Origin of the sequence: Mycobacterium riyadhense (assembly GCF_963853645.1) — a bacterium.
GTDB classification, from domain to species: Bacteria; Actinomycetota; Actinomycetes; order Mycobacteriales; family Mycobacteriaceae; genus Mycobacterium; species Mycobacterium riyadhense.
Window position 1 is genome coordinate 4479017 of the sequence record NZ_OY970456.1, and the last position, 57671, is coordinate 4536687.

44 protein-coding genes and 2 pseudogenes (2 of these 46 running past the window's edge) are annotated in these 57671 nt (G+C 65.9%); 24 read left to right on the top strand and 22 right to left on the bottom strand.

Annotated elements, in window-relative coordinates; translation table 11 throughout:
- The 4 genes in view from AADZ78_RS19770 to AADZ78_RS19785 are tightly spaced (at most 38 nt apart) and all read right to left on the bottom strand, a layout consistent with a single transcriptional unit that may run on beyond the window.
- On the bottom strand, positions 1-950 hold the 5' portion of the coding sequence (locus tag AADZ78_RS19770) for an alpha/beta fold hydrolase (RefSeq protein WP_085252661.1). Its footprint begins 319 nt before the window's first position; 950 of the gene's 1269 nt are visible here — the first part of the coding sequence; it begins with the start codon at positions 948-950; its stop codon lies beyond the left edge, outside the window.
- A 38-nt stretch (positions 951-988) separates the two neighbouring features.
- On the bottom strand, positions 989-2578 hold the full coding sequence (locus AADZ78_RS19775) for a GMC family oxidoreductase (RefSeq protein WP_085252660.1): 1590 nt from the start codon (positions 2576-2578) through the stop codon (positions 989-991).
- Positions 2579-2586: 8 nt separating this feature from the next.
- Positions 2587-5226 (bottom strand): AAA family ATPase, encoded by a 2640-nt coding sequence (locus AADZ78_RS19780; protein WP_085252659.1) that lies wholly within the window; start codon positions 5224-5226, stop codon positions 2587-2589.
- Entirely contained in the window at positions 5223-6374 is a 1152-nt protein-coding gene (locus AADZ78_RS19785) for a metallophosphoesterase family protein (RefSeq protein WP_085252658.1), read from the bottom strand. Before AADZ78_RS19785 ends, AADZ78_RS19780 begins: the two co-directional genes overlap by 4 nt.
- Positions 6375-6499: 125 nt before the next feature.
- Here AADZ78_RS19785 and AADZ78_RS19790 point away from each other — a divergent pair, with 125 nt between their 5' ends.
- The 4 genes from AADZ78_RS19790 (at position 6500) to AADZ78_RS19805 (ending at position 9721) form a co-directional block, all read left to right on the top strand.
- On the top strand, positions 6500-7153 hold the full coding sequence (locus AADZ78_RS19790; protein WP_139828985.1) for a hypothetical protein: 654 nt from the start codon (positions 6500-6502) through the stop codon (positions 7151-7153).
- Positions 7150-7752, top strand: a complete 603-nt coding sequence (locus AADZ78_RS19795; RefSeq protein ID WP_085252656.1) for an RES family NAD+ phosphorylase — start codon at positions 7150-7152, stop codon at positions 7750-7752. Before AADZ78_RS19790 ends, AADZ78_RS19795 begins: the two co-directional genes overlap by 4 nt.
- Before the next feature lie 70 nt (positions 7753-7822).
- Positions 7823-9193 (top strand): HNH endonuclease signature motif containing protein, encoded by a 1371-nt coding sequence (locus AADZ78_RS19800; RefSeq protein ID WP_085252655.1) that lies wholly within the window; start codon positions 7823-7825, stop codon positions 9191-9193.
- A 21-nt stretch (positions 9194-9214) separates the two neighbouring features.
- A complete protein-coding gene (locus AADZ78_RS19805) occupies positions 9215-9721 on the top strand; it encodes a SixA phosphatase family protein (protein WP_085252654.1) in 507 nt (168 codons plus the stop codon).
- Positions 9722-9737: 16 nt separating this feature from the next.
- Here AADZ78_RS19805 and AADZ78_RS19810 read toward each other — a convergent pair whose 3' ends face one another.
- The 3 genes from AADZ78_RS19810 to AADZ78_RS19820 all read right to left on the bottom strand — a co-directional run bounded on the left by AADZ78_RS19810 (position 9738) and on the right by AADZ78_RS19820 (position 12478).
- Entirely contained in the window at positions 9738-11318 is a 1581-nt protein-coding gene (locus AADZ78_RS19810; RefSeq protein WP_204903357.1) for a PE family protein, read from the bottom strand.
- Between the two features lie 108 nt (positions 11319-11426).
- The gene (locus AADZ78_RS19815; RefSeq protein ID WP_085249814.1) at positions 11427-11969 is read right to left on the bottom strand and encodes a DUF3558 domain-containing protein; all 543 of its coding nucleotides are present in this window, start codon (positions 11967-11969) and stop codon (positions 11427-11429) included.
- Positions 11966-12478 (bottom strand): DUF3558 domain-containing protein, encoded by a 513-nt coding sequence (locus AADZ78_RS19820; protein WP_276063407.1) that lies wholly within the window; start codon positions 12476-12478, stop codon positions 11966-11968. Before AADZ78_RS19820 ends, AADZ78_RS19815 begins: the two co-directional genes overlap by 4 nt.
- A gap of 196 nt (positions 12479-12674) precedes the next feature.
- Between AADZ78_RS19820 and AADZ78_RS19825 the strand changes: the two genes are divergently transcribed.
- The 5 genes from AADZ78_RS19825 to AADZ78_RS19845 all read left to right on the top strand — a co-directional run bounded on the left by AADZ78_RS19825 (position 12675) and on the right by AADZ78_RS19845 (position 17953).
- Positions 12675-14414, top strand: a complete 1740-nt coding sequence (locus AADZ78_RS19825) for an ABC transporter ATP-binding protein (protein WP_085249816.1) — start codon at positions 12675-12677, stop codon at positions 14412-14414.
- Complete coding sequence (locus AADZ78_RS19830; RefSeq protein ID WP_085249817.1) at positions 14411-16312, top strand: ABC transporter ATP-binding protein; 1902 nt, start codon at positions 14411-14413, stop codon at positions 16310-16312. The genes AADZ78_RS19825 and AADZ78_RS19830 overlap by 4 nt, the downstream gene beginning before the upstream one ends.
- Before the next feature lie 54 nt (positions 16313-16366).
- The gene (locus AADZ78_RS19835; RefSeq protein ID WP_085249818.1) at positions 16367-16699 is read left to right on the top strand and encodes a DUF732 domain-containing protein; all 333 of its coding nucleotides are present in this window, start codon (positions 16367-16369) and stop codon (positions 16697-16699) included.
- A 111-nt stretch (positions 16700-16810) separates the two neighbouring features.
- Entirely contained in the window at positions 16811-17542 is a 732-nt protein-coding gene (locus tag AADZ78_RS19840; RefSeq protein ID WP_372510581.1) for an LppX_LprAFG lipoprotein, read from the top strand.
- 39 nt (positions 17543-17581) lie between these two features.
- A complete protein-coding gene (locus tag AADZ78_RS19845; protein ID WP_085249820.1) occupies positions 17582-17953 on the top strand; it encodes a DUF4189 domain-containing protein in 372 nt (123 codons plus the stop codon).
- On the opposite strand, the pseudogene AADZ78_RS19850 reads toward AADZ78_RS19845, so the two are convergent.
- Positions 17950-18877, bottom strand: a pseudogene (locus AADZ78_RS19850) (IS5 family transposase). The gene AADZ78_RS19845 and the pseudogene AADZ78_RS19850 sit on opposite strands and share 4 nt — an antisense overlap.
- A gap of 243 nt (positions 18878-19120) precedes the next feature.
- Between AADZ78_RS19850 and AADZ78_RS19855 the strand changes: the two are divergent.
- From AADZ78_RS19855 to AADZ78_RS19880, 6 genes are all read left to right on the top strand, one after another.
- A complete protein-coding gene (locus AADZ78_RS19855) occupies positions 19121-19828 on the top strand; it encodes a C39 family peptidase (RefSeq protein ID WP_085251266.1) in 708 nt (235 codons plus the stop codon).
- A 126-nt stretch (positions 19829-19954) separates the two neighbouring features.
- Positions 19955-21115, top strand: a complete 1161-nt coding sequence (embR, locus tag AADZ78_RS19860; protein ID WP_085251265.1) for an ATPase/transcriptional regulator EmbR — start codon at positions 19955-19957, stop codon at positions 21113-21115.
- A 225-nt stretch (positions 21116-21340) separates the two neighbouring features.
- On the top strand, positions 21341-23122 hold the full coding sequence (locus AADZ78_RS19865; RefSeq protein WP_085251264.1) for a serine/threonine-protein kinase: 1782 nt from the start codon (positions 21341-21343) through the stop codon (positions 23120-23122).
- A gap of 30 nt (positions 23123-23152) precedes the next feature.
- Positions 23153-24835 carry a serine/threonine-protein kinase gene (locus tag AADZ78_RS19870; RefSeq protein ID WP_085251263.1) on the top strand — a complete coding sequence of 561 codons (1683 nt, stop codon included), beginning with the start codon at positions 23153-23155 and terminating at the stop codon, positions 24833-24835.
- 16 nt (positions 24836-24851) lie between these two features.
- Positions 24852-27206, top strand: a complete 2355-nt coding sequence (locus AADZ78_RS19875; RefSeq protein ID WP_085251262.1) for an FHA domain-containing protein — start codon at positions 24852-24854, stop codon at positions 27204-27206.
- A 246-nt stretch (positions 27207-27452) separates the two neighbouring features.
- Positions 27453-29357: a serine/threonine-protein kinase PknH/PknJ gene (locus AADZ78_RS19880; protein ID WP_085251261.1), complete on the top strand. Its 1905-nt coding sequence runs from the start codon at positions 27453-27455 to the stop codon at positions 29355-29357.
- Between the two features lie 4 nt (positions 29358-29361).
- On the opposite strand, the gene AADZ78_RS19885 is transcribed toward AADZ78_RS19880, so the two are convergent.
- From AADZ78_RS19885 to AADZ78_RS19900, 4 genes are all read right to left on the bottom strand, one after another.
- Positions 29362-29946, bottom strand: coding sequence for a hypothetical protein (locus AADZ78_RS19885; protein ID WP_085251260.1), 585 nt, complete (start codon positions 29944-29946; stop codon positions 29362-29364).
- 108 nt (positions 29947-30054) lie between these two features.
- Entirely contained in the window at positions 30055-31296 is a 1242-nt protein-coding gene (locus AADZ78_RS19890; RefSeq protein ID WP_085251563.1) for an integrase catalytic domain-containing protein, read from the bottom strand.
- Positions 31297-31574: 278 nt separating this feature from the next.
- A complete protein-coding gene (locus tag AADZ78_RS19895; protein WP_085249964.1) occupies positions 31575-32759 on the bottom strand; it encodes an adenylate/guanylate cyclase domain-containing protein in 1185 nt (394 codons plus the stop codon).
- Positions 32760-32851: 92 nt separating this feature from the next.
- On the bottom strand, positions 32852-34240 hold the full coding sequence (locus AADZ78_RS19900) for an amidase (protein ID WP_085249960.1): 1389 nt from the start codon (positions 34238-34240) through the stop codon (positions 32852-32854).
- Positions 34241-34300: 60 nt separating this feature from the next.
- Between AADZ78_RS19900 and AADZ78_RS19905 the strand changes: the two genes are divergently transcribed.
- Positions 34301-34735: an HIT family protein gene (locus AADZ78_RS19905; RefSeq protein WP_085249959.1), complete on the top strand. Its 435-nt coding sequence runs from the start codon at positions 34301-34303 to the stop codon at positions 34733-34735.
- Here AADZ78_RS19905 and AADZ78_RS19910 read toward each other — a convergent pair.
- Complete coding sequence (locus tag AADZ78_RS19910) at positions 34722-35399, bottom strand: GAP family protein (protein WP_085249958.1); 678 nt, start codon at positions 35397-35399, stop codon at positions 34722-34724. The genes AADZ78_RS19905 and AADZ78_RS19910 overlap by 14 nt on opposite strands.
- A gap of 848 nt (positions 35400-36247) precedes the next feature.
- On the opposite strand from AADZ78_RS19910, the gene AADZ78_RS19915 reads away from it, so the two are divergent.
- The gene (locus AADZ78_RS19915) at positions 36248-38371 is read left to right on the top strand and encodes a prolyl oligopeptidase family serine peptidase (protein ID WP_169726268.1); all 2124 of its coding nucleotides are present in this window, start codon (positions 36248-36250) and stop codon (positions 38369-38371) included.
- On the opposite strand, the gene AADZ78_RS19920 is transcribed toward AADZ78_RS19915, so the two are convergent.
- Positions 38365-39486: an FAD-binding protein gene (locus tag AADZ78_RS19920; RefSeq protein ID WP_139828630.1), complete on the bottom strand. Its 1122-nt coding sequence runs from the start codon at positions 39484-39486 to the stop codon at positions 38365-38367. The genes AADZ78_RS19915 and AADZ78_RS19920 overlap by 7 nt on opposite strands.
- Entirely contained in the window at positions 39483-40295 is an 813-nt protein-coding gene (locus AADZ78_RS19925; RefSeq protein WP_085249955.1) for a uracil-DNA glycosylase, read from the bottom strand. Before AADZ78_RS19925 ends, AADZ78_RS19920 begins: the two co-directional genes overlap by 4 nt.
- A gap of 75 nt (positions 40296-40370) precedes the next feature.
- Between AADZ78_RS19925 and AADZ78_RS19930 the strand changes: the two genes are divergently transcribed.
- The 5 genes from AADZ78_RS19930 (at position 40371) to AADZ78_RS19950 (ending at position 45940) form a co-directional block, all read left to right on the top strand.
- The gene (locus AADZ78_RS19930; protein ID WP_085249954.1) at positions 40371-41612 is read left to right on the top strand and encodes an MFS transporter; all 1242 of its coding nucleotides are present in this window, start codon (positions 40371-40373) and stop codon (positions 41610-41612) included.
- A gap of 19 nt (positions 41613-41631) precedes the next feature.
- On the top strand, positions 41632-42993 hold the full coding sequence (locus AADZ78_RS19935) for an FAD-binding oxidoreductase (RefSeq protein ID WP_085249962.1): 1362 nt from the start codon (positions 41632-41634) through the stop codon (positions 42991-42993).
- A gap of 100 nt (positions 42994-43093) precedes the next feature.
- Complete coding sequence (locus AADZ78_RS19940; RefSeq protein WP_085249953.1) at positions 43094-44323, top strand: cytochrome P450; 1230 nt, start codon at positions 43094-43096, stop codon at positions 44321-44323.
- On the top strand, positions 44323-44904 hold the full coding sequence (locus AADZ78_RS19945) for a TetR/AcrR family transcriptional regulator (protein WP_085249952.1): 582 nt from the start codon (positions 44323-44325) through the stop codon (positions 44902-44904). The genes AADZ78_RS19940 and AADZ78_RS19945 overlap by 1 nt, the downstream gene beginning before the upstream one ends.
- A 271-nt stretch (positions 44905-45175) precedes the next feature.
- Complete coding sequence (locus AADZ78_RS19950; RefSeq protein WP_085249951.1) at positions 45176-45940, top strand: PPE family protein; 765 nt, start codon at positions 45176-45178, stop codon at positions 45938-45940.
- Positions 45941-45950: 10 nt separating this feature from the next.
- On the opposite strand, the gene AADZ78_RS19955 is transcribed toward AADZ78_RS19950, so the two are convergent.
- The 7 genes and pseudogenes from AADZ78_RS19955 to AADZ78_RS19985 form a co-directional block, all read right to left on the bottom strand.
- A complete protein-coding gene (locus tag AADZ78_RS19955; RefSeq protein WP_085249950.1) occupies positions 45951-47159 on the bottom strand; it encodes a lysine N(6)-hydroxylase/L-ornithine N(5)-oxygenase family protein in 1209 nt (402 codons plus the stop codon).
- Positions 47160-47169: 10 nt separating this feature from the next.
- Positions 47170-47976, bottom strand: coding sequence for a GNAT family N-acetyltransferase (locus AADZ78_RS19960; protein ID WP_085249949.1), 807 nt, complete (start codon positions 47974-47976; stop codon positions 47170-47172).
- A gap of 1 nt (position 47977) precedes the next feature.
- Positions 47978-49519 carry a DHA2 family efflux MFS transporter permease subunit gene (locus AADZ78_RS19965; protein WP_264033284.1) on the bottom strand — a complete coding sequence of 514 codons (1542 nt, stop codon included), beginning with the start codon at positions 49517-49519 and terminating at the stop codon, positions 47978-47980.
- A complete protein-coding gene (locus AADZ78_RS19970; RefSeq protein WP_085249948.1) occupies positions 49520-50662 on the bottom strand; it encodes an acyltransferase family protein in 1143 nt (380 codons plus the stop codon). It abuts the gene before it with no gap.
- Positions 50659-52320 (bottom strand): DEAD/DEAH box helicase, encoded by a 1662-nt coding sequence (locus tag AADZ78_RS19975; protein WP_085249947.1) that lies wholly within the window; start codon positions 52318-52320, stop codon positions 50659-50661. Before AADZ78_RS19975 ends, AADZ78_RS19970 begins: the two co-directional genes overlap by 4 nt.
- 114 nt (positions 52321-52434) lie before the next feature.
- Entirely contained in the window at positions 52435-53874 is a 1440-nt protein-coding gene (locus AADZ78_RS19980; protein ID WP_085251832.1) for an ISNCY family transposase, read from the bottom strand.
- Positions 53875-54048: 174 nt separating this feature from the next.
- Positions 54049-55083: pseudogene (locus AADZ78_RS19985) on the bottom strand (PE family protein); the annotation flags it as partial.
- Positions 55084-55238: 155 nt separating this feature from the next.
- Here AADZ78_RS19985 and AADZ78_RS19990 point away from each other — a divergent pair.
- On the top strand, positions 55239-55847 hold the full coding sequence (locus AADZ78_RS19990) for an LppP/LprE family lipoprotein (protein ID WP_085253375.1): 609 nt from the start codon (positions 55239-55241) through the stop codon (positions 55845-55847).
- 52 nt (positions 55848-55899) lie between these two features.
- Positions 55900-57671, top strand: partial view of a TM0106 family RecB-like putative nuclease gene (locus AADZ78_RS19995; RefSeq protein WP_085253376.1) — the 5' portion only. It continues 1645 nt past the right edge of the window; the window shows 1772 of its 3417 coding nt (coding positions 1-1772); the start codon lies at positions 55900-55902; its stop codon lies off the right edge, out of view.

The following is a 57671-nucleotide window of genomic DNA, read 5'->3' on the forward strand; positions in this document are numbered from 1 at the left end:
TCGCGGCCACCGGCAACCACCACGGTGGGCCAACGGAATTTCGGCATTTCGGCCACCAAATCATAGGGCTCAGCAACGAAATCATCTGTAACAGTATGGATTTCACGTATGGCGACGGCGGGGTCGAGCGGTAGTCCATCCGGTTCGGCGGCATAGTCGAGTTCGCGAAAAGCGATGCGACCCACCAGATCGATTTCATACCGGTACGGCACCTTGCGGGTGACGATCTTGCTGAACCGGAACAGCGCCCGCCACAGCATCGTTCGGCCCGCAAGCAACAGATCGAGTTGGCGATCAAGGAGTTTGGCACCGCCGTAGCCATAAACCGTCGCCGCGACCTGTCCCGCCGAAGCTGTCATCATCCCGGCGTCGACCAGCCGGCGCATCTTGGGCGCCAGCGCCGCGGTTTCGGGGCTAGCACCCTTGAGCAGCACCCCTCGAATGGCATCGCGCACGATCGCAATGTCATGCCGGGACAGCACCGGCGAATCGAGGATCATCGACCCCACCAGGTGGGGATACCGGACGCCGACTCCCGCCGCGAGGTAGCTGCCGTATGACGTTCCGTAGATGACGGCTGAGTCGACGTGAGCGTCGTCGAGCACCGCGGCCACGTCGTCGACCACCTGATCGATGGTGATCGCATGCGGCGGCAGGTCCGCGCCCGAGTCATCGTGGCGCGACATCCCCACTCCCCGATGCTCGATCATGATGACGTCAAGACCTGCTGCGGCGGTGCGTCGCCGCAACCCCCGATACGAGAGCACCGACGCCATTCCCGGTCCTCCCGGGATGATCACCAGCGGCCGCCTGGACTTGCGGCCGGAGCGCACGTAGTACAGATCGAACTGTTCGTCGCTGCTCGGTGACACCGGCCGGCGCACCGGCCGCACCCCGGGCAGTCTTGCCAGCTTGTCGTGCGCCTGGCGTCGCTTCGCGTTCATCGTCATGGGTGTCGGACCGCCATGGCATCCATTCTGCCGAGATACTAGCCGCGGATCAGGTCGGCGGCCTTTTCCCCGATCAGCACCGACGGCGCATGGGTGTGCCCACGAATCGTGCTGGGCATCACCGATGCGTCCGCTACCCTCAGTTGCTCGATTCCCCGTACCCGCAGCTGCGGATCCACCACACTCGCCTGATCATTGCCCATCCGGCAGGTGCCCAGCGGGTGATAGAGGGTGTGCGAACAGGTGGTCAGCGCCTGCTCGAGAGTTGCTTCGTTCAGCTCGGCGCTGTTGCGCGGTCGTGCGATGGGTCCCAGCAGGGGCTTTAATGCCGAGGCCTCGGCGATCTGGGCGCATATCCGGAGGCCCGTCATCATTGCCGAGCGGTCCACGCCGCCGGGGTCGGACAGGTAGCGGGGTTCGATGACCGGCTTGGCAAACGGGTCGGCGGACCGCAGTGTGACCTGGCCGCGGCTTTGCGGCGCCACCAGGATCGGCCCGAACACCACGCCGTGTCCCGGCGGCTTTACCAGCAGGCCCTCGTCGTAAAACGGCGCCGGCGCGAAGATCAGCTCGAGGTCGGGAAGCTCTAGTTCGGGCCGGCTGCGGACGAATCCATACGCCTCGCCGACGTTGGAGGTAAGCATGCCGCGCCGCCGCAGCAGGTAGTTGACCAACTGTTTCGGCTTTTCGGCTGCCGCCAGGCTGCCGTCTGCAACGTCGAAGCCCAACACCGCGACGAGGTGGTCAAGCAGGTTCTGCCCCACTTCGGGTGCGTGGTAGACGGTTTCGATGCCGTGCTCGGCCAGCCGGTCGCGGTCGCCGATGCCGGAAAGCATCAGCAGCTGCGGGCTATTGACGGCACCGCCGCAGAGCACGACTTCGCGACGAGCGAAGGCGACGGATCGTTGACCGCCACGGTGGTATTCCACGCCGACCGCTCGGGTTCCGTCGAGAACGACCCGAGTGGCGGTGGCTTCGGTCAGCACGGTGAGGTTCTTGCGGCGCATGGCCGGCTTGAGATAGGCGTCGGCGGTGCTGCACCGAGCTCCCCGACGTTGGGTGACGACGGTTTCGCAGAAGCCTTCCGGGGCAGCGGAATTCGGTTGGGTAGTGGGAAATCCGCATTCGCGCGTCGCCGCCAACCAGGCGGCGGTCAGGCCGCGGGGGCTGCGCTGACGGGAGATGCGCATCGGGCCGCTCACACCACTGTCGTCGCCGCTCACGAAGTGCCAGGCGTCCGTGACGTTCTCGATGCGACGGAAATACCCGAGCGCCTCGGCGTAGGACCATTCCGGGCCCGCTCGCCGGGCCCATGCATCGTAGTCGGCGCTGAATCCGCGCACCCACATCATCGCGTTCATCGATGATGAGCCGCCGAGCACTTTGCCTCGGGGCCAATAGATCTCACGTCCACCGAGCGTCGGCTGCGGTTCGGTGAGGTAATCCCAGTCGATTTCACTGCGGAACAGTTTGGAGAAGGCCGCCGGGATCGGAATGAATCTGTTCTTGTTGCGAGGTCCCGCTTCCAGGGCCAACACCGAGCTGGCCGGATCGGCGCTAAGCCGATTCGCCACAACCGCACCGGCCGAGCCGGTACCGACCACCACGTAGTCGCAGTGAACGTCCATTTTCAGGCTCAGTCTAGGACGTCAAGATCAATGCGGTGCGCACCCTTGACACCTTCGTAGCGGTCAGGAGTACATGTCAGCACGATCACCTGTCCGTGGGCTCCCACGACATCGAATACCTCCCCCATCTTGGCCAGCCGGTCCGGATCGGTGAAGCCCAACGCGTCGTCTACTATCACCGGGACGGTGTCCTCCTTGGCGACCAAAGCCGCCCCGGCTAATCGCGCCAGGATGCCGAGTTGCTCCTTGGCGCCGCCCGACAGGGACTCGTAGGGCACCGTGATGTCGTCGAGGGTTCGGCTGCGGATCCGTAGGTCGCTGTCGACGTCCACCTCGAATGTCGGCCCGAACACTGGGCGACCGAGCCGCTGCAGTTCCACTCGGTAGGGCTCGACATAGCGCAAGCGAGTGATATTACGGTGGCGCGCCATCACCGACCGCAGCAATTGCGCGGCGCGGGCCCGGCGGCCGACCCGGGCGTGCTGGCTGGTGGCGTGCTCGCGCTCGGTCTCGGCGGCATCGAGCTTGCCCTTGCGGCCCTGGGTGCCGAACACCGAAAGCTCGATGGTGACCTCGCGCAACGCGCGAACGGCATCGTCGTGGCGGTCGCGCAGTGACTCGGCTATTTCGGTGGCCTCGGCAAGTTCGGCGGCTATCTTGTCGGGCTCTGCAGCGCTTAGCTTTTCGGCCAATTCGGCTACCCGCCGCTCGGCGGTCTGCAGCATTATCCGGTCGGCGTCCGCCTTGGCGGCGAGGTCTTCGTCGCTGACCGACGCCCGCTCCCCGACCAACCGGGTGGTGACCGCGTCGAGCTCTGCCCGTTGAGTCGCGAGTTTGTTCTGCAAAACCGTTGCGCGCGTGGCTGCCTCAGCGAGCCGACGGCCGGCATCGGCCGCGGCGCGCCGCAGGGTCTGATGCTCGACCTGCGCGGCCGTGCGCGCCGCCTCGGCCGCGTCACGTTCCGCGCGAGCGGTGGCGGCATCCGCACCGAAGAGATCGGGTTCTGCCGGTTGATCCGCATGCAACTGTGCCAGCCTCGCGTGAATTTGGTCCACCCGTTCGTCTCCGCACAGGCCGGCCAGCGTGGCGGTCAGCTGGTCTCGGCTGCTCAGCAGTTCCCGGCGCCGCCGGTCGGCGGATCGGGCTGCCGTGAGGTCGGCGACGTTAGCGGCCTCCAGCGCTTCGGCGAGTTCTTGTTGTGCAGCAACGTATTTGGCCTGAATATCGAGGGCGGTCACACCCGGGTTGACCCGCGCAGTCAGGACACCGGGCACCTCGACCTCGGTGGGACCGGTAGCGGTGATCGACCAGCCTTGACCTGACGCCAGTGGCACCCGTTGGCCGCCGACAACAAGCTCGATGTCAACGGCGGCGGTAACTTCCACGGCCGCGGAGTTCAACGCCAGCTGCCCACTGGCGCGATCGACAGCGGCGGCGGCGCTTTCGATGCGACGCAGCAGGTCCTCTGTCATCCTGATTGCGGACAGCTCCGCGCCGATCCGGTCGCGCTCGCGCTGAACGGCGTCGATCTTGGCGAGCCGAGCGCTGAGCCGGTCAGCCTCCTCACGGTCGGCGATCCGGTCGAGAGCGCGTCGGGCGGATTCGGCACGGCATTGGATGGCGGGCAGGGACTGGTCGGCCTTCTCGACCGCGGCATCGCAGGCCTCGGCATCGGCTTTCGCCGTTGCCTGCTGGCCGGAGGCTGCATCCGCCTCGGCCGCCACAGCGGCGACAGTTGCTGTACGAGTTTCGATTTCGGCGACCAGCGCTAGCCTCGCGGCGTGCGCGGCAGCGGATGCGGTGCTGGTTGCGGCCGCGGCCGCGGCGATCAATCGAGCTTCCCGCGCTTCGTCGGCAAGCTCGGCTTGCCTGGTGGCTGCGGCCGTTGCGGCGGCGAGCCGGGGCGCGGCGGCGAGTTGTTGCCGGGCCAATTCGGCCACCTGCTGAGTCAGGTCAGCATGGCGACACGCCCGGTCATCGACTTCGGCCACAGCCTTGGCGCACTCCGTCACCGCCGCCTCGGCATCGGCAAGTCGCGAGATGGCGGCCGACCACTCCCCGGTGGGGCGCCCGGTCGGGGTGAAGTAGCGCGCGTACTCGGCCTCGATCCGTTCGATGAGCAATGGCTCGGCCCCAGCAGGCGCCGTTTCGGCGCCGGATTGCGCACCGGCGGCGACGTCCAGCGCGCGCGACAGCGCATCGCAGCCGGACAGATCCACGGCATCGGTCGACGCAGCCTGCAACACACGCTGGGCACGCCACAGTACGGTGTCCACGGTCTCGGCCAGCATCGCCCGGACCCGATCGTGCGCTTCGTCGCCGGTCAGTTGTTCGCGACGCGGTGCCAGCACGGTCAACTCCGTCTCACATTTCTTGTGAAATCGCTTGCGATAGACGAAACGGTAAGGGCCACTGGTGATCTCGGCTGTGACCTCGGAGCCGACGTCGGCGTTGGTGGGTTTGACTTGTTTGACTTCCTTTTTTGCCGAGCGGTCCTTGAACTCCATCAACAGGTCCAACGCCTCGATCATCGACGTCTTACCGACCTCGTTGGCGCCGCTCACCAGCACCACCCCGTGGTCGGGGAACTCGATCTCCCGATGGGCGATGCCTCGGTAGTTCGTCAGGATCAGCCGGTGCAGCTTCATGCCGCGCCCCGATCGGCGAGCCGCAGCAACAGCGCCAGCGCCGCTTGAGCATCGGCAGCGGAATCGTCGTCGCCGCCGCGTGCCGTGGCGACCAATTCATCGACAGCGGCGGCGGCGAACCCGCCGATGCCAAGGTCGGTGAACTCGCCGTCCGCGGGTATCACCGCGAGGTCGGTGTGGCGCTCCCACAGGCTCAGCCAGGCGAACAACCGCGCGTATTTGTCCAGGCAGGCATCGAGCGCCGCACGGTCGGTGACGGTCAAGGAACCGGTTAGTGCGAGCCGCACCACGGTGCGGTCCTTGTCCGTCAGTTGATCCAGATTGAGGTCTAGGTCGGCGATTTCGCGGTTGTTGTCCACCTCGCGGCGCAGGGTGACAAACCGCCAGCGGCCGACATGCCTGGGCTGCACTGTGACCGGGCGTCGCGGCTCGCTTTCGTCGATGTCGACGATCAGGACATGACCCGGATCTGTTTCCACATCGTCGAAGTTGGTCACTTCGGGTGAGCCCGAGTACCACACCCGGCCGCTGCCGCCGACCTGGGTGAGCGAATGTTTATCGCCCAGGGCCACATAATGAATCGCACCGTCGGACAACGCGTCGTCGAGCTTGGCGAGCCGAATGAGCGAGGGCTTGTCGGGGTCCGGGTCCAATACGTCGACGCCGCCGTGGGCAACGAGCACCCGGGTCACTTGGCTTGCGGGCAGGCCGTTTAGCGCCTCGGCGACCAGGTCGGTGGTGGGTGACTTGGATCGCCAGGGTGCTGCGATGATCTCCAATCCCGGCCGAACTTCATGGACGCCCGCCCGGTCGAGCACTACGACGTTGTCCGGGCATTCGGCGGTGAATAGCGCACTGGTGTAGACCGACGACGCGTCCAGCGGGTCGTGGTTGCCCGGCAGCAGATAGACCGGAATGCCGATGGCGCGCATGGCCTCTAGGGACTGACCGATCACCTGTGGAGCGAGTTGGTTGTGTTCGAAGACGTCCCCGGCGACGACGACGAATTCGGCGCCCACCTCGGCGGCCAGCGCGCCCAGGCCGGCTACCGCATCGCGGCGGGCCGCCGAATAACGCGGTTGGGCATCGCCGGCGAGGAAGTGCCGGGTCATGCCCAGCTGCCAGTCGGCGGTATGCACGAATCGCATGCTGGCGACCTCCTCGGTGAAACGGCGAGTCTTTCAAAGGCACCGCGAGTGTAGGTCTGGGCGCCGACAAGTTCCGGGACGTCGATCGGCAGGTGGTTGGCGGATATCTGTCGTATCATACTGACATGGTTACGACACAGTCGGACCTTGAGGTGTTGCTCGCGCGAGTCAACGAGGCGACCAAGCAATTGCAACGGTCTGTGACCGTCCCCAGCGAGATCGGCGGACTGATCGACAGTTTCGAATCGGTTCTCGGCGCGGCAACACCACTGCAGCTGGAGGCCGACCCTTACCTGACAACCACGCTGTGGGCGGCCGCCTTTCGTGCGGACAACGCCCTTCGCCATGACGACGCCGCAGAACAACGTCGAGACGTTCGTATTGCGCTTGAGCAGTTCCGCCATGCTCTGCGCGACATCGTCGACAGCCGCGCTTATGACGACGGCGCGCCCATCCACGACGTTCTCGTCAGTGTTTCAGCGACCTTGAGCGCACCACAGAAAACGCTTGCCGAACTCTTCGGCGTTTCCGTGCGGCAGCTGCAGCGCTGGCTTGCTGACGACGGGTCAGAGCCCACCGGAGATGACGCCGCCCGGATTCGCGCGGTGGCGGGTGTGGTGAACCAGTTGCGCCACACATTCACCGGTCCGGGAGTCGTGGCCTGGTTCGAGCGCGAGCACCCGGTGCTCAAGCGCCGTCCAATCGAGATGCTTGACGACCCACTTGGCTACCCACAGGTGCTCAGCGCGGCCACCGCGTCGCGCGCCGTGACCGCATGAGGTTCTTCGCATTTCGCCACGCCGCCTACGATTCGCCGTGGTGGGCCTTCCCCAGCTCGCGGGCGGGTCGTTTCCACCGCGCCGGCAAAGATACCGTCCAATATCTCTGCCTACACCCGCTCGGCCCGGCTGCGGAGATGCTCCGGCACAACGTCGGGCCGGGCGGCGATCCTGATGAGGTCAAATTGAACCTGTGGGCTGCAATGTTCGATCTCGAGGACGTCATACCGATCGACTTTGGCGATGCGACTACATACGGGTGCACGCCGGACGAGCTCGTCGGCGACGACTACGCCCCAACGCAATTGTTGGCTGATCGAGTGCGAGCTGCTGGAACCAGCGCCATGATCGTGCCCTCGGCCGCGCTGCCCGGCACCTACAACCTGATTGCCTTCGGCATCCGCGTTCTTCAGCCATTCCCGTGGAAACCGCTCGCACCCGAAGAAGTACCGACGGGGCATCTCAGCGACGCAGCCCGTCCCGCCGCCGAGGTCGCCGGTCATGTTCGCTGGTTCGGCACCGTGCATCCCGCGCTCGAGCAATGGAAGGCCTGCGGCAGGTACGACCCATTCGACGACCCGCCCGCGGCTCGCTGGTGACGATGGGCCGACTTCCGGGACGTCGATCGGCAGGTCCTTCTTGTCAGAGGTCCGAGGTAGTGTTTCGAACATGAGTTCGAGCACCCGTGAGGACATTGTTGGGGTCTTCGGCACGCTCGATGCCGAGCTGGACCGGCTGTGTGACCTGACCTTCGATGCGTTGACGACGCCGGAGCGGTTGCGGGCGCTGGAGCGCCTGGAGCGGGTGGCGCGGCGGCTGCGGGTGCCCGGGCACGCGTTGATCAATCAGCTGGCCGAGCAGGCCAGCGAAACCGAGCTGGGTGGCAAACTGGGGTCGGCGTTGGCCAATCGGCTGCGGATCACCAAGAAGGATGCCAACCGGCGCATTGCCGAAGCCGAGGACTTGGGGCCGCGTCGAGCGTTGACCGGGGAGCCGCTGCCGGCCCAGCTTGCCGCGACCGCCGCAGCCCAACGCGACGGGCTGGTCGGCGATGGGCATGTGAAGGAGATCCGCCGCTTCTTCAAACAGCTGCCCGACGCGGTGGACCTGTTCACCCGGGAGGCGGCCGAAGCCGACCTGGCCGGCAAGGCGGCCGGGTATCGGCCCGACGAGTTGGCCAGGTACGCCAAGGTGTTGATGGACTGCCTCAACCCCGACGGCAATTACTCCGACGAGGACCGGGCTCGGCGGCGCGGGATCACTCTGGGCAACCAGGAGTTCGACGGCATGTCGCGAATCAGCGGCTTGATCACTCCGGAGCTGCGGGCCACCCTGGAAGCCGCACTGGCCAAGCTGGCCGCGCCGGGCATGTGCAACCCAGACGATGAGGCGCCGGTGATCGACGGGGAGGCGCCGCAGGAGGCGGTGCGCCGTGACACCCGGTCAGAAGCCCAACGGAACCATGACGGCCTGCTCGCGGGACTGCGGAGCCTGCTCGCCTCCGGAAACCTAGGTCAGCACAACGGGTTGCCGACGACGATCATCGTGATCACCACGCTCAAGGAGCTAGAGGCCGGCGCCGGGCACGGGCTGACCGCCGGGGGCACCTTGTTGCCCATGTCCGACGTGATCCGCCTGGCCAGCCCCGCCAACCACTACCTGGCGATCTTCCATAAGGGCAAGGCCCTGGGGTTGTATCACGCCAAGCGGCTGGCTTCGCCTGCTCAGCGAATTGTGTTGCTAGCCAAGGATCGTGGTTGCACCAAGCCGGGGTGCGATGTGCCCGGCTACTGGACCCAGGTCCACCACGTCAGCGGCTGGGCGACGACGAATCGCACCGATATCGACGATCTCACCCTGGCCTGCGGGCCCGACAACCGACTCGTCGAGGAAGGCGGCTTTATCACCCGCAAGAACGCCAAAGGCGACACAGAGTGGATACCCCCGCCGCATCTCGACTATGGGCAGCCGAGAGTCAACACGTTTCATCACCCAGAAAAGCTGCTGTGCCACGGAGATGACGATGACGACGCCGCGTAGCGCTCGATTAACGTGAGTGCGATGAAGGAGCAGCACCGCAACCTCGTGCTGATGCGGCACGCGAAGTCGGCATATCCGGACGGGATTGCCGACCACGACCGGCCGCTGGCGCCGCGTGGCATCCGGGAAGCCGGCCTGGCCGGGGACTGGCTGCGCGCCAACCTGCCCGCCTTCGACGGCGTGCTGTGTTCGACGGCGACCCGGGCGCGGGAAACCCTGGCGCGCACCGGCATCGACGCTCCGGTCCGCTACGCCGAACGGCTTTACGGCTCCGCACCCGGCACGGTGATCGACGAGATCAACCGGGTAGGCGATGATGTCGCGACCCTGCTGGTGGTCGGACACGAGCCGACGACATCGTCGGTGGCGATCATATTGTCCGGCGCCAGCGGCACCGATGCCGCTGCCGCACAATGTGTCTCGGAGAAATTCCCGACATCAGGGATCGCCGTGCTACGTGTCCCTGGGCGCTGGGAAGATGTGGAACCTGGTTGCGCCGCGCTGGTCGGCTTCCACGTGCCGCGCTAGACCTGACGGCCTGGTATCAGCCGTGTGGGCCGGGTGCGCCGGTATTGCCGAACAGCGATCCGCCGGCACCACCGGCCCCACCGTCCCCGCCGTCACCACCGGGGCTGCCGCCGGCGCCGCCGGCCCCACCGTCGCCGCCGTTGCCGATCTGCCTGGCGTTACCACCGGCACCCCCGGCCCCACCGTCCCCAGCGAAAGCCGCGCTGATACCCGTGCCGCCAACCCCTCCTACCGCACCGGCGCCACCGTTGCCTAACAGCGACCCGCCGGCGCCGCCGGTCCCGCCGCGGCCACCAGCACCACCGGCCGTGCCGGCACCGGCCGGCGCCTCCCCGCCGGCCCCGCCTGCCCCGCCGACCCCGCCGCCGCCGATCAAACCGGCGGCCCCGCCGGTGCCACCGTCGCCGCCCATCCCGCCGTTGGAGGCCGCGGGCGCCGCGGCACCACCGTTCCCGCCAGTCCCGCCGACCCCCCCGGTGCCATAGAGCCACCCGCCGGTACCACCGGTCCCGCCATTCCCGCCGGCCTCACCCGCGCTACCAAGCCCGGCGCCGCCGGTCCCGCCGGCCCCGCCGACGCCGATCAACCCGGCGGCGCCGCCGTTGCCGCCTAGCCCACCGACTCCGCCGGCCCCACTCAACCCGCCGGCACCGCCCGCGCCGCCGTTGCCGTACAGCCATCCGCCGGAGCCCCCGGCACCACCAGTGCCGCTGGACCCGCCGCCCCCACCTCCACCGCGCCCGCCCTGGCCGCCGACCGCACCATCACCGAATAGCCCGGCATTGCCGCCGGTCCCACCGTCCCCACCGTTACCGGCACCAGCGGCATCCCCACCGGACCCACCAGCCCCAGCCGCACCCATCAACCAGCCGCCATTGCCGCCGGCACCGCCGGCCGCACCAGACAAACCCGTAATGCCAACCCCGCCGGACCCACCGACCCCGCCACCCCCAATCAGGCCCGCCTGCCCACCGGCGCCCCCGGGCAGGCCCACCCCGGTGATCGAGGTGCCGCCGGCTCCGCCGGCACCACCGCTGCCATACAGCAACCCACCATTACCGCCGGCGCCGCCGAAGACGCCGAGGGCCACCCCACTGCCGCCGGCTCCACCATTGCCGATCAACCCGGCATCACCACCGGCGCCGCCGGGCCCGCCGTTACCGCCGTTGCCGTACAGCAATCCGCCAGCCCCACCGGCCTGCCCTGGCGCGGTCCCATCAGCGCCGTTCCCGATCAGCGGGCGACCCCACAACGCCTGGGTGGGTGCATTGACCGCATTCAACAAGTCTTGTGACACGGCTTGCAGCGGGGAAACGCTGGCCGCCTCGGCCGCCGCATACGCGCTCGATGCACCGTTCAACGCTCGTACAAACTGTGCATGAAATCCCGCCGCCCGAGCGCCAAGCGCCTGATAGGCCTGCCCATGGCTGGCAAACACTGCTGCGATCGCTGCCGACACCTCGTCCGCGCCGGCCGCCAACACCTCGGTCGTGGGCACCGCGGCGGCCGCAGTGGCCACCCGGAGCGTCACGTCGATGCCCGCCAACTCCGTCGCGGTCGCCGCTAACAGATCCGGGACCACCACCACGTATGACATCGCTGAGCTCCCGTCAACTTAGTTCCTCGGCGAAACCTCAACGCTACAACCCAGTGGTTTTGGATGGCGGCGGTTTGTACGGTGCTCGGCAAAAGCCGCATCGTCGCGCTAGGCGTTGGTGGCGAGCGTCAGCTCCATCAGTTTGATCGCCTGCCCGCACGCGTCGATACCGGGGGTCTGCGGGTTGACCCACCAGCCGACCACTCCTGCCGCGTCGCTGGCGACGCCGCAGGCCCCGTTGGGATCGTTCGGTCGCATGACGATCGAGTCAATGCCCTGAATCGAACGGTTCTCAACCTGGTACTTCAGGCCCTCAGCGACTTTGCGTTCGTTGCTCAGGCTGCCCTGCTCGAACCAGAATCGGGTGATGTCGATCAGGCCCGCCGGGTTGGCGGCCTGCCACCGGCAGATCGCGCCGACGAACGTGCTCTGGATGTCGAGCGGATCCGCACCCACGGTCTTGGCAAGGATGTCGGTGGTCAGGACCTCACATTCCTTGAGCAGGTTCGGATACTGCCGTTCGGAATTGTCGTTGCGCGGAACGCCGCCCCCACCCGCCTTAATGGCGGTGCCGCCGACCGATCTCGTACAACCGGTGAGCACGACCAGCATGGCGAGGACCGCCGCGATTCCCCGCATCCACCCGGTCATTTCGAATTCGCAATCGACTGGCGGGTCAGTTCTTTGGCGATGTCGCAGGGCGGCGGGAATGGCTTCTGACTAAAGCTCACCGACCACTCGATGAAGTCGTCCTGGAATTGAATTCCGACCTCACACAACGAGTCACCCAGGCTGGGCTCGTTACCGATGGCGATGAAACCACTGTGGCCGCTGATATTGATGTCCTCGACGCTCGCGCGCGACAGCTCCTCGGTCTTGCGTTCCCGCCCGATCGGGCTGCCGCGGTACCAGGAGAAGGAAAAGTGCGGGCCCGAGATGCCGCCGCCCGCCAGCCATTGGCAGCCCACCGAATTCTTGGCGGTGTTGATCAGCCCGCCAATCCTGGTCTGCTCGGCGACCGTTTGATCGCTGACTCCCCCGCATTGTGGGAAGAAGGGACCGTGTTTGCCCTCGGACCCCCCCGGCGTCGACGGTACCGTCGCCCCCGGCTTGTTATCGCCGGAATTCGAGCACCCGGCGAGCGTCGGGCTCAAAGCCATCAACGCCGACACTGCCAATGCCAGCGTTGTCAAATTACGCCGCACCGCACACCAAGTTTCTGAGGCTCCCGCTGTTCCACACGATGCAGTGTAGGGGCAGCCCTGCGGGTCAACCACGACACGCCACCTGATCAGGCATTTCGGAGTTACGGGTGGACCCGGCACGGATGCCCAACCACTGTGCGACAGTTACCCAATGCTTCTGGCACTGCTGCGCCAGCACATCCGGCCTTACCGCCGGCTGGTCGCGGTGCTGATGGTACTGCAGCTGATCAGCACCCTGGCTTCGCTGTACCTGCCCACGGTCAACGCCGCGATTATCGACGACGGCATCGCCAAGGGTGACACAGCCACGATTCTTCGGTTGGGCATGGTGATGCTGGCGGTCACCGGCTTGCAGGTGTTATGCGCGGTGGGTGCCATCTTCTTCGGCTCACGGACGGGGACGGGTTTCGGCCGGGACCTGCGCGCGGCAATGTTCGAACACATCATCACCTTCTCGGAATCCGAAACCGCCCGATTCGGGGCGCCGACGTTGTTGACCCGCAGCACCAACGACGCCCGCCAGATCGTGTTCCTGGTTCAAGTGACGGCCAACGTGCTGGTCACCGCGCCGATCATGTGCGTCGGCGGCATCATCATGGCCATCCATCAAGAAGCCGCGCTGACCTGGCTGCTGCTGGTCAGCATCCCCATCCTGGCGGTGGCCAACTACCTGATCATGACGCGGATGCTGCCGCTGTTTCGCCGGATGCAGGCCCTGATCGACGGCATCAACCGGGTGATGCGCGACCAGCTGTCCGGTGTGCGCGTGGTCCGCGCGTTCACCCGCGAAGGTTTCGAGCGTGACAGGTTCGCTCGAGCCAATGCCGCGCTGTCGAACACGGCGCTGGGCGCGGGCAATTACCAAGCGCTGATGCTGCCGGTGACCACCCTGACCATCAACATGTCCAGCGTTGCGGTGATCTGGTTCGGCGGCCTGCGCATCGACACCGGCCAAATGCAGGTCGGCTCGTTGAGCGCCTTCCTGTCATATTTCGCCCAGATCCTCATGGCGGTGTTGATGGCGACCATGACGCTGGTCGTGCTGCCGCGAGCGTCGGTGTGCGCCGAACGTATCACCGAAGTGCTCGCCACCCGCACCGCGGTCCTCAACCCGGTGAACCCGAAGTTCCCGCCAGACGGAATCACCGGCGTAGTGCGCTTGCACCGGGTGACATTCATCTATCCGGGCGCCGACTGCCCAGTGCTACAAGACATTTCGCTGACCGCACTGCCCGGCACCACCACCGCCATCGTCGGCAGCACCGGTTCGGGTAAGTCGACCCTGGTGTCGCTGATCTGCCGGCTCTACGACGTCACCGACGGCGCCGTTCTAGTCGACGGTGTCGACGTGCGCGACTACCACACCGAGCGGCTGTGGTCGGCGATCGGGCTAGTACCCCAACGCGGCCACCTGTTCTCCGGCACGGTCGCAGACAACCTGCGCTACGGCAAGGCGGATGCGACCGACGAAGAAATGTGGGCGGCGCTGCGGGTCGCCGCCGCAGAAGAGTTCGTGCGGGCGCACGGGCTACACATGCGGGTCGCCCAGGGCGGCGTCAACTTCTCGGGTGGCCAGCGCCAACGGCTGGCGATCGCCCGGGCGGTCATCCGCCGGCCGGCCATCTATCTGTTTGACGACGCGTTCTCCGCGCTGGACGTGCACACCGACTCGCGGGTGCGCGCGTCGCTGCGCGAGACGGTCAGGGACGCCACCATCATCGTTGTCACACAACGGATTTCAACAGCGGCCCAGGCCGATCAGATCATCGTCGTCGACAACGTACAGGTCGTCGGTGCCGGCACCCACGAATCGCTGCTCGCCGACTGTGCCACCTACGCGGAATTCGCGGCCTCGCAGTCCGTGAGCGTGCAAGTCCGGGGTGCGCGGTGACGGCGCCGGTGGGCGCTCGGCCCCGCGGCGCGGCCCCGGACCCCAACGCGCGGTCGCGGGACTTCTGGGCATCGGCGACGCGCCTGATCAAGCGGCTGGCGCCGCAACGCCGGCTGAGCCTCGCGGTTATCGCGCTGGGCATCACCGGGACCGCGATCGGGGTCGTTGTTCCGCGGATCCTCGGCCACGCCACCGATCTTTTGTTCAACGGCGTGATCGGCCGACAGCTACCGCGGGGAATCACCAAGGCACAGGCGGTCGCCGCGGCCCGGGCCCGCGGTGACAACGCCTTCGCCGACCTGTTGTCCGGCATGAATGTGGTGCCGGGTCAAGGCGTCGACTTCGACGCGGTAGTTCGCACGCTGGCGCTGGCGCTGACGCTGTATCTGGTTGCGGCGCTGTTGATTTGGGGACAGGCCCGACTGCTCAACGTCGCGGTGCAACGGAGCATAACCGCGTTGCGCTCCGACGTCGAGGACAAAGTGCACCGGCTGCCACTGTCCTACTTCGATACCCGACAACGTGGTGAGCTGCTGAGCCGGGTCACCAATGACATCGACAACGTCCAGTCGTCGCTGTCTATGACGATCAGCCAGCTGGTGACGTCGGTCCTGACCGTGGTGGCCGTGTTGGCGATGATGCTGTCGATCTCACCACTGCTGGCGTTTATCACGGTGCTGACGGTGCCGCTGTCCCTGCTGACTACCCGCGCGATCACGAAACGCTCGCAGCGGCTGTTCGTGGCCCACTGGACCAGCACCGGTCGCCTCAACGCCCACATCGAGGAGACCTACAGCGGGTTCACGGTGGTCAAGACCTTCGGCCACCAGGCCGCCGCACGAGAGCAGTTTCACAGGCTCAACGACGACGTCTACCAGGCCAGCCTCGGGGCTCAGCTCTTCTCCGGGCTGGTGGGACCGGCTACCACGTTCATCGGCAACCTCGGCTACGTCGCGGTCGCGGTGGTCGGGGGCCTGCAGGTGGCCACCGGCCAAATCACGCTCGGCAGCATCCAGGCATTCATCCAATACGTCCGCCAGTTCAACCAGCCAATCGGCCAAGTGGCCGGCATGTACAACAGCCTGCAGTCCGGCGTCGCCAGCGCCGAACGGGTATTCGACCTGCTCGACGAGCCGGAGGAATCCCCGGACCAGCACCTGCGCCGCATCGGTCCGGACCTCACCGGGCGCGTTGAGTTCAAGCACGTGACCTTTGCCTACCGCCCGGGCATCCCGGTGATCCGTGACCTGTCCCTGGTGGCCGAGCCCGGCAGCACGGTGGCGATCGTCGGACCGACCGGGGCGGGCAAGACCACGATGGTGAACCTGCTGATGCGGTTCTACGAGGTCGATTCCGGCCAGATCCTGATCGACGGGATCGATATCACCTCGATGAGCCGGCACTCGCTGCGATCGCGAATCGGCATGGTCCTGCAAGACACCTGGCTGTTCGACGGGACGATCGAGGAGAACATCGCCTACGGACGCCCCGACGCCAGTGCGGACGAGATCGTCGAAGCCGCAAAGGCGGCCTACGTCGACCGATTTGTCCATACCCTGCCCGCCGGCTACCAGACCCGAATCAGCGGCGACGGCGGCAACGTCAGCGCCGGCGAGAAGCAACTCATCACGATCGCCCGCGCTTTTGTTGCGCGTCCGCAGCTGTTAGTCCTGGACGAGGCCACCAGCTCGGTGGACACCCGCACCGAGTTGCTCATCCAGCGAGCAATGTGCGAACTTCGCCGGGACCGGACGAGTTTCGTTATCGCCCACCGCCTTTCGACAATTCGCGACGCCGACCGGATCCTGGTCGTGGTGGATGGCCAGATCGTCGAGCAGGGCAACCACGCCGAGCTGGTAGCCCGGCGCGGCGCGTACTACGCCATGGCCCGGGCGTAACAGCTCCAAGAAGTTCTTGAGAATCCCGCAAGGGCCAGCCCTGAGGCTGACGACATGTTCTCAACCACCATCACCGCAGCTCTGTCCACCGCCATCGGCGCCGCCGCCGTCGGGCTTGCCGTCGCAACCGCCGGGGCCGCCTCGGCTAGCACCGCCGACGAGGCTTTCATCTCCCAGATGGAGGCCATCGGCGTCACGTTCTCTTCCCCACAAGCAGCCGTTGCGCAAGGCCACCAGGTCTGCCGCGAGTTGGCCGGTGGCAAGACCGGAACCCAAATCGCCCAGGAGGTCCTCAGCCAGACCAACCTGACCACGAAGCAGGCCGCCTACTTCGTCGTTGACGCGACCAAGGCCTACTGCCCGCAATACGCCAGCCAACTCACATAGCCGCCGCACCGGCAGCGGGGATTCCGACAACCGGGGTCCCCGTTTGCTGATTGGGCCTCATTAAGCTCGGTGTCCGGGTAGACAGCTGTCGGCCAACATAAGGAGATGTCGATGAAGCCTCATACCGTTGTTGCCGCCGCGGCTGCTGCGCTCGCCGTCGTACTCGCGATCGGCGGCTGCGCAGGCAATGGGAGCCCCGGGGCCAAATCGTCGGGCACCACGGCCACCGGAACCAGCGGCGAGGCGGCAACGCTGCTCAAACAGGCCACCGATGTCATGCGCAAAGTCACCGGGATGCATCTGACCCTTGCGGTGCAAGGCGATGTGCCCAACCTGCGGGTGACCAAACTCGAGGGCGATATCTCCAACACGCCACAGACCGTCGCCACCGGAATCGCGACCGTGCTCGTCGGCAATACTCCGCAAGAAGCAAAGTTCGTCTTTGTCGATGGACATCTGTACTCCGACCTGGGACAACCCGGCACGTACACCGACTTCGGCAACGGCGCCTCGATCTACAGAGTGTCGGTGCTTCTCGACCCCAACAAGGGCTTGGCCAACCTGCTGGCCAACCTCAAGGACGCGGCGGTGGCCGGCAGCCAGCAAGTCAACGGGGTTGCTACCACCAAGATCACCGGAGAGTCGTCTGCCGACGACGTCGCGACGCTGTCCGGGTCACGGCTCACCGACGAAACCATCTCGACGGTGCCGACCACGGTCTGGACGGCCTCGGATGGGTCCTCTCACCTCGTCCAGCTCCAGATCGCCCCAACCCCAAACACTTCGGTGACGCTGACAATGTCCGACTGGGGCAAACAGGTCACCGCAACCAAACCCGTCTAGCGATTGGCGTTGCGTCACAGCATGGGAAAGGACGTATCGATGACGACGAGGATGGGCCGTCGGCGGCGGTTAGCGACGACGGTTGGCCGGCTGGCTGCCGCCACCGCGATGACCGTCACGCTCGCTCCCACGGCACACGCCGCCGAGTCCTATGGCGCAATTGCCTATTCCGCCAACGGCTCGTGGGGCCGATCGTATGCCTACCCAACCCGGGCAGCTGCCGAGGCGACGGCGATCAAACATTGCGGCTACTCCGACTGCAAGGTGCTCACCAGCTTCACCGCGTGTGGGGCCGTGGCCGCGAAAGATCACGACTACAAGGGCGGGGTTGGTGCCGACCTGAGCTCCGCGATGAAGGACGCGTTATCCAAACTCAGCGGCGGCTACATCGACACCTGGGCTTGCAACTAGGGCGTGTCTCCCGATTTGTTGGCCCCTACCCTGGCGTGGATGACGGAGCAGGCCAGTAGCACGCCGCCGAGGTAGGTCAGGGCGTATTTGTCGTAGCGGGTCGCGATTCCGCGCCACTGCTTGAGCCGGCTGAAGCCGCGTTCGACGGTGTTGCGCAGCCCGTAGAGCGTCGCGTCGAAAGCCGGTGGCCGCCCGCCGGCTGACCCCTTGGCCTTGCGCCGGTCAATCTGATCTTGGCGTTCGGGAATGGTGTGCTTGATCTTCTTAGACCGTAATGCGGTACGGGTACTCGGGTGCGAGTAGGCCTTGTCGGCGAGCAACCGAAAATCCGTGCTGCCCAGGGCGTATTCGGCGCATGCCTGGCGATAGTCGTCGAGCAGGGGCATCAGTTGCGGATTGTCGCCGGCCTGGCCGGCGGTCAATCGGATCCTCACCGGAGCTTGGCGCTGATCGGTCAAAGCGTGGATCTTGGTGGTCAGCCCGCCACGCGAACGGCCGATCGCATGATCGTCGGGCTCATCGGCGGATTTCTTGTAATTCGACAGTGCCCCCTGTGTGCAGCGTGTCCGAGCGCGCACCCGCACTGTGCTGGTGTGCCCGCACGTTCGTCGAATCCACCGACAACAACTTCTCGATGCCCTCGGTCATCTCGGCGCCGGACCCGCACGCGGCTGCGACGTGGGCGAACATCTCGTCGTAGGTGCCATCCAGCGACCACCGGTGATGGCGCTTCCACACCGTTTGCCAGGGCCCAAACTCCGCAGGCAGGTCCCGCCACGGGCTTCCCGTGCGAAACCGCCAGACAATCCCTTCCAGAATCAGCCGATGATCACTAAACCTGTTGCCGCGCTTGCCCTCATGCGACGGCATCACCGGCTCGACCACCGCCCAGAACTCATCTGAAATCACACCCATTCGCGTCACTGGACAATCCTCACCAGTCAGGACGCAAATATTCGGGAGACACGCCCTAGTCCAAATGGTGGCGACCCGCCGCGCCCGGCTGCGCCGCGCTTGCGATCGCCACTAGTCCACGGGCCTTGAACCCCAAGGCAATTCACGTGCTTTGGGCTCAGAAGATCACTTCAAGAATTCGTAGAGATAACGAAAAGGCCAACGGGCGAACCTCTTCTCAACACCCCTCTGGAATGAGAAAAAGGACAACCCGTGAAGATCAACATTGCCACCGCAGTCAAGACCGCCATCTTCGCCGCTGCCGCCAGCGCCCTCGCGCTCGGACTCGCCAACCCGGCCGAAGCTTCGGCGGGCACCATGTACGGCGACCCGACGGCAGCCGCCAAGTACTGGCGGCACCAGAACTACGACGACTGCGCGATCATGTCAAGTGCCGACGTGGTGGGTGAGCTGACCGGCAAGCTGCCCTCCGAGCGGTCCATCATCAAGGTGGCCCAGTCGACCCCCAGCGTCAGCCACCCGGGCTCGATCTATGTAAAGCCGGCTGACAAGAACGACCCAAACTCCGGAATGGGCACCGACCCGGGCGACCTTCCAACGCTGCTGGCGCACTACGGAATCCACGCCGTGAACACCGACGCCGACAGTGCCGAACAGACCGGCGTCGCAACCGGCATGGAGGCACTCGAGCAATACCTGGGCACCGGCCACAAGGTGATCGTCGGGGTTAACGCCGAACTGATCTGGAACCAGCCGGTTGAAAACACGGGCAGTGACGGCCAGCCGCGCGCTGACCACGCAGTGGTCGTGACCGGTGTCGACACCGGCAACGGCATCGTGCACCTCAACGACAGCGGCAGCCCCGACGGCCGTGACGAGCAGATCCCCATGGCAGTCTTCATCAAGGCCTGGGCCGCCAGTCACGACTTCATGACCGTCACCGAGGAAACCAGCGAGTGAACACACGGCCATGGCATGAGCGCCAAGACAATTCGCCGACGGCATTCATGCCTGGGTGTGCCTTGTACCGGATCGCTGAACTTCGTACCACAATGACAGGGATTGACACCTTGCCGGGAACACGGAATGGCTGGTAGCGCGATGATGGACAGACGTCTCGAATTCGGTCTGCTCGGACCATTGGAGATGAGCATTGACGGCGCCCTAGTGCCATTGGGCACCCCAAAACAACGGGCGGTGCTGGCCATGCTGGTAATCAACCGCAACCGACCGGTCGGGGTCGACGCGCTCATCACCGCCCTATGGGAGGACTGGCCACCGTCGGGGGCCAGGGCCAGTATCCACTCGTACGTGTCCAATCTGCGCAAGCTCCTCGGCGGTGCCGGCATCGACCCGCGAGTGGCATTGGCCGCGGCGCCGCCGGGTTACCGGCTCAGCATCCCCGACAACACTTGCGATCTCGGGCGGTTCATCGCTGAAAAGACCGCCGGTGTCCACGCCGCGGCCGCCGGACGTTTCGAAGAGGCCAGCCGGCACCTTTCGGCGGCGCTGAGGGAATGGCGTGGACCGGTGCTCGACGATCTGCGCGACTGTCAATTCGTCGATTCCTTTGCAACGGCGCTCGTAGAGGACAAGGTTCTGGCTCATACGGCGAAGGCGGAAGCCGAAATCGCTTGCGGGCGGGCCTCCGCGGTGATCGCCGAGCTCGAGACTCTTACCGTGGAGCACCCCTACCGCGAGCCGTTGTGGGCACAGCTGATCACCGCCTATTACTTGACCGACCGTCAATCCGACGCCTTGGGCGCCTACCGGCGGGTGAAGACCACCCTCGCCGATGACCTGGGCATCGACCCCGGCCCAACCTTGCGTGCCCTCAATGAGCGGATTCTGCGCCAGGAACCGCTGGACGCCAAGAAATCCGCCAAGACCACCGCCGCCGGCACCGTCACGGTGCTCGATCAGCGCACCATGGTCTCCGGCCAGCAGGCCGTTGCGTTCCTACACGACATCGCGACCGGCCGCAGCTACCCGCTGCAATCCGCGGCGACCCGGATCGGGCGTCTCAGCGACAACGACATCGTCCTTGACAGCGCCAACGTCAGCCGGCACCACGCCGTCATCGTCGATACCGGCACCAACTACATCATCAACGACCTCCGGTCGTCGAACGGCGTGCACGTGCAGCATCAGCGAATCCGCGCCGCCGCCACGCTCAATGATGGCGACCACATCCGCATCTGCGACCACGAATTCACGTTCCAGATCTCCGCCAACACGCAGGCCTGAGTCCGATATGACGCCGGCGCAATACTTTTCGCTGCCCGCCGCCGGTTTGAAGACCTCGGTGCCACACGCACCCGACGAGAGGTGGTGGTTTCAAGCGGTGGTGTCGGCGCGATCTTAAGGTCATGATTACGTCATGGTCGCTGGGCCCTGTGGTCGAACCCGATGCGATAGCTGGAGGCGGTTGATAGTGTCGGCGGGATTCGGGTTGCTTGAGGAGGATCGGTGATGGGCGAGGGGCCAGACTCGCGGGTGGGGTCAATGTTCGGCCCTTACCACCTCAAACGGCTGCTGGGGCGGGGCGGCATGGGCGAGGTCTACGAGGCCGATCACACCGTCAAGGAGTGGACGGTCGCCGTCAAGGTGATGACCGCCGAGTTCAGCAAGGACCCGGTGTTTCGCGAGCGGATGAAGCGCGAAGCCCGCATCGCCGGCCGATTGCAGGAACCCCACGTGGTGCCCATCCACGACTACGGCGAGATCGACGGCCAGATGTACCTGGAGATGCGCCTCGTCGAAGGCACCGATCTGGACAGCGTGCTCAAGCGCTACGGTCCGCTGACCCCGCCACGCGCGGTGGCCATCATCACCCAAATCGCCGCGGCGCTGGACGCCGCCCACGCCGCCGGGGTGATGCACCGCGACGTGAAACCACCCAACATCCTGGTCACCCGCGACGACTTCGCCTACCTAGTTGACTTCGGGATCGCCAGCGCCACCACCGACGAAAAGCTCACCCAGCTGGGCACCGCGGTGGGCACTTGGAAATACATGGCGCCCGAACGGTTTTCCAACGACGAGGTCACCTACCGCGCCGACATCTACGCACTGGCCTGCGTGCTGTACGAATGTCTCACCGGGAGCCCGCCATACCGCGCCGACAGCGCGACCACCTTGGTCACCGCCCATCTGATGGACCCCGTCCCGCAGGTCAGCGCCGCGCGCTCGGGGATTCCCAAGGCCTTCGACGCGGTGATCGCGCGAGGCATGGCCAAAAGGCCCGAGGAACGCTACGCCAGCGCGGGCGACCTGGCGCGGGCCGCCAAAGAAGCGCTCAGCGACCCCGACCAGGACCACGCCGAGGACATCCTGCGCCGCAGCCGGGAATCCACGCTGCCCGGCACGGCGTTCACCCCACAGCCGCCAACGCTTGCTGCGGGCACCCCACCACCCGCTGCACCGCCGGCGCCCCCAACACCTTCGTACGCCGACCAGCTCAGTTCAGGGCCGCTGCCGCGCTCCAACCAGCCCCAATGGTCGAGCGGCCCCATCCCGTCCACCAGCCAGCCCGCCCAGACGCCGCAGTACTTCCAAGGCGGCGGCTGGGGCGCCACACCCCCGCACCAGCCGCCGGGCGGTCCCCCCTGGAACCAGCCGCCGCCAAAGAGCGGCCGGAGCCCCTGGCCCATCGTGGTCGGCGCAGCCGCCGTCGTGGTCGTCGTTGTCCTGGCCGCCATCGGCATCTGGGCAGTTACCCGGCCGGGCGACACCCAGCCGAGCGCCGACAACCCATCGTCGTCGGTCACAACCCCCAGCTCGCCGACCACCACGAGCCCCCCGACGACAACCACGCCAGCCGACCCGCAAAGCAGGTTGTTCAGCATGCTGCCGTCCGGCTATGCCACCGGAAAATGCACGCCCACCACTCCAAAGCCGAACAGCGTCTGGACTGGCGCGATAGCGATGCTTGACTGCGGGCAAAACAGCAACGACGGCGGCCCGAGTCGCGCGGTGTACGGGCTGTTCCCCACTCTCGGAGCGCTCAAGCAGGCCTTCAACGACGACATCGGAGCGGTCGAGCTGGCCAACTGCCCCGGGCAAGGACCGTCGCCGGACACCTGGCATTACGCCAAGACACCCGACGTCGTGGCCGGCATGATCGCTTGTGGCACGTACAAGAACCACCCCAACGTGATCTGGAGCAACGAGGCCAAACTGATGCTCAGTGACATCTTTGGGGACCCGCCCACACTCGACGACCTGCACAACTGGTGGGCGAAGTACGGCTGAAACAGGTTGGGCGACTTCGGATCTGACGCCATGAGCGAGGCGCCAGGCTCGCGGGCGGGATCAATGTTTGGGCCCTACCTTCTCAAACGACCGCTGGGCCGCGGTGGAATGGGCGAGGTCTACGAGGCCGAGCACACCGTCAAAGGGTGGACGGTCGCGCTCAAGCTGATGTCGGAAGCCGTCAGCAACGACCCGGTATTTCGCGAGCGGATGAAGCGCGAAGCCCGCATTACCGGCCGTTTGCAGGATCCCCACGTGGTGCCCATCCACGACTACGGCGAAGTCGACGGGCAAATGTTCTTGGAGATGCGCCTCATCGAGGGCACCGACCTGGACACCATGCTCAAACGCTTTGGCCCGCTCAGCCCGCCACGCGCGGTGGCCATCCACAGCCAGATCGCGTCGGCCTTGGACGCCGCGCACGCCGCCGGGGTGATGCACCGCGACGTCAAGCCACCCAACATCCTCATCACCGGCAACGATTTCGCCTACCTCGTCGACTTCGGTATCGCCAGCGCCGCCACCGATGAAAAGCTCACCCAATTGGGCGCCGCGGTAGGCACCTGGAAATACATGGCCCCCGAACGGTTTACGAACGACAAGGTGACCTTTCGCGCCGACATCTATTCGCTGGCCTGCGTGCTCTATGAGTGCCTGACCGGGGCCGCGCCGTACTCGTCCGCAAGCGCCGGCACGCTCGTCAGCGCCCACATGATGGATCCCATTCCACGACCCAGCGCCGCGAACGCGGGTATCCCCAGGGCGTTTGACGACGTGATCGCCCGCGGCATGGCCAAAAGTGCCCAGGAACGCTACGCCAGCGCCGGTGATCTGGCGCGGGCTGCGCACGAGGCGCTCAGTACCCCCGATCAGGACCGGGCCGCCACCATCCTGCGCCGTAGCCGGGAATCGACGTTGCCCACCGAGGTATCCGAGCCGCGAACCGTCCAGCACCCACGACCGGCTGGTCCGGTTGCTCCGGCCGGTTACCCGCGTTGGGGTCCCGGCAACCGCCCGTTGCCGCCCCCGCCAGCCCCCGCCCCACCGCAACACTTCGCCGGCACACCTGGGTGGCACCACGGGCCACCGACGCCGCGCAGACGCAATCCGTGGGCGATCGTCACCGGTGTGGCCGCGCTGTTCCTGGTGCTCATCCTGGGTGCCATCGGGATCTGGGCTGCCACCAAGAATGACTCAAGGTTGGACGCTCCAAAGACCACGACCTTTACGACCACGACCACCGCACCGGCGACCACGACGACAAGCCCCCCGTCCACCCCGCTAACGTCGGCCGCCCAAGCCCGACTGATGAGCCTGCTGCCTTCGGGCTATGCCCCCGGCACCTGCACACCGGATAGTCAACCCATGCCGGGTGCGGTGGTCTCGGTGAAGTGCGGGCAGAACACCGATCCCAACGGGCCCCGAAGCGCGGCCTTCGGCCTGTACCCCGACCTCGCGGCGCTGCAGAAAGCTTTCACCGGATTCATCGGGACCTTCACGATCGTGAGCTGCCCCGGCGGTAAGGCATCACCGGGCACCTGGTGGCACACCCAAGACCCCAGCACCATCCTCGGTCAGCTCGCGTGCGGCAACTACAAAGACAACGAGCCACAGCTGATGTGGAGCAACGAGCAAACCTTGGTATTCGGGCTAGTCGCTGGGAAGCCGCAGACCCTCGATCAGCTATACAAGTGGTGGGCTTCCCACTCGTGAGCACCGGAGGCTAGGCATGCAGGACAGGATCGCCACCACCAATCCAGCCCGGCTGGAACTGCGGGCCGCCGGACGCACCTGGCATGCCACCGCAAACCGGGTCTGGACCATCGGACGCGCCAACGAAGCCGATATCCGCCTGGACAATCCGCGGGTGTCGCGAAACCACGCCGCGCTGGAGCCGACTCCCGACGGGTGGGTTCTGACCAACCGCAGCAGCAATGGGATGTTCGTAGCCGGTCAACGGGTGGAGCGCCTGACGATTCGTCAGCCCATCACGGTATTGCTGGGTTCGGCGACTTCCGGGGAGGCAGTGGAACTACACCCAGCTGCCCCGGGCGGACCAAAAGATGTCAAGCCTCCCGAACAGCAGGTCGAGACGACGGTAGCCCGGCCGCCGACGGCAGTGCACCCCATCGACCAGTTGGTCGTCACGATCGGCCGGGGGACCGACAACAGTGTTGTCCTCAACGACTTGCTGGTTTCGCGCCGCCATGCCAGGTTGCGGCGCTCCGGCAACCAGTGGGAGCTGGTCGACAACAACAGCGCCAACGGCACCTACGTCAACGGCCACCGGATCAACCGTGCCCTCATCGGACCCAACGACATCGTCGGCATCGGCCATCAACTGCTGCACCTGTCCGGTGACCGGCTGGTGGAATACGTTGACACCGGCGACATTTCGTACGAGGCGTCCAGTTTGCGGGTGGTCACCAACAAGGGTCGCGTGTTGCTGTCCGATGTCAGCTTCGCGCTGCCGCAACGCAGCCTGTTGGCGGTGGTGGGGCCGAGCGGCGCGGGGAAATCCACGCTGCTGGGCGCGCTGACCGGATTCCGCCCGGCCGGTAGCGGCACCGTGCGATACGACGAGCGCGACCTCTATGACAACTATGCCGAGCTGCGGCACCGCATCGGATTCGTGCCCCAAGACGACATCCTGCACACCCCGCTGACGGTACGGCGGGCGCTGAATTACGCGGCCCGGCTAAGGTTTCCGCAGGACGTCTCCGCCAGCGAACGCAAGCAGCGCATCGAGGAGGTGCTGGCCGAGCTCGGGCTTTCCACCCAGGCCGATCAGCGCATCGACAGCCTGTCGGGCGGTCAGCGCAAGCGCACCAGCGTCGCGCTGGAGCTGCTGACCAAACCGTCGCTGCTGTTTCTCGACGAACCCACGTCGGGCCTCGACCCGGGCTACGAGAAATCGGTGATGCAGACCCTGCGCTCGCTGGCCGACGACGGCCGCTCTGTGGTGGTGGTCACGCACAACATTGCCCACCTGAATATGTGCGACCGGCTGCTCATCCTGGCCCCCGGAGGTCGGCTGGCCTATTTCGGTCCACCCCAGCAAGCGTTGAGCTACTTCAACTGCACCGACTTCGCTGACCTTTTTACCCTCCTCGAACATGACAAATCGACCGATTGGACCGCCCGGTTCAATGCCTCGCCCCTGCGCGCGGCACTCGCCCCCCGCCCCGCCCTGCGGCCACCGGGATCCGCCCCCGCGCCAGCAGCCAAGCCGGTAGCTCAGCAGAGCCCATTCGCCCAATTCGCCATCCTGTGCCGGCGCTATCTGGCGGTCATCGCGGCCGACCGACAGTACTCGGTATTTTTGCTGTTGCTGCCGCTGCTGCTAAGCCTGTTCGCGTACGCCGTCCCGGGCGAAGCCGGGTTGTCACTGGCCAAGGCCATCGAACAAAAGTCGACTCAACCGTCACAGTTGCTGGTGCTGCTGATCATCGGCGGCGGCCTGATGGGCTGCGCGGCATCCATCCGGGAAATCGTGAAGGAACAGGCAATCTATCGCCGAGAACATGGCATCGGCTTGTCCGGCGGCGCCTACCTGGCCTCGAAGTTGCTGGTCCTTGGCGTGCTGACGACCGCGCAGGGGCTGATTCTGGGCTTCCTGGGGGCCGCGTTCCTGCCGCCGCCCGATCAGTCGGTGGTATTGCCTTGGCCCAGGGTCGAAGTGGCAGTGGCGGTGGTCGCCGTCACCGTGGTCTCGATGATGATCGGCCTACTGATTTCGGCCATGATTGGCAACGCCGATCGAGGCATGCCGCTATTGGTGCTGGTGGTCTTTGCCGAACTCGTACTGTGTGGCGGGATGTTCGGTGTGCAAGGCCGGATCCCGCTGGAGCAGCTGGCGTGGCTGTCCCCGTCGCGGTGGGCCTTCGCGATGGGCGCTTCGACGGTCGATCTCAACGACCTGCGCCGGACCATACCGGGCGGGGAACAAGATCCGTTGTGGGACTACGACGTCAGCAGTTGGCTGATGGCCGCTGGGGCCTGTGTTATGCAGGCGATCGTACTGGTGATGCTGATCGCGTTGCGCCTCAAGCGCCTCGACCCGCAGCGTAAGCCACGCCGCTGACGGCCAGCTCGCCGTACGACAGCTGCACCGACAGCAGCCGATAACCGATGTAGTACACGCCGTATGACCATGCGCGCTCGACGGCCGTGGTAAGCATCTTGTCCCCTCGGTTTGGCTGCTGGGCAAAGCCTCCGCCGGCGCACTTGCCGCATTCTTGATGAATGCTTGGGGGCACTGACGCCCATCGGATGCCCGGAGGTTGTTGATAGTGTCGGCGGCAATGCGGGTTGATTGGGAGGATCGGTGATGAGCGACGCGCAGGGCTCGCGGGTGGGGTCGATGTTCGGGCCCTACCACCTGAAGCGGCTGCTGGGCCGCGGCGGGATGGGCGAGGTCTACGAGGCGGAGCACACCGTCAAGGAGTGGACCGTTGCGGTCAAGGTGATGACGGCGGAGTTCAGCAAGGACCCAATCTTCCGCGAGCGGATGAAGCGCGAAGCCCGGATCGCCGGCCGATTGCAGGAACCCCATGTGGTGCCCATCCACGACTACGGCGAAGTCGACGGTCAGCTCTTTTTGGAGATGCGCCTCGTCGAGGGCACCGACCTGGACTCCTTGCTCAAACGCTTCGGTCCGCTGACCCCGCCGCGGGCGGTGGTCATCATCACCCAGATCGCCTCGGCCCTGGACGCCGCGCACGCGGCCGGGGTGATGCATCGCGACGTCAAGCCGCAAAACATCCTGGTCACTCGCGACGACTTCGCTTACCTAGTCGACTTCGGGATCGCCAGCGCCACCACCGACGAAAAGCTCACCCAGCTGGGCACCGCGGTGGGCACCTGGAAATACATGGCCCCCGAACGGTTTTCCAACGACGAGGTCACCTACCGCGCCGACATCTACGCACTGGCCTGTGTGCTGCACGAGTGCCTGACGGGAGCCCCGCCGTATCGCGCCGACAGCGCCGGGACGCTGGTCACCGCCCATCTGATGGAGCCGATCCCGCAGCCGAGCGTCGCGCGTGCGGGTGTCCCCAAGTCCTTCGACGCGGTGGTGGCGCGCGGCATGGCCAAGAAACCCGAGGACCGCTACGCCAGCGCGGGCGACCTGGCCCTGGCCGCTCACGAAGCGCTTAGCGACCCCGACCAAGACCACGCCGCCGACATCCTGCGCCGCAGCCAGGAATCGACCCTGCCGGGTCCCCCTACGGGCCTCGCGCCGCCACCGACCATGCCGGCCACCGCCATGGCGCCGCCACCAAGTCCGCCCCCCGGTCCAGCACGGCCGGCCCCCGCCGGCACCCCGCCGCCATCCCAGCGACCCCAGCCGGCACCGACTCCGTCGTATGGCCCGGTGCATTCGTCAGGACCAATGCCGCAGCAGCGGCCGACCCCCGCCAGCCAGCCCGGATGGTCGCCGCCGAGCGGGCCCATTCCCGCCGGCTGGAGCGGCACCCCGCCGGCAACTCCGCCACCGCAGCAACCCGCCGGTCAGACACCCTGGAACCAAGGCCCCGCAGCACGCACGCGCAATCCGTGGCCCATCGTGGCCGCCGTGGCCATAGTGCTCGTCCTTGTCGTCGGCGGGGTAGGCATTTGGCTGGTTACCCGACCCAAGCCGAAACCGCCGCCGAAGCCGATATCCGAGGACCGGCTGAGCTCCCTGCTGCTGAGCCCGTCGGAGGTCAACGCGGTGATGGGGTCGTCGTCGATGACGCCCGGGAAACCCATCACTTCGATGGATTCGTCATCGCTAACACTCTCCTTGCCGGACTGCCAAGGAGCGTTATACACGAGCCAAGCTCCGGTGTACGGCGGCACCGGCTATACCGGGATCAGCGCCTTGGTGTCGTCCGAGCCGGGCGACAACTACGACCACTGGGTCAACCAAGCCGTGGTGGCGTTTCCGTCCGCCGACCTTGCCCACACTTTCGTGCAGACGTCGGCCAACAAGTGGAAAAACTGCGCCGGCAAGACCGTCACCGTGACAAACAAGGGCAAAACATACCGGTGGACGTTCGCGCAAGTGGAAGGCGCCCCGCCGCGGATCACGGTCGTGGACACCCAAGAAGGCGCCGATGGCTGGGAGTGCCAGCGGGCGATGCACGTGGCGAACAATGTGGTCGTCGACGTCAACGCGTGTGGCTACCAGATCACCGACCAAGGTGGACAGATCGCCGACCAGATCATCGTCAAGGTCAACAAGGGATGACGGATTAGGCCTGCAGATCCGGTCCCTGCGCGCGCACGTCATCGACCGCCGACATGGCGTCGCGCAACTTGGCGAGCCACTCCTCGGTGTGCTCACCGACCAGCTTGACCGACCACGCGAGTGCGTCGGCGCGGGATCGCGCCACGCCCGCGTCGACCAGCGTGTCGAGCACCTGGCGTTCCGGCTGCTTCAAGCGTGTCATCACCGGAACCGCGATGTGGGTGAAGAGAATCCGTTCCGTACCGGTTTGCGAGCCAACCTCAACGCCCCAAGAAACCTTGCGCCCGTAGCGATCTTGCGCTTCATCGGCGATGCGCATCCGCTCGGGCCGGGTCTCTTCGCGGAATCGCGAGACCCGGCCTTCCGACCGCGCCTTGCTTTCCGCTTCTCCCGAGCTCTCGGGTTCGGCCAGTCTGCCCAGGACCGTGATCTCCTCACGGTCAACGATGACCGTGGGGTCGCCAACGAACCAGTCGTCGGGCAGCCGTCCGGCGAACCACTCGGCCGCGCCGCTGGCATCGGGTTGCTCGGCCTGTTGCCAGCCCCCGGGGCGCCCGTACCGACGCCCGTGCATGTGGTGGTGTTTCATGATTACATAATTACATCGTTACAGGGCTAATGGAACACCGTTCACTGCCGGCGAAACAGGCCCGGAAGGTTGTGCTCGCAATGCGGGAAAACCGCCTGTTGCCTCATTTCAAGATGCGCGCGAAGTTTGATTCGTTGACTCATCTACGGATGCGCGCGTGGGAGCGGGCTCGACTGGGGCCTTGGTCTTCGGTGCGGCCTTGCTGGTGGTGATCGCGAGTAGCTCGGAGGTGAGGGCCTGGATCTGACGTTGCACGGCGGCGGGGTTGATGCGGATGTAGGTGTCGGCCAGGATCGCCTTGTCCTCGGTGCTGATGGTCTCGTGGGCCTCGGCACGGCGGTACGGCGTGGCCGCTTGGTCGTATTTCTTGGAGACCTTTGCACCAACCCGGACTTTCGACACCAGCTTTTGTTGCGGGTAGAAGTAGTTGGTCAGCTTCGACTGCAGGATCCAGATCTTGTTGAGCAGCAACAGTTCTGCTTGCGTGTCGTAGCGGTGGTAGCCCACCACGATGCGCACGATCGCCCAGTTCTTCTGCTCGACATGGCAGCCGTCGTTTTTGTTGCCCGGCCGCGAGCGGGTGAAGGTGATCCGGCGTTTCTCACACCACGCCAGCAGATGGCTATTGATGAACTCCCCGCCATTGTCGCTGTCCACGCCGAGGATCGGAAACGGCATGCTCTTGGCGATGTCATCGAGTGCGGCCAGCACCCATTTGCGGGCCTTGTTGGGCACGCTGCGGTTCTCGGTCCAGCCGGTAGCGATGTCGGTGACGGTCAAGGTCCAGGCGTGCTCACCAGCGGCATTACCGCCGTCGTGGGACACCAGGTCGATCTCGACAAACCCCGGTCGCGCGTCGTCCCAGTCCGCCCAGGTGCGTACCGGGATCTGAGACTTCAACAACGTCCCGGGCTTGGTGGTGCTGCGGCCCTTAAGCTGGTAGCGGCGCCGCTCGGGTGCCAGGCGGCGGTCGATGGTGGCCGCGGACATGCCCACCAGCAGCGCGGCGGTGTCGTCATCGATGACCAGCTCACCAAACTGCCGCAAAATCGCCACCAGCTCGCCCAGCACCGGCGCCAGCCGCTTACCCGCAGGCATGCCCAGAACTGCCCAGCAGAAGACCAGCGCTGCAACGACTTTCGGTCCATACTTCGGTGCACGCGGTGACCGGGGCTTGACCAGCTTTGGCCGCAACGCCGCCTTAAGTGCCTTGCGGGCATGATTGCGATGCCATCCCGTGGTGGCGCACAACTCGTCGAGAATCCGGCCCTTGCCAGCCTTGTCCGCCCGCGCGTAACGGCTCGCGATCGCCTTCGTCACGGCCTTGCGTTGACTCATCGTCAGTCCCATCGTCCGGGCCTAACCAGCGATGCGTCAGCAGCCAGGTAGGCGCGCCCTACGCGCGCACTCTCAGATGAGGCAACGATGAGAACTACGCGCGCATTATTGGTGAGTCAACGCGAACCGTTGCTAGTAAGCAGTCACAGTTGTATTTTTGGTAACGAAGCAGGCCCGGAAGCGACCAGTCTCAAGTGCCGGAAGGACGGGGTGAAATCCGGCCGTGTCGACCCGCGTAGGACGGAGTGCCGACGCCCCCAGGAGTCGCCCGGGCCTGCCCTTGTGTGCCGCTAGTGGCGCCGGACGCGGAACAGTCTCGCTTCGCTCTTGACGCCCTTGAGGCGGCGAGTGCCGGCAAACGAAAAGTGGAATCCATCGCCGTCATCCGAGCTATTTACGGCGTCGGCCACCGACTCCGCGACCAGCACACTGCCCGGCCGGGCGACGCCGGTCACCCGACTTGCCACGTTCACCGGACTGCCGAACCAGTCGCCGGCCCGGCTCACCGCCATGCCGGAGGCGACTCCGGCCCGTAGCCGCGGAAAGGCGTCGTCGGTGTCAACCGTCTCGACCAGCTTAAGGACGGCATCCAGCAACGGCGCTGGGTCGGGGCAGACCAGCATCACCGCGTCGCCGATCGTCTTGATAAATCGCACCGGCGGCGCGGTCAGGTCACGCGCGAGTTCAGCCAGCCGGCCGGCCAGCTGACCCAGCTCCTCGGCCGATACCACCTCACCTAGCTTGGTGAAGCCGACCAGGTCAGCGAACGCAACGGTGACCTGACGCGCACCCGGCAGCGGCTTACCGGCGGCTCGCTCCCCGGCGTTGACCGATTCGGTCTCCATCATGTGCCGCAGCTGCATGAACAGCATGTCCTGGATCATCGGACCAAGCAGCGGAACGATCTGACTCACCAAGGCTTTTGACGCCTGTGCGATCTGAACCTCGGTAACTCCAGGACGCATGATCGCCGACAGCGCGGTGTACCGCATGACCTCGGCGGCATGCGACAGGCCCTCGGCGAGGACACGGGTGACGAGCACAACTTGGTCGGGGTGCAGTCCCAGCTCGACGAACTGCTGCGCGTTCGCGGCCGCTTCAACATCGGCGCGCATGTGCACGACCGCGTCCGGGTCGTCCACCCTGGCCAGGCCGATGGCGCGCTGCACCCGCTGCAGCAGCTCCAGGTCAACGCCGCGGTTCTCACTGATCTCCCTGGTGGATACATAGGTGCCGTCGTCCCCGACGAGGTGCCGGGTGGCCAGCAGTAGCGGTGGGTTGGTCGCCCGGATCTCTTCGGCGGTGATGCCCTGCTCGAGCAGCCAGTCCACGAGCTCGGCGCGCTCGGCACGCGCGGTGCCCTCGAGTCCGTCGAGTAGATCGTCCTTGTCCGGTTGGTCCACGTGGTCATCCCTCACTGATGAGCGCCGCTCCTCTCCCCCGCAAGCGGGAGGTACCCCCACATCGCCATGCATATCGTCGCCGGCGCCAGTCATGAGCGCCGCTCCTCTCCCCCCGCAAGCGGGAGGTACCCCCACATCGCCATGCATATCGTCGCCGGCGCGGGTCATGACACCGGCGGTCGCCGGTGCGCCCACGGTCTGGCGGCTTCGATCTGCGCGGCCAGCGACAGCAGCGTCACCTCGTCGAACGGCCGGCCCACAAGCTGCACCGACATCGGCAGGCCGTCGCCGTCGAAGTCCCATGGCACGACGGCGGCGGGCTGGCCGGTCAGATTCCAGACCTGGTGGTAGGGAACCCGCCGCCCTGCCCGCAGCAGTGTCGACACCCCACCGCGGCGCCGGTAGGCGCCGATGCGGGACGGGCCCGTCGCGGTGCCCGGGGTAACGACGACGTCGACATCGTCGAAGATCGACTGGATGCGGACGCTCAGCGACTTTTCCGCGACACGCAGTGCCTCCATCCGCCGATCGGAGAAGAACGAACCAAGCCGCGCCAGGGCGCGAGTGCGCGCTTCGAGGCGCTCCGGATGCGCCTGTCCATCGGCGTCGTCGCTGATACCGCGGAGAAAGCGAGGCAGGTAGTTGGCGTACAGCGCGGCCGGATACTCGGGATCTCGGTTGATGACTTCATGGCCCAGGTCGCGAAGCAACGCGCCCGCCTGCTCGAGCGCTACCAGTTGCGCTTTACCGCACCTGACGGGTATCAGGGTTGGAACCTTGGCGCTCAAGGCAATTCGCAGTCGGCCAGGCTCGCGAGCGGCCGCGTCGACGAATTGACCTTCGGGACTGGGCACCGCTGTTGTCGCATCAAGCAACAACGCCGCGTCCAGCACCGAACGCGCGATCGGCCCGTTGACGCTCAAACCCTGCCACGCTCCGTCGTGGGGCTCCAGAGAGATCCGATCGCGTTGCGGTTTCAGCCCGAACAAACCGCACCAGGTCGACGGGATGCGAATCGATCCACCGCCGTCGGATCCCAGTGCCACCGGGGCCAGCCCGGCGGCCACCGCGGCTGCACTGCCACCGCTGCTCCCGCCGGGGGTGCGCGAGGGGTTCCACGGGTTGCGGGTTGCTCCGAACGTCATCGACTCGGTGAATGGCATGATCATCAGCTCGGGCACATTGGTCTTGCCGATGATCACCGCGCCCGCGGCGCGCAGTCGGCGGACCACCTCCGCGTCGAGAGTCGCAGCCGGACCGTGCCCGCCGCTGCCATACGTCGTTACCTCACCGGCAATGTCGACATCGTCCTTGATTGCGATGGGTACGCCCAGCAGCGGCAGCCGCTCCCCGGCGTCGAGGCGTTGCTGGGCGACCGCCGCTTCCTCGCGGGCGCTGTCGTAACGCACCACGCGGTAGGCGCGCAGCTCGCTATCCAGGCGCTCAATCCGTTCCAGGTAGACCTCGAGCAGCACCGGCGCGGTGACTTCACCGTCGGCCAGCATGCGCGCCTGTGCGGCTGCGCCGGCGAAGGCGAGATCGCTAGGGTCCACTGCCGCAGCGTATCCCGCTCACTTAGCTGCCACCTCCCGCGGGTCCAGTACGGTGGCGGCATGTCCTGCGTGTTCTGTGCGATCGCCGCCGGGGAAGCTCCAGCCATCCGGATCTACGAAGACGACGGCTATCTGGCGATCCTCGACATCCGCCCGTTCACCCGCGGCCACACCTTGGTGCTGCCGAAACGACACACTGTCGACATCACCGACACGCCGGCGCAAACGATGGCCGACATGATGATCATCGGCCAGCGGATCGCGCGGGCGGCCCGGGCGACGGAATTGGCCGATGCGACCAACATCGCAATCAACGACGGGTCTGCCGCCTTCCAGACGGTGTTCCACATCCACCTGCACGTGCTGCCGCGACGCAATGGAGACAAGCTGTCGGTCGCCAAGGGACTGGTGCTACGGCGAGACCCAGACAGGGAGGGCACCGGACGGATCCTGCGGGAGGCGCTGGCCCAGCTGGATCCCACTACGCACGACTGAGCATCAGGGCGTCGATGACCAGTCCGACGCCCACGACTAGGAAAATGATCCGCACCGTAATCGGACCGTAGTGTGTGAGAACGCGCACGATCGATCGCTGTATGCGCTTGGCTCGGGTGGTTCGTAGCGTCGACAGGGCAAGGATCACCAGCAGCGGCCAACGCGTCACCGCGCAGTAGACAATGACGATCACCGGCCAGATCGCTGGGCGTGGATGCAGCGCCGAAAGCATTGCCAAGCCAGTCAGATATGGCACAGCCGTCGGCGCTTGCCCGAGACCCACTGCCACTCCGACGAATCCGAGCAGCCATGGACGTCGCCGCGTCGCCGTCATCGCCCACCCAGGCGCCGAAGATTGGGCGGTCAAAGGGAAGTAGGCCAGACCGATCAGCACCCCTCCGGCCAGCAGTTCGCCCCAATACCGAGCTGCTGGCGTGATTCTGAAGTCGACGAAATGAGTCAAGAAGTGCAGCCCGAGCACGGTCAGCAGGCCAAAAATGGTCATGACCGCGAACAGGCCGGCGATGAAACTCAACGCGCCGGGAACCGGTGATCGCCGGCTCAGCCGAGCGTCGTAGATCACCGCCGAAACCACACCCACGTTGAGGACATTGAGCGAGTCCAGAAACGCCAACCCGGCAAGCGTCAGCATCAAAGCTCCCATGAGTGCGCCTACCGGACCTGGCCCGTGCGGCCGTGTGGTTCCAGCGGGCCGCCGCCCGAGTCGGCCTCACCGACCGCCGACGCGGAACCGATCCGATGCGGGGTCGCGATGATAAAAGCAGCGCTCACCCAGCCGACACTAACTGGGCCAAGAGGCCAAGGCCGTGATCCGCGATTATCAGTAGTTCAGATGTTATGGATGGTGTGTCGTTCTCCGATCTACAGCTGTGTGGCAAGGCCACGCTGGAAGGCTGGCTGCGCGAGTCGGCGAATCGTGTCCTCCTGGCCCGCCGGTCCGTAGCCGCTGAGGCGGAGCGCCCGTACCACGCAACATCGAATTATGTTTGGAGCGTGCGTTTTTGCAAAGCCGCGACCGCCGTGGCTTCCGGGCTGCACGGCAACGCGTTTCATCACTAGTCAGCCGAATTATTCTGGACAACAGTAAAAGTCAATCGCTACGACAGATTCCTCCGGTCCGCCGAGGCAACCGCCAGCGTGCTTTCAGCAACACGATCGGGCATGGAGCGATCCCTCCGAGGAGACCAAACATGTTGGCAATAGCGCTATTTCGGTGTTACGGTTGCCGCCGGCAGGTCGATGGTTGCCCCGCCGTCCGCAACAACACGTAAATAGCCAAAGAGATCTTGGAGGATCCGCAAAATGAACAATCTGCCCGGCGGTCTTGTTGACCCTGCAGGAATCGGCGAGTTGGCGCTGTCTTCGGATTGGGAAACCGCCTTGATGCTTGGCGACAGCGAGTAAACGGTGACGCGTCGAGGGACGGCCGGCGAAAGGCCGTCCCTCGATATACATCTGGAAAGACAAGCAAACGAATGTCGAGGTAGCAGGGTGCTGTTGGCACACCGGGCAGACGGTGCCCTTCCCCGTTCCCGACGCGTCGCCGACCCGTACCGTTGGCTGGAAGACGACGACAGCCAGGAGACTCAGCGGTGGCTTGATGGCCAGGAAGCGCTGCGCCTGCAGGCATTACCAGCAATGGATCGATGCCGCGTGGCCTTCCGGGACGTTATGCAGGAATTGACTGACGTCGGTTCGGCCTTGAGCCCGGTGGTCGGCGTGCCGGTGCGACGTGAGTCGCGCCGGTTCTACTTGCACTGTCAACCCGGACAGGATCTCGCGGTATTGATGGTCGCCGACGAGCAGACCGGCTCGGCCAGGGTATTGATCGATCCGCTGACCGACGACGCCTCCGGGACGACAACTCTCGCCGCGTGGCGTCCGTCGTGGACTGGACGATTGCTCGCCTACCAACTTTCACGCGGCGGCAGCGAACAACCCGAACTGCGGTTGCTCGACGTCGCCACCGGTCGCGACGTCGCGCAACCAATCCATCCCGGCCGATTGACCCCTATCGCATGGCTTCCCGACGACTCGGGCTACTACTACGTCAAGGGTGGAGCCACCGAGGCTGAGCAGCAAATCTGCCTACATCGGCTCGCTAGAGCGTCCAGCGGCTCGTCCGATGTACCGGTTTTCCGCACCCGGATGCGCCAATTGACGGTCATGGTCAGCGGCGACGGTCGCTGGCTCATAGTCAGTTGTTCAGCTGGCGCACGAAGCGGCAACGACCTATACCTTGCTGAGCTCAATACCGCCAGCCATGATCCCGCCGCCCCGCAGCTACAGAAAATCTTCGACGGCACCACCGATAACGCGCAGGCACTCCTCAAAGTCGGCACGAGTGAGCTGATGTACGCCATCACCACCCGAGATGCAGCTGACTGCCAGATCTTCCGGGTCAATCCCGAGCAACCCAATTATGCCGTCTGGCAACCGATTATCACCCCTGCACCAGGGAACGTGATCACCGGATGCGCCGCTTTGACGGAGCCCACCAACGGCCAACCCCGCTTACTCGTTGCCACCTCGGCGAACGGCCATCCCCAGCTGAGCCTGCACGACCAAGATGGACGGCTGTTGGCCGACATCCCCACCCCGACCGATGGACCAGCCACCATTAGCACACTGGCCAGCGCCCAAGCCGAACCAGGCCACGCTCGGTTTGTGTTCACCGATTTCCTCACTCCGCCGAAGGTGTACCGGTTTGATCTGGCCGATCAAACAATTCAGCCCGATGCGCCAGAGACCGGAGTCCACCACTTTGCGACCGACGCGCCGGAGGCAGCCGTCCATCGGATGCGTTACACCTCGGACGACGGGACCGAAATCCCGTTGTACCTCATCGTTCCCGCCGGATATACCCACGGGCCGCGCCCGACCATCCTGACCGCATACGGCGGCTTCCGAGCAACCATCTCCGCTACCTACACTCCCTCCCTGCTGGCCTGGGTGCGCGCCGGAGGAATCTATGCCATCGCCGGAGTGCGCGGCGGCGGCGAATACGGCAGCGCCTGGCATGCTGCCGGACGTCACCACAACAAGCCAAACGCCTTCGCCGACTTCAGCGCCGCGGCTCGATGGCTACACGCTCAGGGCTGGACAACACCACAGCAGTTGGCCGTCCGCGGCGGTTCCCACAGTGGACTCACCGCCGCGGTAGCCCTCACCCAAGACCCACACCTCTATGCCGCGGTGGTCTGCTCTGATGCATTAACGGACATGATTCGCTATCCCCACCTGGGGATCGGCTCCTGGTGGATCAACGAATTTGGCGACCCAGACAACCCAACCGATCGACACACGCTGCTGAGCTATTCGCCGTACCACAATGTCCGAGCGGGCACCGCCTACCCGGCGGTTCTGGTGACCAGCGCCCGTCATGACGATCGGGTCGGCGCCGCTCACTCCCGCAAGCTGACCGCAGAACTGCAACATGCCACCGCAGCTACCAAACCCATCCTGCTGCGCACCGAACACAACGTTGGCCACGGCGACCGCGCAACCTCGCGACTCATCGACCTGCACGCCGACATACTCGCTTTCTGCGCCATCCACACCGGCCTGCGTCCGGCAGCGTGCATCCGGTCGAACCTTCCCGGCCAGGCTCAATAGTCCTCGAGGTTGATCGAGTTCACGACGCGGTCGAACTCCTCCTGGGGTATCGGCTCACCACCGGGGATGTTGTCGCTGACCAGCCACTGGTTGCGCTCGACGAAACCGTTGAATTCGGCGTGGTAGTTCGCGAAGCCGCGCCGGTAATCGGTGCCGGCCAGCTTCAGCTCACCAGCGAGAATGTAGGCCCCCAGCAAGGCGACACTGGTGCCCTGCCCCGACAACGGCGAACAGCAATACCCGGCGTCGCCGACGACGGCCACCCTGCCCTTCGACCAGCTGTCCATCGTGATCTGCGACATCTCGTCGAAGTAGAAATCCGGTGCGTTGCGCATGTAATGCAGTAGTTGTGCGCGGACCCAGCCGTCTTCGGCCATCCGTCGTTCCAGTTCGGCGAACTGCGCCTCGGTGTCGCGGTAATCGATGCGCAGTTCGGTGTCCATGAACGCCAACGCGGCCCGGGCCTCGGCATTGTCGCGTGCGCTGTAAACGCCGGCCATGGTGGTGTCGCCATAGTGCCACGTCTGCCAGTAGTCCAGTTCCAGGAAGTTGGGCACGGTAAAAATCGCCGCGTGAGTGCCCAGTCTCTTGATGAATTGCTCCTCCGGGCCGAAAACCAGTCTGCGCACGTTGGAATGCAAGCCGTCGGCGCCGAGCACGAAGTCGAAGCTGCGGGCCACGGCGCGCTCGAAGGTCACCGTGACCGAGGTGCCGTCGTCGTCCAACGCGGCAATGCTGTCGTCGAACAGATACTCGGTATCCGGTTGGGTTGCGCCATAAAGCAATTCGACGAGGTCATCACGCAGCAGCTCGATATCGGGGTTGTCGATCGGACCACCGGTCGGAGTGGATTCGGTATCCCGGGATAGCTCATTGCCGTCGCGGTCGACGACGGATGCGCCGCGTATCCCGGTCTTCTTGGCCTCGGCGGCTGCCAGCAGCCCCATGCGTTCCAGCACAGTCAGCGCCGGCCCACGGACGTCGATCGCCTGGCCGCCCGGCCGCAGGCCGGGATAGCGCTCCACCACGGTAACCGAATAGCCGTACTGCCCAAGCCAATACGCCACCGTCAGACCGGCCACACTGGCGCCGGATACCAGAACCGTCCGTGTCAATTGATCCCTGCCCACTTCTTGGCTTCGGTGAAAATGTCGTCGAGCATAGCCGGAGTCAACCTACCGGTGAACATGTTCTGCTGGCTCGGGTGGTAGCAACCGAGCAATCGCACCCCCGACGGTAAGTCAGCCACGACGCCATGGCCGAACTTCGGCTTACGGGTACCCGCTAGGCCCGGCAGCCCCAACGCGACCTGCCAGGCGAACCCGCCCAACGCAACGATCACCCGGACCGCATCGGACACCAGACGCCATTCGGCGTTCAGCCACGGCGAGCAGGTGAGCCGCTCGGCCGGCGTCGGCGCGTTGGCCGGGGGCGCGCAACGCACCGGCGCCACGATGCGAATCCGGTTGGCCCGCAACCCGTCTGCGGCATCGACGCTGATCGGCTGGTTCACCAACCCGGCCCGACACAGTGCCGCGTACAGCTGGTCCCCCGACCGGTCCCCGGTGAACATCCGACCGGTCCGATTGGCGCCGTGCGCAGCCGGGGCCAGCCCGACGATCAGCAGCCACGGCCGCTCCGATCCCCAGCCGGGCACCGGGCGGCCCCAGTATGGCTGGTCGGCGAACGCTCGACGCTTGGCGACGGCGACGTCCTCCCGCCAGGTAACTAGCCGGGGGCACGCGCGGCACACGCTGATCACCGCGTCGAGTTCGGGAATCGAGCCGGCTTGCTGTGCCAGCGTCACGACCTGCGGGGCGTCGGCAGCCACTGGGGTCTGCGGCGTCGCGGGATCGCCCGGCCAGCCGGTGCCGGGCGCGACCGGAGAATCGAAGCTCCGGCCCGTTCTGGGATGGGTGAGCACACGAACATCCTGCCCGCCCGTGGAAATTCAGTGGTTCCGGTTTCGCTTTGGCGTTAGATTCGGCCGCGATATCCCATGCGAAACAACAGCCGCGGCCCGGCATTTCTGGTCCTTTTCGCCACGCTGATGGCGTGTGCGGGCAACGGCATCTCGATAGTCGCCTTTCCGTGGCTGGTATTGCAGCGCGACGGCAGCGCCGGACAGGCGTCGATCGTGGCCGGCGCGGCGACACTGCCGCTGCTGTTCTCCACGCTGGTCGCGGGCACCGCGGTGGACTACTTCGGCCGACGCTGGGTGTCCATGGTTTCCGACGCGCTATCCGGGGCATCGGTGGCCGCCGTCCCGCTCGTGGCGTGGGCATTCGGCTCCGACGCGGTTAATGTCGCGGTGCTGGCGACATTGGGTGCCTGCGGGGCGGCCTTTGACCCGGCCGGGATAACGGCCCGCCAGTCGATGCTGCCCGAGGCCGCGGCCCGGGCGGGCTGGTCGCTGGACCGGGTCAACAGCAGCTACGAGGCGATAATCAACCTGGCCTTTGTCGTGGGCCCGGGCATCGGTGGTTTGATGATCGCGACGGTTGGCGGGATCACCACGATGTGGATCACCGCCGGGGCATTCGGGTTGTCCATCCTCGCGATTGCCGCCCTGCGGCTTGAGGGCGCGGGCAAGCCACACCACGCGACCCGGCCCGACGGGCTGGTGTCCGGGGTCGCGCACGGACTGCGCTTTGTATGGAACTTGCGGGTACTGCGCGCGCTGGCGCTGATCGATCTGACCGTGACCGCGCTGTACCTGCCGATGGAGAGCGTGCTTTTCCCGAAGTACTTCACCGACCGGCAGCAACCCGCACAGCTGGGTTCGGTGCTCATGGCGCTGTCCATCGGCGGCTTGATCGGCGCGTTCGGCTACGCGGTGGTGGTGAAGTACCTGGCGCGGCGCACCATCATGCTGACCGCGGTGCTCACTCTTGGCGTGGCGACGGCTGTGATCGCACTGCTGCCGCCGTTGCCGGTCATCCTGGCGTCGTGCGCGGTGATCGGCCTGGTCTACGGGCCAATCCAGCCGATCTACAACTACGTCATGCAGACCCGGGCGCCGCATTATCTGCGTGGCCGAGTGGTTGGCGTGATGACGTCGCTGGCCTATGCCGCGGGTCCGTTGGGGTTGCTGCTGGCCGGTCCGCTGACCGACGCCGCCGGGTTGAAGGCAACGTTCTTCGCACTGGCGCTGCCGATCTTGGTCACCGGCCTGATCTGTACCCAGCTGCCGTCGCTGCGTGAGCTGGATCGCGAGCCCGAGTTCGCCATCGAATCGTAGGATCGGCCCGGTGGACGTATTGGCCGTATTGGCGGGCCTGATCGCCGAATTGCCGGAAGGGGTGGTGGTCACCGACCCCGCGATTACCGATGGCTATCGGCAGGATCGCGCTTTTGACCCGTCGGCGGGCAAACCGCTGGCCGTGGTTCGGCCGCGGCGCACCGAAGAGGTGCAGACCGTGCTGCGGTGGGCTTCCGCCCATCGGGTGCCGGTGGTCACCCGGGGTGCCGGCAGTGGCCTGTCGGGCGGGGCGACCGCGCTAGACAACGGGATCGTGCTGTCGACGGAAAAGATGCGCGACATCACCGTCGACCCGGTCACCCGCACCGCGGTATGCCAGCCCGGGCTGTTCAACGCCGAGGTGAAGCAGGCCGCCGCCGAACACGGCCTCTGGTATCCGCCCGATCCCTCATCGTTCGAGATCTGCAGCATCGGCGGCAACATCGCCACCAACGCCGGCGGGTTGTGCTGCGTGAAGTACGGCGTCACCACGGACTACGTGCTGGGCATGCAGGTGGTGCTGGCCGACGGCACCGCGGTCCGCCTCGGTGGCCCGCGTTTGAAAGATGTGGCCGGGCTCTCGCTGACGAAGTTGTTCGTCGGCAGCGAGGGCACGCTCGGGGTCATCACCGAGGTGACGCTGCGGCTGATACCCGCACAGAACGCGTCGAGCATTGTGGTGGCCAGCTTCGGCTCGGTGCGGGCGGCGATCGACGCGGTGCTGGGGGTTACCGCGCGGCTTCGTCCCTCGATGCTCGAGTTCATGGATTCGGTGGCGATCAACGCTGTCGAGGACACCATGCGAATGGACTTGGACCGCACTGCGGCCGCGATGCTGGTGGCCGGTTCCGACGAACGTGGGCTCGCGGGCAGCCAGGACGCCGAAGTGATGGCCGCGGTGTTCGCCGAAAGCGGTGCGACAGAAGTGTTTTCCACCGACGATCCCGACGAAGGCGAAGCGTTCGTGGCCGCGCGCCGGTTCTGCATCCCAGCGGTTGAAAGCAAGGGATCGCTTTTGCTCGAAGATGTCGGGGTACCGTTGCCCGCATTGGGCGAGCTGGTCACCGGAATCGCGCGCATCGCTTCGGAGCGCGACCTAATGATCTCGGTGATCGCGCACGCCGGCGATGGCAATACCCACCCGCTGCTGGTGTATGACGCCGCGGATTTGGCGATGGTGGAGCGCGCGCATGTCGCGTACGGCGAGATCATGGATTTGGCCGTTGGACTCGGCGGCACGATCACCGGCGAACACGGGGTTGGGCGGCTGAAGCGGCCGTGGTTGGCCGGTTATCTGGGGCCCGAGGTCATGGACCTCAACCGGCGTATCAAGCAGGCGTTGGACCCGCTGGGAATTCTGAACCCGGGCAGCGGGATCTGACTTTTCCAACGAGTGTGAATCTCACGACGCCGTGTCGGCGCGCCGGGTGGTTCACGGTCGGTGATTTGACATTACTGCTGATCCGTCGTACGAATGAGACATGCCGATAGCTGTGTCTCACGGATTTCAGCTCGCCACCGCCGAGACCTGGCCAAATCCGTGGCCGATGTATAAGGCGCTGCGCGACCACGACCCGGTGCACCGCTGCATCCCGCCCGGGCGCCCGGAACACGACTACTACGTGCTGTCGCGCCATCGCGACGTCTGGGCCGCCGCTCGTGACCACGAGACGTTCTCGTCGGCGCAGGGACTGACGGTCAATTACGGCGACCTGGAAGTGATTGGGCTGCAGGACAATCTACCGATGGTGATGCAGGATCCACCGGTGCACACCGAGTTTCGCAAACTGGTGTCCCGCGGTTTCACCCCGCGTCAGGTCGAGGCGGTCCAGCCGAAGGTACATGAGTTTGTCGTCGAGCGGCTCAAGAAGCTACGCGCGGCCGGCGGCGGCGATATTGTCACCGAACTGTTCAAACCGCTGCCGTCGATGGTGGTCGCGCACTATCTCGGTGTGCCCGAGGAGGATTGGGTTCAGTTCGACGGCTGGACGCAGGCCATTGTCGCCGCTAATACGGCCGAAAGCGACGTCGCCGCGGCATCGGAAACCGCCACTGATGCGGTCGGAGCGATGATGGCCTATTTCACCGCGCTGATCGAGCGACGCCGTACCGAGCCCGAGGACGACACCATCTCGCACCTGGTTTCTGCCGGGGTCGGTGCCGACGGCGATATCGCCGGTGTCCTGTCGATACTGGGTTTCACGTTCACCATGGTCACCGGTGGCAACGACACCGTGACCGGCATGCTCGGCGGCTCGATGCCGTTGCTGCACGAGCGGCCCGACCAGCGCCAACTGCTGGTCAACCACCCGACGCTCATTCCCGACGCCGTGGACGAACTGCTGCGGCTCACCTCGCCGGTGCAGAACCTGGCCCGCACGGCAACCCGAGACGTGACGATCGACGACACCACGATCCCCGCCGGTCGCCGGGTGCTGCTGCTCTACGGGTCGGCCAACCGCGATGAACACCAATACGGCTCGGACGCAGGCGAACTCGACGTGACCCGCCGCCCGCGCAACATCCTGACGTTCAGCCACGGCGCGCACCACTGCCTGGGCGCGGCCGCGGCCCGGATGCAATCACGGGTCGCGCTGACCGAGTTGCTGGCGCGCTGCCCGAACTTCGACATCGACGTATCGCGCATCGTGTGGTCCGGTGGCAGTTACGTCCGGCGCCCGTTGTCAGTGCCGTTCACGGTGCGGCCCTAATGGCTGGGAGCGACTGGCTTTCCACGCACCGCACCGAGGCGGCCGCGGATCGGATACTGGATGCCGCCGAGCGGCTCTACACCGAGCGCGACCCGGATTCGATCGGCATGAACGAAATCGCCAGAGCCGCAGGCTGTTCCCGCGCGACGCTGTATAGGTACTTCGACAGCCGGGAGGCGCTGCGAACCGCCTACGTGCATCGCGAGACGCGCCGGGTCGGCCGCGAGATCCTGGAGCGTATCCAGGGCGTCGAGGACCCCCGCGAGCGGCTTATCGCCAGCATCACCGCCACGTTGCGGATGGTTCGCGAGAGCCCGGCACTGGCAGCATGGTTCGGGTCGACCCGGCGACCGATCGGCGGCGAGATGGCCGGACAGTCCGACGTGATCACCGCCCTGGCCGCCGGGTTTCTGAGCTCTCTTGGGCCCAACGACCCAACCACCGTCGAACGACGGGCCCGATGGGCGGTGCGAGTGATCATCTCCCTGCTGATGTTCCCTGGCCCCGACGAAGCCGACGAGCGGGCAATGCTCGAGGAGTTTGTCGTCCCGATCCTGACGCCGATTTCCACACGCCAGTAATTGCATATTCGAGTTCTACAAATTCGGATTTTCTGCGAAATTGCTGACTCACCCCAGCAGCGGCGTTATGTTATGGCTCATCGATCATCTGCCGGGTGATCGGCGGGCACTAAATGTCGTGGAGGTGAGCGCGACATGGTAGCTGTGCCCAAAATTCCAGCCCCCAGATGGCGGTACCCGGCGATTCATAAGGACTCGGCGTTGTGCGGCACCCCGTTTGCGGCCGTGGCTAGCGACACGCCTGAGATTGGCCCCAAGGGAAGGATTGGTGATGAGTTACCTCGCGTTGCCTCCGGAAATCAACTCGGCGCTACTGAATAGCGGTGCCGGATCAGAGCCGATGCTCACGGCCGCGGCGGGCTGGGGTGGGTTGGCCGAGCAGTTGCGCGAGGCCGCGGCCGCATTTGCGTCGAGGACCGCAGACGTGGCCAACGGTGCATGGCAGGGTGCCTCAGCGGAAAAGATGATGACAGCGGCCGCGCCATATGCGGCGTGGCTCAGCGCTGCGGCCGCCCATTCCGAGCTGGCTTCCAGCCAAGCCGCGGCGTGTGCCGCCGCTTTCGAGGCGGCACACGCTGCCACAGTGCCCCCCTTAGTGATCGCAGCCAACCGGGCCGTGACCGCCGCCCTGGCAAACACGAATTTCTTTGGCCTGAATTTTCCAGCGATCGCCGCGTTTGAGGCTCTGTACGAGGATATGTGGGCCCAGGATGTGACAGCAATGTTCGGCTATCATCTCAGCGTCTCGACTGCCTGGGGCCAACTGACCCAATTGCCGCCGATCCTGCAGCTGCTGCGCTTCTTGCCAGGTCTACCCTGTGCACCGACCACGCCGTCAGGCGTGGTGCCGACCGAACCAGGCTCGCCGGCCCCCGCGCCGGAACCAACGCCCGCGCCGACGCCGACCCCGCCGCCGGCACCCACCCCAACGCCGGCACCTCCTCCCACCGCACCGGCACCAAAACCGACCGAGCCACTAGAACCCGGGATACCCCCGCGGCCGACGAAACCCACGGAACCCGTGATACGGAGATGATCGCCGCCGCCTAATCCTGTCGCGCGGCAACTGCTGCGACGATTTCACCAGCGCGCACCGCCACATTCGACAGCAACGAGGACGCCAGGCCGTGCGTGTGCTCAACCGACCCGTTGAGGTAAATATCACCCGGTGCTCCCGATTTGGGCACCAACCGGTAGTCTCGCGCGACAGCCGGCCGCCCCTCGGAATCGAACTCGTAGCGGCCAGCTAAATCGCCCAGGAATCCCCGAATGTTCAGCGGCGCATATCCCGTCGCGTAAACAACCGCGTCGCAGTCCAGGGTCTGCTGCGTGGGATTGGCCAGGCGAGATATCTTCAGCCGCACCCGATCCGGATACTCTTGGGTGCCGGTGATTTCAGAGACGTTGTGCATGATGAGCCGTCGACTACCTGCCACCCGCTCGGCATACTCACGGGAATAGAGGTCGTCGAGCAGTTGCGGATCAACGGCCGAATAATTGGTTGATCGGTGGTAATCGAGAAGTCGCTGACGCAGCGGTTGGCCGGCACCATAGAAATCGTCAACGGCCGAGGGGTCGAAAATCCGATTCGCATAAGGATTATCGTCGGCCACGCTGTAGCCGTATCGGGTGAAGATCGCATGCACCTGTGCCTGCCGGTAGGTGTCGTGCAGGTAGCCGACCACCTCCGCAGCGCTTTGACCCGCACCGACAACTGCGAATCGCGTTGGCACGGCGGCATTCAGCGTGGCGAGACCGTTGAGCAGCGTGTGGCTATGCCACTGGCGGGCAGTTTCGGAAACACCGTCGGGCAGCACCGGGCGCAGACCCGTCCCCAGCACCAATGTCCGCGCGTGAATCACCCACTTGGGATCCGTCCGCACCACAAAGCCCGGTTCGCCGCTAGTCACCTCGATGACCCGGTGTCCATAGCGGACATTGGCGGCCACGCGGCAAGCAGCCCACTCCAGATAGTCATGGAATTCCATCCGGCTGGGAAACAAAGTGTGCCTACCGATGAACTCGACGATCCGGCCCCGCTCGCTCAGATAATTCAAAAACGTGAAGTCGCTCTTTGGGTTTCGCAGCGTCACCAAATCTTTGAGGAACGGCACCTGCATGCGTGCGCTCGGCAGCAACATGCCCCGGTGCCAACCGAACCTCGGCTGGGTCTCCACGAACACCGCGCGCATATCGCGCTCGGCCAGCGCGATCGCCAACGCGAGATTCGACGGCCCGAAGCCGATACCGAGCAAATCCGTTCGTTCAGGAGTGGACATGAGAACGCGTCAACCGTTGCAGATAGCGTTCACGCACCATGCTCCGATTAATCAGGACGACGAAATCGGCCATGTCGAAATCGGCATCATAGGAGGGCTCTCCGCAGATCATCCCGCCGATTCGCAGCGAGCCCTGCACCATCGGCGGAATCCGCACGCGTCCGGGGTCGGGCAACTCGGACAAGCTTAATCCGTTGACCTGAACCGGGTTTCGTGGCGTCACCCGGTAGTACGGCGGCGCGGGCCGAGTACCGAAGGCCGCATCGCGCACGCCTCGCACCAACTCGCCCCGCCGGTATCCGCCTTCCATTTGGACCGACAGGCACCCGATCCCCCATTCATAGCCGGTGATTTCCTGGTACCGCAGGATCGCGGCCCACAGCAGACCCAGCACCGCGCCATTGCGGTGTTCGGCATGCACACTCGCGCGACCAAGTTCGACAAGCTTGGGGCGCAACCGATTCAGGCCACCGATATCGAAGATGGTGTCGGCGAACAGTCCACCGGCGGCGCGGGCGCCGTCGGGCGGCAGCAGCCGGTAGCAGCCAACGATCTGTCCGCTCGTCTCGTCCTTGGCCAGCAGATGATCGCTGTGCGGATCGAACTGGTCGACATCGATCATCTCCCCGGTCAGCGATCCGCGGATGGCACGCGGCAATGCCGCCCCGAGCTCGTCGGCAAACACCCGATAGCGCAGCCGCTGCGCGGCTTCGATGTCGGCGGGGTCGGTGGAGATCATGACGCTGTAGCGGCCGGTATCGGTCGCCGGGATCAGGATCGCGTCACCCATCATGTTATTCGGAGGTTACCCGCTGGCGGTGCGCACCGACCCCGATCAGCATGGCCGCGCCCACGGCGGCGACGGTCGCGACGAATGCGGCGGCCACCAGGGCCGCCTGCATGCCGGCGGCGCTCGCCTGCCGAGCCACCCGCGCGATCGCCGGCAGCGCCGGCCTGAGGTCGTCGGGCAGGAAATCAAGCACCCGCAGACCCGCGCCGGCGGACAACCGGTCGATGAGCTGGCGAACCGGGCCCGGGGCGACACCGTGCAGCTCGGCAAGTCCGTCGGCGGCGCCGTTGGCCGCATGCCGGCTGAACAGTGCCCCAAGGCCGGCGACGCCGGCCAGGATGCCGACCTGACGGATCGTGCTCACCGTGCCGGTGGCCATCCCGGCGTCGGCGACCGGCACGAATTGCAATGCGATGTCGGAGGTCAACGCGAACAACCCACCCAGGCCCATTCCGGCCACGACGGAACCACCAATGAAGTGTGTCCATTGCGTGTTTTCGGTGACCCCGGTCATCAGCCATAGCCCGACCGCGATCAATACGACGCCAGCGGGTATCGACATCCAGGCGGGGAAGTAGCGCGCGGCGGTCATGGCCAGCGGGGCGCCCAGCACGCACGCGATGGTCAGCGGCAGAGCTCGCAGGCCGGCCTGAAATGGGCTGTATCCCAAGGTGTTCATGAAATACAGCGCCAGGTAGTTGGTCGAGGCGATCAGTGTTCCGGCCGCCGCGAACGCCGCCAGCGATACCCCGGCGAAACCGGGTCGGCGCACCACCCGCAGGTCGAGCATGGGAGCACTCACGCGTGCTTCCCACCAGCCAAACAGCAGCAGCGACACCACGCAGAACACGCTCAGCACGACGATCAGCGGGCTGGTCCAGCCACGGTGATTGCCTTCGATCAGCACATACGTGCCGGCGAACAGCGCGGCCGTCAACACCGCCGTGCCGACCAAGTCGAGCGGACGATCTTGCGGCGCACGGGATTCCGGCACGAACCATACAGCTATCGCCAACGCGACCAACCCGATCGGCACGTTGATCAGGAAGATCGATTCCCAGCCGAAAGCTCCCACCAGCGCCCCGCCGAGCAGCGGCCCGACGGCGGCGCCCGCGCCCATGACGGCACCGTAGATCGCGATCGCTACGCCTCTGCCGCGCTGTTCGGGATAGGCCGCGGCCACCATCGGCAGTGAGACGCCGAGTAGGACTGCCCCGCCCGCGCCCTGAAGCGCCCGGCACGCGTTCAGCGCCTCGATGCTGCCGGCCCATGCGCAGCCGACCGAGGCGAGGGTGAACACCACCATTCCGGCCAGGAAAAGACGTCGCCGTCCAAGTCGGTCGCCCAACGTGGCCGCGCTCAGCAGGAGGCCCGCCATGGGCAGCGCGTAGGCGTCTACCACCCACTGCAATCCACTGAGCTCGGCGTCCAGCGATGCCTGAATGTTGGCAAGCGCAGCCGACACGATGGTCATGTCGAGGAGCAACATGAAAACCGCGAGGCAAACCGCTACCAGCGTGAGGCGAGAGGCCCGCGGCGAAACCACCTAATCGGCCTTGACGCGCGTGAAGCGGTGCAACAGCCAAGCCAACGGGAGGGTGATCGCGATCGTCGCGACAAAGAGGTACAGCATCGAGCCGGTGTATACGTGTGCCCGGACCACATAAACCATGGCGAATTCCATCGTCACCAGATGGATCAAGAAGATCTCGTAGGAGATTTCACCGAGCCACACCACCGGGCGGCTGGCCAGCAACCGCCAATACCAGCCCTGGTCGCCCAAGGCCAGCGGCGCCACTGCCAGCGCGGCAATCACGGCATAGAAGCCGGTCTTGACCAGCGCCTCGCTCAGCGTCGCCGGCGACGTGGTGGGCGCCCCCGCGATGGGAGTCGAGACGATGAAGTAGCTGATGACCGCCAGCGGAATGGCCGCGAACGCGTAGCAGCGCACACCCATGGCCTGCAACACGGCCAGCATCATGCCGCCGAGGAACCAGGCGAGATAAGTAGGCAGCCACAGTCGGGCGCCGTCGGGAAACCAGTGATCGGTGTGCACCAGGATCAACCAAAGCGGGCTGATTAGCGTCAGCGCCACCAATGCGCCCAGCAGCAACCTGGGCTGCCAGCGTCGCCGGCTTATCAGGACCAGCAGCAGGTAGGCCAACAGCGGCAGCGACACATAGAAGGCGGCCTCCACTGCCAGGCTCCACATCTGGGTGAGGCCCTGATGCAGGTAGGAACCCAAATAGCCGTCGGTGTAGATCTGCGTCAAGGTGAGGTTGCGGATCAGTCCCACCCAGCTATGCCCGGGGTTTGGCCCCGCCTCCCGGAAGTGGTACAGAACATAGGCGAACAGCACCGTGATGATGTAGGCCGGCATGATGCGCCGAACCCGGTGCCACGCATAGCGACTCAGCGACGGTGGCGGACCGCCCGTGGCCGCCGATTTCACCCACGGGCGGAACAGCAGGAAACCCGAGAGCACGAAAAAGATCGGCACCCCGATCTCCAACCGGGCACCGACCAGGCCCCAATAGCCGTGGGTGTACTTGCCGGTGGTGTAAGCCGCGTGAGTGCCGACGACCAGAAGCGCTGCGACTGCCCGGATTCCGGTGAGCGAGGCGACCCGGTCCACGTGGGCGGTTTGCTCGAGTCCGCCTTGGGCGTCTCGTTCCTCGGACAGCGTCATCCCGCGCGCTTCCGGCGTGGTTTGGCTGCCCGGTCCGGCCGCAAGTGGATCAGGACACCCGAAATCCGGGTCTTTTCAAGCTTTTTCAGCGTCGCTTTGGGCAGTCTGGCCGGCAGTTCCACCAGTGAGGAGTCCGGCCCGATGCTGATGTGGCCAAAATCGCTGCGGTGCAAACCGCCCTCATTGGCGATGGCGCCCACGATTGCACCCGGCCCGATCTTGTGCCGCTTGCCGACGGAGACCCGGTAGGTGGTGAACGCCGGCTTGCGCCTGGGCTTTTCGGGGCGGTCCTCGCGACTTCGCTTTTCCGGTCGCTGCGGTGACGCGTCCGGTACCAGTAAGAATTCCTCGCCGTTGCGTGACTGCAACGCCAGCGCCGCCGCGATATCGGCCAATGGCACATTGTTTTCGCGTTCGTAGTCCTCGACGAGGCGGCGGAACAGTTCGATGCCCGGGGCGCCGAGCGCGTCGGTGATGGAATCGGCGAACTTCGCCACTCGTTGCGCGTTGACATCTTCGACCGTGGGCAGCTGCTCCTCGGTGAGCGTTTGCCGGGTGGCCTTCTCGATCGCCTTGAGCAGGTGGCGCTCCCGCGGTGAGACGAACAACAGCGCGGAACCCGAACGCCCGGCCCTGCCGGTGCGTCCGATCCGGTGTACGTAGGACTCGGTGTCGTGCGGGATGTCGTAGTTAAGCACATGCGAGATGCGCTCCACGTCCAGCCCGCGGGCCGCCACATCGGTAGCGACCAGGATGTCGATGCCGCCGTCACGCAGTGCTGTAATGGTGCGTTCGCGCTGCGCCTGCGGAATGTCGCCGTTGATGGCTGCCGCGGAAAAGCCTCGGGCCCTGAGCTTTTCGGCGACCGCCTCGGTCGCCTGCTTGGTTCGGACGAAGACGATCATTGCCTCGAACGGCTCGACCTCCAGGACTCGGGTGAGCGCGTCCATCTTTCGTGGACCTGCTACTTGCATATAGCGCTGCGAAATGTTCTCGGCGGTAGCGGTTTTCGCCTTGGAGGTGACTTCCAGCGGATCGTGCAGATACTTGGTGGTGATCTTGCGAATCGTCGGCGGCATCGTCGCCGAGAACAGCGCCACCTGCTTGTATTCCGGGGTGTCGGACAGGATGCGGTCGACCTCTTCGGCGAAACCCATCGCTAGCATTTCGTCCGCCTCGTCGAGCACCAGATAGTCCACGTGTGACAGATCCAACGTGCCGCGCTCGAGGTGGTCGATGACTCGGCCGGGGGTCCCGACAACCACCTGCGCACCGCGTCTCAGCCCGGCCAGTTGCACGCCGTAGGACGACCCGCCATAGATCGGCAGCACGTTGAGCTGCGGCAGATGAGCCCCGTAGCGGCTGAACGCCTCGGCGACCTGCAACGCCAACTCGCGGGTGGGCGCCAGCACCAGTGCTTGGGTGGCCTTGCTGGTGGTGTCAATTCTGGACAGGATCGGGATCGCAAACGCCGCCGTCTTGCCGGTGCCGGTCTGCGCCAGCCCCACCACATCCGAGCCCGCCATGAGCGCCGGGATGGTGGCGGCCTGGATCGCCGTTGGCGATTCGTAACCGACTTCACCGATCGCCCGCAAGACGCGTGGATGAATTTGCAGGTCGGCGAACGTGGTGGAGGGAGAATTCTCCGAGAGGTCCATTTGAAATGGAGTTTAGCTACTTCGACCTGAAAAAGTGACGGCCCCTGAGTCTGCTGTTGGTGCGCGAATACCGCGTGACTGTGGAGGCAGAGATCCGTGCTTTGGGGCGTCGGGTCATGCTGCGAGGCCGCTGATCTTGACTAGGTTGTGGGCGAGGACGCCGTGTCCGGTCCAGATTCGGGTTCCTTCGGTGCCATCGATGGAGGAGCGGCTCCAACCGTAGTTTCGTTTGAGAGTGCTGATGCGGCCTTCGCTGCCGGTGCGCCACTTGATTGTTCGTCGGAAGGCTGGCCGGTGTTCCTCGGCTTGCCGAGCCTTGCCGGGTTTGCCTTTTCGCGGTATCACGACCGTACGTACACCGAGGTCGTGCAGGTCGTTTTCGACGCGTTCCTCGCCGTAGCCGCGGTCGGCGGTGACGGTGCCCGGGGTACGCCGGGCGCGTTTGGTGACCCGTTTGACCGCGGGCGCTAGTTGCGGCGCGTCGGGTGGATTGCCTTGCTCCACACGGTGGTCCAGGACGATGCCGTCGTCGTTGTCGACGATCTGGGCCTTGTGCCCGAACTCGACCGGCCGGCCCAGCCTGCCCTTGGCGATCGGGCGGGCATCGCCGTCGTGAAGGCTGACCCGCCGACTCGCCCCGTCCGGGATGTGCCCGGCGACGCGCTGCTGGGTCTGCGCCACGATCTGCCGCGTCGCTTCCAGCAGTTTGGCCAGGTCGTTGACCGCACGCACCAGCCGGCCACGTCGCCGGCCGGCTGCTGCATCATGCTCGCCGCGGGCGCGCAGGTCGGCAGCTTTGACCTGGGCCCGGCGCACCGCCCGCTTGGCGTTGACCAGTAGCCGCTCGGCCTCGCGCGCCGCGGTTTTGGCCAGCACAGCCAGCTCCCCGGTGCTGGTCAGCACCGCGGCCTTGGCCTCGTCGCGGCCCAGCGCGGCGCGAGAGCGCAGTTTCGACGCGATCGCGTGCGCGCGCTTGCCCGCCGCGCGGGAGCGGTCCCGCAGCTGGGTGCGCACCGCGCCCCCAGCGGCCTGGATCCGCTTGCCGATCCCGGCGATCCGGCGCGTCGCCTTGGCCAGCAGACTCGAATCGGTCGGATAGGCCACATTAGCCGGCACCACCGTGGTATCCACCCGAATCCGATTAGTACGCAACAACTTCGCCTCAGCCGCCTTGGCCAACAGCACCTCATTGAGCCCGTCGACCGCCGCACTGCCACACCGGGTGGTCAGCTTCATCAACGTGGTCGGATGCGGCACCGACCCATCCAGTCCGATCCGGCAGAACCGGCGCCAAGTGATCGAATCCGCGACTTCTCGGCACAGCGACTCATAGCCCAGCCGGTAACGGAACTTCAAGAACATCAACCGCAGATAGGTCTCCATCGGCGTGGACGGACGCCCGATCCGTGTATCGAAGAACGGCTCGAACGGGGCGAAGAACACCGGATCATCGAGCAGCCCATCGACCCGCGCCAACTCATCGGGCAACTTCAACAACTCCGCGGGAAGCACTGCCTCCCAAAGCGACACCTGATCGCCTACAGTACGAAACACGATGGCCTCAATCCCTTCCGCAACAAGGGCTTGAGGCCATCTTTCCTGTTCAGCACCATCAACCCGCGGATCAACGCGCCGACTTTTTCAGGTCGAAGTAGCTAAGTCCGGCGCTCGCACACGCGCCGTCGCGCGGGGCTACTTCAACCCGTGGCGCCCTGGTCTCCCAGTCTGTGTGCCGGCGGCGCCGCCCTTACCGCCGGCGCCGTTGGTGGGGCCGTAGCCGCCGTTGCCGCCGCTACCACCATTGCCGACTTCACCGGCGTCGCCGCCCGTGCCGCCGATGCCACCCTTGCCGGTTCCGGTCGGTGCCGCCATCGCCGTACAGCGTGCCTGCGTGGCCACCGGCACCACCGGCGCCCCCGGTGGCCCCGCTCCCGCCCCCGACCCCGCTGGCGCCGCCATGGCCAAATTGCCCGGTGGCGCTGCCGCCGGCCCCGCCGGTTCCGTCGCCTGCGCCGAGTGCGCTGGCGCTGCCAAAGCCGCCGTTGCCACTGGTGCCGCCGGTGCCGAACGTCCCAGCGGCACCGCCGTTACCGCCAGCGCCGCCAACGCCAATTCCGTTGCCACCCATCCCGCCGGGGCCGCCGACGCCGAAGATGCCGCCGGTGCCACCATTACCGCCGGTCCCGCCGACGCCGAGGGTGTTAAAGCCACTGGTCCCGCCGGCACCGCCATTGCCGAACAGCCCGGCCGCCCCACCATTGCCGCCGGCACCGGACAAGTAGCCCGCGCCGCCGGCGCCGCCATTGCCGAACAACCCGCCAGCCCCGCCGTTACCGCCGGCGAGATTGTTGGGGCCGCCCGACCCACCGGCACCACCATTGCCGATCAATATCCCGCCCGGTGCACCATCTGCCCCGGTCCCCGGTGCACCGGCGGCACCGTTGCCGATCAGCGGGCGATTCACCGCCGCCATGCTCGGCGCGTTGACCACGTCCAGGACCGTCTGCAACGGCGAGGCATTGGTGGCCTCGGCGCTGGCATTCGCGCCCGCACTCGCTCGCAGTGCCGAGACGAACTGGTCGTGAAACGTCGAGACTTGGGCGCTGAGCGCCTGATAGGCCTGCGCGTGCGAGCCGCGGCGGCCAGCAAATTGGTGGTCTGGCCCGCGGCGGCGGCGTTGGCCGCGTTGAGTGTGGAACCAATGCCACTAAGGTCGAGTGCGGCGGACGTTAGCGCCTCAGGCGCCGCGGTGAGAAACGACATTTGGAAACCCTTCGATGCGTCGTGGCCCGAACGAACTCGGCAGACGGCAACGTATCCGGCTCGCATTGAAGGTTCCCGGAAAATTTCATGTATCCCCTGGCCACAGCCGCCGGGCGGCGCGCGCCTGCCACACCCGCGGGCCGGATCACGGTACGGTGCGCGATGTGTGGTCCCTGCCCTGCCGTGTCAAGCCGCTGACAGTGGCCACTGTCACCCTGGCCGCGACCGTGTTGACGGGCTGCGGTTCGGGAGACTCCACCGTCGCGAAGACACCAACGGCCACGCCGGTCACGTCCACGGCCGTCCCCAACGCGCCCGAGGGCACGCCGGGCCCGCCGTCGGCGACCGCTGCCCCGCCCAGCAACAGCGCCGCACCCGTCGACCCGTGCGCGGTCAACCTCGCCTCGCCCACCATCGCGAAAGTCGTCTCCGAGTTGCCTCGGGACCCGCGCAGCGAGCAGCCGTGGAATCCCGAACCACTGGCCGGCAACTACAACGAGTGTGCTCAGCTGTCGGCGGTGATCGTCAAGGCGAACACCAACGCCATCAACCCCACCACCCGGGCCGTGTTGTTCCATCTGGGCCGTTACATTCCGCAAAGTGTGCCCGACACGTACGGGTTCAACGGCATTGACACCTCACAGTGCACTGGCGATACGGTGGCGCTGACCTACCCCAGCGGCATCCATGGCTTGAACAGTGATGTGAAGTTCCACTGGAACGGCACCGGGGTCGAGGTGATCGGCAACACTACCCGCGGCTGAGCGACCGCGCGGCCGGCCCGTTCTGTCGGTCCCCTCCCCTACAGTGGCTGCTGTGTTCGTCACCGGCGACAGCATCGTCTACAGCGCTTCGGATCTCGCGGCCGCCGCCCGCTGCGAATACGCGTTGCTCCGGGACTTCGACGCGAAACTAGGCCGAGGTGCCGCGGTTTCGGGTGATGACGAACTGTTGGCCCGCACCGCCGCTCTGGGTACCGAGCACGAGCGACGCCGGCTCGACCGGCTGCGCGCCCGGTTCGGCGATGCGGTCGCCGTCATTGGCCGCCCGGCATACACACTCGAGGGGCTGACGGCTGCGGCCGAGGCGACGCAGCGCGCCATCGCCCGGTGCGCGCCGGTGGTGTATCAGGCCGCGATGTTCGACGGCCGGTTCGTCGGCTTCGCCGACTTTCTGATCCGAGATGGTGAACAGTATCGGGTCGCTGACACCAAGCTGGCGCGCTCGCCGAAAGTGACCGCGCTGTTGCAGCTTGCGGCCTACGCGGACACGTTGGCGCGCTCGGGCGTGCCGGTGGCACCGGAGGCGGAGCTGGAACTCGGTGACGGCACGGTGGTGCGCTACCGCCTCGGTGACCTCATACCTGTCTATCGGTCCCAGCGCGCGCTATTGCAGCGCCTTCTCGACGGCCACCACGCCTCCGGTGCCGCGGTGCGCTGGGACGACGAAGGGGTGCGGGCGTGTTTCCGTTGTCCGCTGTGCAGCGAACAATTGCGCGCCGCCGACGATCTGCTCCTGGTCGCCGGGATGCGGGTGACCCAGCGGGCCAGGCTACTTGACGCCGGCATCACCACGATCTGCGAGCTCGCCGGCCGTGCCGGGCCTGTTGCCGGCTTGACGAGCGGTACGCTGGACAGGCTTATCGCGCAAGCCAGACTGCAAGTGCGCCAACGTGATACGGGAATTCCGCAGTTCGAGATCGCTGACCCACAGCCGCTGGCGCTATTGCCCGAGCCCAACCCCGGCGACCTGTTCTTCGACTTCGAAGGCGATCCGCTGTGGACTGCCGACGGCAAGCATTGGGGCCTGGAGTATCTATTCGGCGTGCTGGAAGCTGCGGGGACCTTCCGCCCATTGTGGGCGCACAACCGGGTAGCCGAGCGTAAGGCGCTGACCGACTTCCTGGCCATGGTGGCCAAGCGGCGCAGGCGCCACCCCGACATGCACATCTACCATTACGCACCCTACGAAAAGACCGCGCTGTTGCGGCTGGCCGGACGGTACGGAGTCGGCGAGGACGAGGTCGACGACTTGCTGCGCAACGGGGTGTTGGTTGACTTGTACCCGTTGGTGCGCAAGAGCATTCGCGTCGGTGCGGAGTCGTTCAGCCTGAAGGCGCTGGAGCCGCTGTACATGGGCACGCAGCTGCGCTCCGGTGACGTCACCACCGCCGCCGACTCGATCACGTCCTACGCCCGCTACTGCGAGCTGCTCGCCGACGGCCGCGCCGATGAGGCCGCCACCGTGCTCAAGGAGATCGAGGACTACAACCATTACGATTGCCGGTCCACGCGCGCGCTGCGCGACTGGCTGGTGATGCGGTCCTGGGAGTCCGGCGTCACACCCGTCGGCATGCAGCCGGTTGCCGACGGCGAGACCGTCGACGACCATGACGCGCTGGCAGCAGCGCTGTCGGCGTTCACCGGTGATGCGGCCGCGGCAGAGCGAACCCCGGAACAGACCGCGGTCGCTCTGGTGGCTGCGTCCCGCGGCTACCATCGGCGCGAGGACAAGCCGTTCTGGTGGGCGCATTTCGACCGGCTGAATTATCCGGTCGACGAATGGTCAGACAGCACAGACGTTTTCAT

Coding starts and splice junctions, on each gene's coding strand:
- AADZ78_RS19885 (WP_085251260.1), bottom strand. CDS start 29,946: ATGAAACACCACCACATGCACGGGCGTCGGTACGGGCGCCCCGGGGGC.
- AADZ78_RS19875 (WP_085251262.1), top strand. CDS start 24,852: ATGCAGGACAGGATCGCCACCACCAATCCAGCCCGGCTGGAACTGCGG.
- AADZ78_RS19800 (WP_085252655.1), top strand. CDS start 7,823: ATGAGTTCGAGCACCCGTGAGGACATTGTTGGGGTCTTCGGCACGCTC.
- AADZ78_RS19790 (WP_139828985.1), top strand. CDS start 6,500: ATGGTTACGACACAGTCGGACCTTGAGGTGTTGCTCGCGCGAGTCAAC.
- AADZ78_RS19840 (WP_372510581.1), top strand. CDS start 16,811: ATGAAGCCTCATACCGTTGTTGCCGCCGCGGCTGCTGCGCTCGCCGTC.
- AADZ78_RS19970 (WP_085249948.1), bottom strand. CDS start 50,662: ATGACGCTGTCCGAGGAACGAGACGCCCAAGGCGGACTCGAGCAAACC.
- AADZ78_RS19895 (WP_085249964.1), bottom strand. CDS start 32,759: ATGCATGGCGATGTGGGGGTACCTCCCGCTTGCGGGGGAGAGGAGCGG.
- AADZ78_RS19870 (WP_085251263.1), top strand. CDS start 23,153: ATGAGCGAGGCGCCAGGCTCGCGGGCGGGATCAATGTTTGGGCCCTAC.
- AADZ78_RS19890 (WP_085251563.1), bottom strand. CDS start 31,296: ATGGGACTGACGATGAGTCAACGCAAGGCCGTGACGAAGGCGATCGCG.
- AADZ78_RS19795 (WP_085252656.1), top strand. CDS start 7,150: ATGAGGTTCTTCGCATTTCGCCACGCCGCCTACGATTCGCCGTGGTGG.
- AADZ78_RS19930 (WP_085249954.1), top strand. CDS start 40,371: ATGCGAAACAACAGCCGCGGCCCGGCATTTCTGGTCCTTTTCGCCACG.
- AADZ78_RS19805 (WP_085252654.1), top strand. CDS start 9,215: ATGAAGGAGCAGCACCGCAACCTCGTGCTGATGCGGCACGCGAAGTCG.
- AADZ78_RS19785 (WP_085252658.1), bottom strand. CDS start 6,374: ATGCGATTCGTGCATACCGCCGACTGGCAGCTGGGCATGACCCGGCAC.
- AADZ78_RS19845 (WP_085249820.1), top strand. CDS start 17,582: ATGACGACGAGGATGGGCCGTCGGCGGCGGTTAGCGACGACGGTTGGC.
- AADZ78_RS19815 (WP_085249814.1), bottom strand. CDS start 11,969: ATGACCGGGTGGATGCGGGGAATCGCGGCGGTCCTCGCCATGCTGGTC.
- AADZ78_RS19905 (WP_085249959.1), top strand. CDS start 34,301: ATGTCCTGCGTGTTCTGTGCGATCGCCGCCGGGGAAGCTCCAGCCATC.
- AADZ78_RS19775 (WP_085252660.1), bottom strand. CDS start 2,578: ATGGACGTTCACTGCGACTACGTGGTGGTCGGTACCGGCTCGGCCGGT.
- AADZ78_RS19880 (WP_085251261.1), top strand. CDS start 27,453: ATGAGCGACGCGCAGGGCTCGCGGGTGGGGTCGATGTTCGGGCCCTAC.
- AADZ78_RS19940 (WP_085249953.1), top strand. CDS start 43,094: ATGCCGATAGCTGTGTCTCACGGATTTCAGCTCGCCACCGCCGAGACC.
- AADZ78_RS19945 (WP_085249952.1), top strand. CDS start 44,323: ATGGCTGGGAGCGACTGGCTTTCCACGCACCGCACCGAGGCGGCCGCG.
- AADZ78_RS19780 (WP_085252659.1), bottom strand. CDS start 5,226: ATGAAGCTGCACCGGCTGATCCTGACGAACTACCGAGGCATCGCCCAT.
- AADZ78_RS19820 (WP_276063407.1), bottom strand. CDS start 12,478: ATGGCTTTGAGCCCGACGCTCGCCGGGTGCTCGAATTCCGGCGATAAC.
- AADZ78_RS19810 (WP_204903357.1), bottom strand. CDS start 11,318: ATGTCATACGTGGTGGTGGTCCCGGATCTGTTAGCGGCGACCGCGACG.
- AADZ78_RS19825 (WP_085249816.1), top strand. CDS start 12,675: ATGCTTCTGGCACTGCTGCGCCAGCACATCCGGCCTTACCGCCGGCTG.
- AADZ78_RS19865 (WP_085251264.1), top strand. CDS start 21,341: ATGGGCGAGGGGCCAGACTCGCGGGTGGGGTCAATGTTCGGCCCTTAC.
- AADZ78_RS19835 (WP_085249818.1), top strand. CDS start 16,367: ATGTTCTCAACCACCATCACCGCAGCTCTGTCCACCGCCATCGGCGCC.
- embR (WP_085251265.1), top strand. CDS start 19,955: ATGGCTGGTAGCGCGATGATGGACAGACGTCTCGAATTCGGTCTGCTC.
- AADZ78_RS19960 (WP_085249949.1), bottom strand. CDS start 47,976: ATGATGGGTGACGCGATCCTGATCCCGGCGACCGATACCGGCCGCTAC.
- AADZ78_RS19975 (WP_085249947.1), bottom strand. CDS start 52,320: ATGGACCTCTCGGAGAATTCTCCCTCCACCACGTTCGCCGACCTGCAA.
- AADZ78_RS19910 (WP_085249958.1), bottom strand. CDS start 35,399: ATGGGAGCTTTGATGCTGACGCTTGCCGGGTTGGCGTTTCTGGACTCG.
- AADZ78_RS19950 (WP_085249951.1), top strand. CDS start 45,176: ATGAGTTACCTCGCGTTGCCTCCGGAAATCAACTCGGCGCTACTGAAT.